The sequence below is a fragment of the Streptomyces sp. NPDC054796 genome, from assembly GCF_053611545.1.
On record NZ_JBSHAO010000013.1, the window covers coordinates 114,612 to 172,040 of the forward strand.

Consider the following 57,429-nt stretch of genomic DNA (forward strand, 5'->3'; position numbering starts at 1 on the left):
CACCAGCGAGGCCAGCAGCAGCGCACCGCCGAACGGCACCCAGGCGTAGAGAATCCCCGCGGGACCCGTCCGCACGACCTCGTCCGTGCCGGGCCGCACCGCCACATCCAGCGTCTCCCCGGTCTTCCCGGAGACGGTCTTGGCCACCGTGACCCGCTCCCGCACATCCCGATGGCTGTCGGCCGGAGTGAACGTGCCCGTGCACACATCCTCACCACACCGCTCGACACGGACAGTGCCCCGCTCGCTCCCCGTCATCGCGGGCCGCGCCGTGCCCCACGACGTCCACACCCCCGCGCACAGCAGCAACAGCGCGATCAGCACCATCAGAGCCGACTTCGCCAGCAGCAGCACGCCGTACGCGTTCTCCCCCGCCCGGCGGGTACGGCTGCGCTTGACTCCACCGCTCTTTGACATGGCCGCGATCCTTGGTGAAGAAACCGTGGACGGTCAACCTCCGGATCCGGCTTGAGCCGTATTAGGAGTTATACGTCCCCTGGGCCCGCTCCAGACCGTCCACGATCAGTGACTCCACGGCATCGGCGGCCCGGTCCGTGAAGTAGTCCAGCTCCTTGCGCTCCGTCGACGAGAAGTCCTTCAGCACATAGTCGGCCACCTGCATCCGGCCCGGCGGACGCCCCACACCGAACCGCACCCGGTAGTAGTCACGGCCCAGCGACTTCGTGATCGACTTCAGGCCGTTGTGCCCGTTGTCGCCGCCGCCCTTCTTCAGCCGCAGCACCCCGTAGTCGATGTCCAGCTCGTCATGGATCACCACCAGCCGTTCCACGGGCAGCTTGTAGAAGTCCCGCAGCGCCGTCGCCGGACCCCCCGACACATTCATGAACGACATCGGCTTCGCCACCACCACCCGGTGACCGGAAACCCCCGGCGTGCCCAGGCGCCCCTCCACCACCTGCGCCCGCGACTTGTGCGACTTGAACTTCCCGCCCATCCGCGCCGCCAGCAGATCGGCGACCATGAACCCGACGTTGTGCCGGTTACCGGCGTAGTCAGGGCCCGGATTGCCCAGGCCCAGCACGAGCCAGGGCCCGGCTCCCGCCTCACTCGCACTCGCTTTGGTCGTCATCGAAGGTCCTCAGGTCCTCAGGCGCTCGACTACGGGGTCCACACACACGCGTACACGGCTCATGCCGCACACACACGGCTCACCTCACGCGTACACGCATCACGTCACACATACACGACTGCCGCCGCGCGTCAGCGGCGCGCGGCGGCAGTCGGTCACAGAACAAACGCGGAGCGAAAGGTCACTCGGCCGAAGCGGCCGACTCGCCCTCGTCCTCATCGGCGTCGGCGGAGGGCTCCTCGGCCTGCGCCGCCAGCACCTGGATCACGATGTCGTCGTCCTCCACGGCCAGCGTGGTGCCCTTCGGCAGCTTCACGTCCTTGGCGTGGATCGCGTCACCCGCGTCCAGACCCTCCACGGAGATCGTCACCGACTCCGGGATGTGCGTCGCCTCGGCCTCGACCGGCAGCGCGTTCAGCACGTGCTCCAGCAGGTTCTGGCCCGGCGCCAGCTCACCCTCGATGTGGATCGGGATGTCCACGTTGACCTTCTCACCCTTCTTCACGGTGAGCAGGTCGATGTGGACCAGGAACTGACGGATGGCCTCACGCTGGACGGCCTTCGGGATGACCAGCTCCTTCTTGCCCTCGACATCCAGGTGGATCAGGACGTTCGGGGTCTTGAGGGCCATCATCATGTCGTAGCTCGGCAGCTCGACGTGGACCGGCTCCGCACCGTGGCCGTAGATGACCGCCGGAACCTTCTCCTCGCGGCGCAGACGGCGGGCAGCGCCCTTGCCGAACTCGTTACGGATCTTGGCAGAGATGTTGACATCAGCCATGGCTGCACTCCTCGTAGTCGTACCGGACAGAACCTCTGTGTCACTCGGTCCGTCCACGACAGACCAACGGCTACGAAGAGCGCGCGTCGATAACGGATGAGCCGCCGCCGTACACAGCGCCAAACACCAGCGCGTACGACACAGCCTCCCTCGCCGAGCGACCCTGGGAGTCTACGCGGCGGGGGAGGCTGCGCGGAAATCGATCTCGCTCACGGACCGACGGGCCCGGACACGGTCCTGCTCACGCCTGCTCGTCGAAGAGGCTGGTCACCGAGCCGTCCTCGAAGACCTCCTGCACCGCACGCGCGATCGTCGGCGCCATCGACAGCACCGTGATCTTGTCCAGCTCCAGCTCGCCCGGCGTCGGCAGCGTATTCGTGAACACGAACTCGCTCACCTTCGAATTCTTCAGCCGGTCGGCCGCCGGACCCGACAGCACACCGTGCGTCGCCGTCACGATGACATCCTCCGCACCGTTCGCGAACAGCGCGTCGGCAGCGGCACAGATCGTGCCACCCGTGTCGATCATGTCGTCGACCAGCACACAGATCCGGTCCTTCACATCACCGACGACCTCGTGCACCGTCACCTGGTTCGCCACATCCGGATCACGCCGCTTGTGCACGATCGCCAGCGGCGCACCCAGCCGGTCCGCCCAACGGTCCGCGACCCGCACCCGGCCCGCGTCCGGAGACACCACCGTCAGCTTGTCCCGGTCCACCTTCGCGCCCACATAGTCCGCGAGAATCGGCAGCGCGAACAGATGATCCACAGGGCCGTCGAAGAAACCCTGGATCTGATCCGTGTGCAGATCCACCGTGAGAATGCGGTCCGCACCCGCCGTCTTGAACATGTCCGCCATCAGCCGCGCCGAAATCGGCTCACGGCCCCGGTGCTTCTTGTCCTGACGCGCGTACCCGTAGAACGGCACGATCACCGTGATGCTCCGCGCCGAAGCCCGCTTCAGCGCGTCGATCATGATGAGCTGCTCCATGATCCACTTGTTGATGGGAGCCGTGTGGCTCTGCATCAGGAAGCAGTCGGCGCCACGAGCGGACTCCTGGAAACGGACGTAGATCTCGCCGTTCGCGAAGTCGAACGCCTTGGTCGGGACCACCCCGATCCCAAGCTGGTTCGCGACCTCCTCCGCCAGCTCTGGGTGGGCGCGGCCGGAGAAGAGCATCAGCTTCTTCTCGCCGGTCGTCTTGATCCCGGTCACTGCACTGTCTCCTTGCGTTCCGCTGCGCGTGCGTGCTTCTTCACCGTACGCCCCACTCCAGAGGGTCGCTTACCCGGTCCGACGCCGGCACAGTCCGCTCAGCTCCCCTCACCCTGACGGTCCGCCCGGCCCCCGGACCCCTCACCGGCCCGCTCCCCGGAACCCTCCTCCGACACGTCACCGGCAGCCTGCGCCGCCGCGCTCCCCGGGCGCTTACGGGCCACCCAGCCCGCGATGTTGCGCTGCTGGCCACGCGCCACGGCCAGCGAACCCGCCGGCACATCCTTCGTGATGACCGACCCGGCGGCCGTGTAAGCACCGTCCCCCACCGTGACAGGCGCCACAAACATGTTGTCCGCACCCGTACGGCAATGAGAACCGATCGTCGAACGGTGCTTGTTCATCCCGTCGTAGTTCACGAAGACCGTCGCCGCGCCGATATTGCTGTGCTCGCCGATCGTGGCATCCCCCACATACGAGAGATGCGGCACCTTCGTGCCCTCACCGATATCCGAATTCTTGATCTCGACGTAGCTCCCGGCCTTCGCCTTCGTCCCCAGCCGCGTACCCGGCCGCAGATACGTGTACGGACCCACCGACGCACCCGCACCGATCTCCGCACCGTTCGCCACCGTGTTGCTCACCGTCGCGCCCGCACCCACCACCGTGTCCCGCAACCGCGAATTCGGGCCCACCTCACTGCCCCCGCCCAACCGCGTACCACCCAGCAACTGCGTACCCGGCAGAATCACCGCGTCCGGCTCATACCCCACCGACACATCCAGCCACGTCGTCGCCGGATCCACCACCGTCACACCCGCCAGCATGGCCTCTTCGAGCAGCCGGTCGTTCAGCACCCGGCGCGCCTCGGCCAACTGCACACGGTTGTTGATCCCCGCGATCTCACTGTGATCGCCCGCCACGGCCGCACCCACCCGGTGCCCCGCCTCCCGCAGGATCCCGAGCACATCCGTCAGATACTCCTCGCCCTGACTGTTGTCCGTACGGACCTTGCCCAGCGCCTCCGTCAGCAGCCGCGCGTCGAACGCGAAGACACCGGAGTTGATCTCACGGATGGCACGCTGCGCCTCCGTCGCGTCCTTGTGCTCGACGATCGCCGTCACGGCACCGCTGTCCGGGTCCCGCACGATGCGCCCGTAACCGGACGAGTCCGGCACCTCGGCCGTCAGCACGGTCACGGCGTTGCCGTCGGCCGCGTGCGTGTCCGCGAGCGACTGGAGCGTCGCGCCGGTGAGCAGCGGGGTGTCCCCGCAGGTCACGATGACGGTCCCGTCGAGCGAGACGCCGTCGCCCGCCAGCTCTTCGAGGCCCATGCGCACGGCGTGCCCCGTGCCGTTCTGCTCGTGCTGCACGGCCGTACGGGCACCCTCGTCGATCGCGGCGAGATGCGCGGCGACCTGCTCACGGGCGTGCCCGACGACCACGACGAGGTGCTGGGGATCCAGGGTGCGGGAGGCGGCGACGACATGGCCGACGAGTGAACGGCCGCAGATGTCGTGCAGGACCTTGGGCGTCGCCGACTTCATACGGGTGCCCTCACCCGCTGCGAGAACGACGACGGCTGCCGGGCGATTGGCGCTCACGGGTGTGCCCTTCGGCTTCTGGGGTTTCGGGGGATGACACCCGCAGGATACCGGGGGGTTTGTGTGGGGATACGAGGACGGGCCCCGACGGAGAGGTCGGGGCGCCACGAAGAGGTGAGTCTGTGCTCCCCCGCAAGGATTCGAACCTTGACCTGCCAAGACCAAAACTTGGTGTGCTGCCTGATTACACCACGGGGGACCGGCGCGTCAGACCTTACCTGAGCCGCGTCGGAGAGCCAGCAGTGATGCCGTTCCACCAGCCCTCGATGCGGCGGTAGAGATCGGCGCCCTGCGCCACGCGCACCACCAGGCAGCCCCGGTAGTCCGCTCCCGTGTTCTGTCGCGTGGTCTTCGGATTGTGCCGCTTCAGAGTCGTCTTGCGGAACGTATTGACATCCGCTTCGACCAGATCCGCCCAGTAGCGTTCCGCCGCCGTCACATCCGCGGATTCGTGGATCATGACGCGGAAATACAGCCGCTCGTGGGGGACGCCGAGCAGGGAGAGCCAGGCGAGGTAGACACGGATCATCCCCGGATCGCTGTTGACGAAGGTGACGTCCTCCGTGAGTCTGTACGGCTTGCTCTTGGAGCCCTCCGCCCAGTAGAGCCCTACGCCGACGAGGAACAGCTCGCGGTCGGTGAGGGTGCCGATCTCCCGGGCCGCCGCCTCCATGGCCGCTTGCCGCGTCCGCTCGCGCCGCACCCTGTAGGACGCCCAGCGGGCCTCGCGGGCCTGGCGCATCCGCTCGGCCGATGCCGACGGCTGCGGCAGATCCCGCACCCATAACGACACCGAACTCTTCGCGACCCCCAGCTCCGCGACGATCTCCGCGTACGTCGCGCCCTCGCGCCGCAGTTCGCGGGCGCGCTGCCGCAGGGCGGGCTTCGCGCGGGGGTGGGGGTGGGTCACGGGGCGGGCCGGTGTCGGGGCGGGTGCGTGTCGGTGCTGTTCAGGGGTGTTTTTCATGGCGCCAGCCTCGTCGAACTTGTGTCCCCGCGCGAGAAAAACAAGAACGATTCAACAGTTCGGGTGGAAACCCAAGGGAATCCTGGCGAACGGCTTCCGCTGCTCTTAGAGGGGCGGAATGGGCCGTTCCTTGACTCTCCGGGGAAAGCGGTGGACGGCGGTCGTACGCTGGGCGGTATGACCGAGACGGGGGACAGCCGGGCCGCTTGCGGGCCATGGTGGTGGAGCCGGAGGAGAGCGGCGGTACTGGATATCGTCCTGGCCGCGATATCCGCTGTCGAATGCGGTGTGCAAGGCGCGCGTTTCGCTGGTGAGGCGGGGATACCGGCCTGGGCCGGGGTGCTGCTGGGAGTGGCGGCCGGGGGGTCGCTGGTGGCGCGCAGGCGCTGGCCCGTGGCGGTCGTGCTCGTGGCGATCGCGGTGACACCGGCCGAGATGGGTTTTCTCCTCGGCTGTGTGGGGCTCTATTCGCTCGCGGCCTCGGATGTGCCGCGGCGGATCATCGCTCTGCTGACGGCGATGCAGGCGGTCGGGGGTTTGATCATCATTCTGGTCCGGGTGCATCAGAGCATCGGGCAGGAGCCGGATTTCAATCCGCCGACGTGGTTCATTCCGGCGATTTCCGTGCTGGTGGCGCTCGGGCTGACGGCTCCGCCTCTGCTGCTGGGGCTTTATGTCGGGGCGCGGCGGCGGCTGGTGGAGTCGTTGCGGGAAAGGGCCGACGGGCTGGAGCGGGAACTCGCGCTGCTGGCGGACCGTGCGGAGGAGCGGGCCGAGTGGGCGCGTAACGAGGAGCGCACGCGGATCGCGCGGGAGATGCACGACGTGGTGGCGCACCGGGTGAGTCTGATGGTGGTGCACGCGGCGGCGCTCCAGGCGATCGCGGTGAAGGATCCGGAGAAGGCGTCGAGGAACGCGGGGCTCGTGGGTGACATGGGGCGTCAGGCGTTGACGGAGCTGCGGACGATGCTGGGGGTGCTGCGTTCGGAGGTGGCGGAGGCGAGGCCGTCGGGGTCGGGGTCGGGGCAGGAGAGGGTGCGGGTGCGGTCTTCCTCGCCGTCTCCGGCTCGGTCGTCGTCCGCCGGGACGCCGCAGGCTCCGGCCTCGTCCCAGGGGCGGGCCGCCGGCCGGGGTGCGGGTTCCGCTGACGGTTCCGGGAGCGGGAGCGCCAACGGGGACGGGGACGGCAGCGGTGACGGGGGTGCTCCGGTGCGGCTGGCCGAGTTCGCCGCCGTCGTGGCCGGGGCGGCGGTGGGCCGGGGCGCGGCGCGTGACGGGGGGTTCGGCGACCCGGACGGCGGCGATGGCGGCGGCGAGGGCGACGGGAAGGGGAAGGCGAACGGGAACGGTGGGCCGTCGCTGGGGGAGCTGGATGTGCTGGTCGGCCAGTCGCGGGAGGCCGGGATGGCGGTGGAGCTGTCGGTCGAGGGCGCGCCCCGCGACTATGCGCCGCAGGTGGAGCAGACGGCATTCCGTGTGGTCCAGGAGGCGCTGACGAACGTGCACAAGCATGCGGCGGGTGCCCGTGCCCGGGTGCGGCTGGCGCACCGGGAGGCCGAGGTGGCGGTGCAGGTGGAGAACGAGCCGCCTGCCGAGGGCGACGGTTCGGCCGACGCCGGGCTGCCGAGCGGGGGCAACGGCCTGGTCGGCATGCGGGAGCGGGTGACGGCGCTGGGGGGCGGTTTCGTGTCGGGGCCGACGGACGCGGGCGGTTTCCGTGTCTCTGCGGTCATCCCCGACGGCGGTCATCTCTGACGTCGGCTGTCCCTGACGGCGGTCACTCTTGCCAGCGGGGCCGTCCCCGCCAGCGGTCATTCCTGGCGGTCGGCGCGGTCGGCGCGGTCGGCGGCCCGTGGGGTGAGGCGCTGGGGGTGTGTGCCGGTCATGAGGGTGGCGAGCGCGGTGTCGAAGTCGTCGCCGAGGTACCAGTCGCCGGTGTGGTCGAGGCCGTAGACGCGTCCGGTGGTGTCGATGGTGAGCAGCGTGTGGCTGTCGCCTTCGGTGCCCAGGGGGCAGATCTCGGTGTCGAGGGCGCGGCCGAGGTCGGAGAGCGTGCGGGCGGCGTAGAGGCCGGGCATGGGGTCGATGCGCACGGGGCTGGGGGCGATGTGGCGTCCGGGGCCCGTGGGGGCGATGTGGAGGTTGCCGAATTCGGCCCAGACCTCGACCGCCGCGGGGAAGACGGCGTGCGTGTGCCCTCCGGCGGAGGTGTGGCCGCGCAGTGTGTCGGCCCACTGCTCGGCCTGACGTATGTCCCAGCGCCCTGGCTGCCAGCCCGCGGCGCGCAGCGCGTCGTCGACGGCGACGGAGAAGCGGGTGGCGGAGGTGCGCTCGTGCGGCACGCTCAACGGGGCTCCTCCTGGGCGGGGTCGACCGCGCGGACGCCGAAGTGGCCGAGGAGCGCGGTGCAGGTGCGACAGGGTGCGGCGTAGCTGCCGTGCAGCGGGTCGCCGTCCTCGCGGATGTGGCGGGCGGTGAGTTTGGCGTGCTTCAGCGCGCGCTTGGCCTCGGTGTGGGTGAGCGGTTTGGGCTTGGCGTTCTTGCGGTGGGCGCGTTTGCCCGCGCGGGCGTTCTCCGTCGCGGTGAGGAAGCGGGAGAGCAGCACGGTTTCGGGGCAGCGGCCCGTGTGGCGTTCGCGGTGTTCGGTGGTGAGGGTGTCGAGGTAGTCCTGGACGAGGGCGTGCAGCGCGGGGGGCTGGTCGCCTTTGCTGCCGGTGCAGGTGAGGGTGTCGCCGCGTACGGAGAGGGCGGCGGCGATGGCGGGGAGGATGCCGTCGCGGCGGTGGTGCGGTACGGGTGCGCCGTGTTCGCCGTTCCCGGTGGCGGCCGTCCAGCCGAGGCGCGGGTCGGGGGAGGCGCGGCGGTCCGCCGCGTCGTGTTCCCATCGCGCGGTGGCCTGCGCGGCGTCCCGCGTGGTGTCTCGTGCGGTGCCCTGCGTGGCGCCCTGCGTGGTGCCCTGTGCGGCGGGGCCGCTCTGCGGTGCCGTTTCGGGCGGGGGTGGTGCGGTGTGCATGGGGTGCTTCCTCCCGGTGCGGCCCCTTCTGCCGTGTCCGTCGTGTCCGTGGTGTCGTCTTCTGTCACGCGACGGACAGCGCCAAGTATGCAGTGTGCCGCGTGACTCGATCATGCCGATGGGCATGTCATGGACTTGTGACGGTTCTTCGGGTGGCGTGAAACAGATGTGGTGGGGTACGTCCGGGACGGCGAGCATCTGGCCGTCGGCCACCTATCCGGTGTCCCTTCGAGGCAGGAGTTCCGTGATGCGCAGCACCTCTTCTCTTCGCCCTGGTGGCCTCCGTCGTGCCGTGGTGGCCCTGGCGGTCGTGCCCGTGCTGGCGCTGTCGTCGGCCGGGTGCGGCGGCGGTGGCGGCGACGAGGCCGGCGGGGGCGACGGCGGGGGGCGGCAGCTCACCGGCGGCGGCGACGGTGACGGCGGCGGAAATGGCGGAAACGGCGAGGGTGCGAAGAGCGGCGGCAAGGGCGGGGAAGACGGGGACGGCGGCGACGGTGTACGGGCCCTGGACGCGGCGGGGCTGAGAGCGGCGCTGCTGAAGTCGGGGGACGTCAAGGGGTATCACGCGGAGCCGAACGCCAAGGACGCGCTGCCGCCCGAGAACACGATGGAACCGGACCGCCCCGCCTGCACCCCGATCACCGACGCGGTGGACTCGAAGCCGACGTACGCGCGTGAGGCGTACGCGAGCGGCACGGTGATGAAGGGCGATCTCGGCTCGGGCGGCGCTGTGCAGCAGATCCTGCTGTCCTCGTACGGTTCTGGCGACGCCGCGAAGTGGCTGCGGGAGCTGCGGAAGGCGGTGAAGGAGTGCCGCGGCTTCAAGGGTGCCGTGGGCACGGGCCAGGAGGCGTCGCTGAGGATCGAGCCCGGCGGGGAGGTGGGGGTGGGCGACGACGCGGTGCAGTTCACGATGAAGGACGCGAAGGGCAAGGACTCGCCCACGGTGTTCACGGTCGTGCGTGCCGGGGCGAACACGGCCACGTTCATGTCGGTGGGTCTCGCGGGCGAGCCGGTGCCGGTGGCCAGGGCCGTGGTGGACAAGCAGCACGAGAAGCTGGTGGCGGCGGCGCGGAGTTGAGGCGGCGGTCCGTGCCTCGTACGGCCGGGGGCGTGGCGGTCGCGTACGGATGCGGTACGGGGGACTCCGCCCCGTGACGGTGCGGCTGTGAAGGGCGCGGGGCCGGTCACCGCGGGCCGTTGCCGGGTCCGGTGACCGGCCGTTGCCCTAGCGCATAGGCTGTCTCGTGTCAGCCAGACGCAGCAGGGGGCTTCCGCCATGACGACAGGTCGGCTCGGGCAGCACGCCGCACCGCCGAACCGGGCCTACGCCGGGCAGGTCGTGAACTTCCCGGACCCGGTCCGGGCCTCCCGCCACCCCCAGGGGGTGCGGGTGGACGAGAACGGCTTCCCGGACTTCTCGCCGTACGCGCGGGCCGCCGCCGACATCGCCGAGCCCCCCGAGGGGTTCGGCGGCGACGAGCTGAGACTGACGGACTTTGTGTCCGCGAACGCCGCGCTGCACGCGTCGGGCCATGAGCTGTGGCGCGAGCTGTCCCCGGTGGCCACCCCGCACGGCTGGACCTGGCACCACGTGCCGTGGAGCCGCCGCATGGTGCTGGTGCCCGTCGAGGTGAAGGCGCTGCTGCGCCATCACGGCGGGCTGGCGACGGCCGCCGTCGACCACGCCAAGGGCGGCACGCGCCCGCTCCAGGAGACCAGGCCCGCGCACTTCGAGGTGCCGCGCGGCGGGGTCGCTGTGACGGAGCCGCAGATCGTGGACGTCGAGGAGAAGCTGGGCTACAGACTGCCCGGCGCCTACCGCGCGTTCCTGAAGGCGGCGGGCGGCTGCGCCCCGCGCGGGGTGGCGCTGGACGCGGAGCTTGGCCTGCTGGTGGACCAGCCGTTCTTCACGGTGCGTGAGGACGCGGCCGTCAACGACCTCGTCTACATCAACAAGTGTCTGCGCGACCACTTCACCAAGGACTTCCTGGGCGTCGGCTTCGTCCAGGGCGGGCTGATCGTGGTGAAGGTGCGGGGCGAGGCGATCGGCTCCGTGTGGTTCTGCGCGTACGACGACGTACGCGACCGTGACGGCATCGGCGTGCAGGAGCGGGTGGCCGAGCTGCTGCGGCCCTGCGGCGCCGACTTCGACGACTTCCTGCTGCGGCTCGCGGGCAATCCGCCCGAGCTGGAGACCGTGGCGAACCTGATGGTGGACGGCGGCTTCGCGCGCGCCGTCCAGGTTTGAGGGGTGGGCGCCAGATGGTGACCTTCGCACAGGCACAGGAGCGCGCGGAGCGCTGGGTGAACGAGGACGTTCCCGGATACCAGCACCGCGAGGTCCGGGTGCGGGAGTTCGACCTCGGGTTCGTCGCGTGGGCGGAGGACCGTGAGGACGGGCCGACGTCGGACGGCGGGCGCACCCGGCTGGTGATCGCGCGGGACAGCGGCGACGTGACGCTGTGGCCCGGTCTCTCGGTGGGCGAGGTGATCCGGCGCTACGAGGAGGAGTACGGCGCTCCGCCCGCGCCGCCCGAGCCCGGAGGCGTGTTCGCGCAGCGGGTGGACCTCGAAGCGACCTCGTTCCTGCTGACGCCTCCGGAGTGGCTCCAGGAGGCGGCGGACCAGCGGGGCATCCCGAACCGCCGCTCGGGCGCCGACCAGGGCGCGGGTGCGGGTGAGAGTGCGGGTTCCGTCCCGGCCCCGTCCGCCGCCTCGGCCTCGTCGTCCCCGGCCGCCGCCGCGAGCCCGTGGGACGCGGCGGACACGAGCAGTTCGGGCAACGGCATCGCGCAGCAGCCTCCCGCGACGGTGTTCGCGCCGCCCATAACCGGCAGCGATGACGACGACACCCCGCCGCCCCCGCCCAGTTCACGGTCCGAGGCGAAGACGGAGCTGATCCCCGAGGGCAGCGTGCTGCCTCCCCGTACGACTGTGGCTCCCGCGCTGGACGAGCCGGACGAACCCGGTACGCAGGCCCCTCCGGGCGGCCAGGGCCAGGGCGACGGCGGCAGCCAGGGCGGTCAGGGGAGCCAGGGCGGCCCCGGTGGTGTGCACCATGCGGCGACGATGCTGGCCGACCCGTCGCAGGGCGGCCCCGGTGGCATCGGTGCGCCGCCCCCGCCGCCCGGCCCGCCCGGCGCGGGTGCCGGTGCCGGGGACATCGCCGACGCCGACACCAGCCGCGCCCCGCGCGGCTCCGTGCCCTCGTCCCCGCGCCCCTCGCGGGGCGGCGGCCCCTCCGTACCTCCGCCGCCCGGCGCGCCCGGCACCCCCGGTGCCCGCCCCGGCGCTGGCGCGGGTCCCGGCGCGCCCGGTTCGCCGGGCGCCGGATACGTGCCGACGCAGATGGTCTCGGCCGACGATCTGGCCGCGCAGATCAGCGAGAGCGGCCAGGTGCCCGCAGTCGACGGCCCGCAGGGCCAGGGTCAGGGCCAGGACGACGGCGGCAGCCAGGGCGGTCCCGGCGGCGTGCACCACGCGGCGACGATGCTGGCCAACCCCTCCCAGGGCGGTCCCGGTGGCATCGGCGCGCCGCCCCCGCCCCCGTCGGCCCCTCCGGGCGGCCAGGGCGACGGCGGCAACCAGGGCGGTCAGGGCGGCAGCCAGGGTGGCCCTGGCGGTGTGCATCACGCGGCGACGATGCTGGCGAACCCGTCGCAGGGCGGTCCCGGTGGCCCCGGTGGCCCCGGTGGCATCGGGGCGCCGCCCCCGCCCCCCGGCCCGCCCGGCGCCCCGCCGACCGCACCCCCGCCCCCGCCCTCCGCGCCGAACACCCCGCCCCCCGCCTACGGCTTCCCGCAGGGCCCGCCGCCCGGCACCCCGGGCCCGGTGCCGCCGGGCCCCGGCGGCCCTCCGCCCGCCTACGGCTATCCGCAGCAGCCGCCGACAGGTCAGCCGACCGTCGGCCCCGGCTACATGGCCGTGCTGCGCTACCGCGCGCCCGACGGCTCCGAGCAGCAGCTCATCCGCCGCTCGGCGCCCGGCACCCCGCACCCCGAGTGGCAGATCCTGCACGAGCTGCGCGCCATGAACGTGCCGCCGCAGCAGGTGCTGGAGCTGCACACGGAGCTGGAGTCCTGCGATCTGCCGGGCGGCTACTGCGCCCGCATGATCCGCGAGACCTGGCCGCAGGTGCGGATCAGCAACACAGCCCCGTACGGGCTCGACCACGCCTCCCGTCAGCAGGGCATGCGGCATCTGCTGGAGCACCAGGGCGAGCTGCACCAGGTCGCCGACGGCCCGGCGCGGCCCGCGCCGAACCGGGTGCCGATGCCGCCGCCGCAGCACATCCAGCCCGCGCCGCCCATCCCGCCGGACGGCATCGGCATGGAGCTCCAGCAGGCGTTCGGCCCGCAGGGCGTCTTCCGCTTCGAGCAGCGCGCGGTCTCCCGTCAGGGCGTGCCCGACATCGTCGGGCAGACCCTGGTGTGGGCGGGCCTGCCCGTCGACTTCGGCCCGTTTTTCTGGGGCCAGGCCCAGCCGGGCCGTCCCGTGCCGACGCTGGCCGAGCTGGCGCAGGAGCGGGGCGTCCAGCCGGGCGCCGACGCGGGCTCGTACCTCGTGATGGGCAACGACTTCGGCCGTCAGCTCTGTGTGCAGTACGGGACGGCGCACATCGTCGCCGTGCCGCTGGAGGGCGCTCCGGGCGGCCAGCCGGCGCCCGCGCAGTTCGTGAACACGGGGCTGCCGGAGTTCGTGCGCTGCATGGCGCTGCTGGGGCGGATGTGGCGGCTGCGGTACGGGCTGACGCAGGAGCAGGCGGGCCGCTGGACCGTCGACTTCCAGATGCAGTTGGCCGCGCTGGACCCGGCGGCGCTGTCGTCGCCGGAGAACTGGTGGTCGGTGCTGCTGGAGCAGATGTGGGACGGCCTCTTCTGATCGGGCTCTGATCCGGCCCTGGCCCGGCCCCGGGTCCCCCCGCCGAACGGCTCAGCCGACGCGCGCCCGTGTGCCGCGCGTGCGAGCTTCGGGGGATGAGCGAGTCGGCCAGGGGCCCGCTGCCGCCGCAGAGCAGCAGCACGCTCTACCGCGCCGCGCCCCGCTGGCACTGGCGCGGACATGCCCCCCGGCCAGGGCGCCAGCGCGGCGGGCCCCGCCGGGCGCTGCGGCGGTCCTGGCTGGTCGTCCTCGTGCTGGCCGTGCTCCTCGCGGCAGTGGTCGGGGCCACCTGGATCTGGGCCGGGACGCAGTTGCGCGAGACCGCCGCCTTCGCGGGCGACGACGTGCGTTCCGAGGCGGGCGAGGGCACGAACTGGCTGGTCATCGGCACCGACACGCGCTCGGACCTCAGCGCGGACGAGCGCGAGGAACTGCACGTGGGCGGCGCTGGCGAGCGGAACACGGACACGATGATGCTGCTCCACTACGGCGAGGCGGGCCCGTATCTGGTGAGCATCCCGCGCGACTCGTACGTCACCGTGCCGGGACACGGCAAGGCCAAGATCAACTCCGCGTACGCGCTCGGCGGCCCGAAGCTGCTCACCCGCACCGTCGAGGCGGCGACGGGGCTGCGCCTCGACCACTACGCCGAGGTGGACTTCCACGGCTTCACCGGCATCGTGGACGCGCTCGACGGGGTGGAGATCTGCCTCGACGCGCCGCTGAGGGACGAGAAGGCCGGTGCCGATCTCCGGGCCGGGTGCCAGACGCTGGACGGCAGGCAGGCCCTCGCCTTCGTCCGCGCCCGCTACAGCGACCCCGAGGGCGACCTCGGCCGGGTGAGGCGGCAGCGCCGGCTCCTGAGCGCGCTCGTCCACGAGGCGACGGGCCCGGCGACCCTGCTGAACCCGTTCCGCCTCCACGGCTTCCTCGACGCGACGCTCGAAGCCCTCACCGTCGACAACGGAACCGGCGTGCCGTCACTCACACGGATGGCCTGGGAGATCAGAGGGCTGACGGGCGGGGGTGGGGGTACAGCGACCGTTCCGGTGACGAATGCCGGGCTCAGCGTGCCGGGGGCCGGTGATGTGGTGGTGTGGGACAGGTCACGGGCGGGAGAACTTTTTGATCAGTTGCGACGGGATGTGCCGATTACGGCAACAGAGGTCGAGTAGCGCATCCTTGAAGGCGGGCTCGGGCGGAGTGTCGCGGTATGGCCGCTTCGCTCGAATCATGTGAGATGTGTGCCGCGCGTTGTTGCTGAGGTTAGGGGCTCGAAATGAGTGCGTCGTCACCGCACGGCTTCGTCGTCGTACGGGGCCGCGGCTACCGTCCCGAACAGGTCGACGGCAAGGTCGCGGACCTGCACGGGGAGCGCGACGCGGCGTGGGAGCGCGCCGCGAAGCTGACGGTCCTCGCCAAGGAGCTGACGGAGGAGTCGGAACGGCTGCGGGGTGCGGTCGCCGCGCTGCCGCCGCAGACCTACGAGTCGCTGGGGGAGCGGGCCCAGGAGCTGCTGGCCCTCGCCGAGGCGGAGGCCGCCGAGGTCAGGGCCGCGGGCGAGGCCGAGGCCCAGGCGGCGGGGGAGCACGCCGATCTCGACGCGCGCGAGCTGCGCGGAGCGGCGCGCGAGCACGCGTCGCGGGTGCGGGCCGACGCGGAGAACGTGGCCGTCCGTACCGTCGACACCGCGCAGCAGCAGGCCGACGAGCTGCGCGCCGCGGCCCGCGCCGAGGCGGACGAGGTGCGGCGCGAGGCGGCGGAGACGCTGCGCGAGATGTCGCGCCGCTGCGCCGGGCTCCTCGCAGACCAGGAGAAGGAGCAGGCCGCCGAGTCCGACGCGGTCGAGCGCGAGCTGGCCGAGCGGGAGAGCGCCGCCGAGGCGCGGATCGCGGACATGGCGGAGCGCGGCGAGCGGTTGTTCGCCGAGGCGAAGCGGGCGCACGCGGAGGCGGAGGAGGCCGCGCGGCACCGGGTCGAGGACGCGCAGGCGCAGGGCGAGGAGCTGATCACGGAGGCGCGGCTGCGGGAGGAGGGCATCGAGCGGGAGACGGAGCGGGTGCTGAGGGAGCACGAGGAGAAGGGGGAGGAGTTGCGTCAGCACATGGCACATGTCCGCAGCAGCCTCGCGACCCTCACGGGCCGCACCCCTGACGAGCCCGCCTCCCTCGCGCCGGGCTCCTCGGCCTGAGCGGGGACGCCGGGCCGGGCTGCCGTCCGGCGTCACGGTGTCACGGCGTCGTGGTGACACGCGAGAGCCCCTCACCGGCGTGCGGTGCGGGGTTCTCGGTCCGGGGCGCGCGGTGTCGCTACGCGTCCGGGGAGTCCTCGTCCCAGGTGACGGGCAGGCTGACCACCCCGTAGATGTTGGCGCGGTCGCGCAGCGGCACCTCGCCCGGCGGCACCGCGAGGCGCAGGGCGGGGAAGCGGGCGAAGAGCGCGGGGAAGGCGACGGCCATCTCGACGCGGGCGAGCTGCTGGCCCAGGCACTGGTGGATCCCGTGGCCGAAGGCCAGGTGCCCGGTGGTTTTGCGGCGGATGTCGAGCCGGTCGGGGTCGGGGAACTTGTGCGGGTCGCGGTTGACGGCCTGCACGGAGATCGTCACCGACTCGCCGGCCCTGATGAGCCTGCCCTCCACCTCGATGTCCTCCAGCGCGGAGCGCGGCAGTGGGTCGGCCACGCTGAGGTAGCGCAGCAGCTCCTCGACGGCCTGGTCGACGAGCGCGGGCTCCGCGCGCAGCGCGTCCAGTTGGGCGGGGTTGCCGAGCAGCGCGAAGGTGCCGAGGGCGAGCATGTTGGCTGTGGTGTCGAGCCCGGCGGCCAGCAGCAGTCCGCCGATCCCGGCCAGTTCCTCGTCGGTGAGGTCGGCGGTGGTCAGATCGCTGAGCAGATCGTCGGTGGGCGCGGCCCGCTTGGCGAGGACCAGTTCGCCCAGGTACTGGAGCAGCGAGGTGTACGCGTGGCCCTTCGCCTCCTCGTCGGCCGTCTGGTCGAAGAGGGTGGCCACCTCGTCCTGGAAGCGCTCGCGGTCGGCGTACGGGACGCCGAGCAGTTCGCAGATCATGAGCGCGGGCACGGGTTGCGCGAACGCCGTCACCAGGTCGGCGGTGGGCCCGGCCGCCTCCATGGCGTCCAGGCACTCGGCCGTTAACCGCTCGACGCGCTCGGTGAGCTGCCGCATCCGGCGGACGGTGAACTTGCCGGTGAGCAGGCGCCGGTAGCGGGTGTGCTCGGGGGCGTCGAGGCCGATGATGTCGCCGACCGGCGCGGGCGGCATGACCTCCGGCATCCCCGCCATCGGGACGGGCGGGTGCAGGAGTTCGTAGCGTGAGCTGATGCGCGGGTCGGCCAGCAGTGCGCGGGCCGTGGCGTGGCCCGTGACCAGCCAGCCGAGGTGTCCGTCGGCGTAGCGCATGCGGCGCAGCGGTTCGCCGGTCAGCGCGGTGAGTCCGGCGGGCGGGTCGAAGGGGCAGCCGGTGCGCCGGTCGGTGGGGAGGGTGGGCGGCTCGTCGGGCGTGGCGTCGAAGGTGCGGGGGGCCGTCGGCTCGTGCGGCATGTCGTGCGGCAAGGGGTCCTCCTGGGGGTGTGGTGCGGGGTGGTGCGGGTGCCTGGTGCGTGTCGGCGGAGCGGCCCGGCACTCGGACCGGTTGCTCCGGGTCACTTCGGGTCGCGGTTGAACAGCGACGTGGACCAGCGGTAGCCGAGCAGGGAGAGGCCGACGCACCAGGCGACCGCGATCCACCAGTCGTTGCCGATCTCGGTGCCGAGGAGCAGTCCGCGCAGGGTCTCGATGGCCGGGGTGAAGGGCTGGTACTCGGCGATGGGCTGGAACCAGCCGGGCATCGTGTCGGCCGGGATGAAGGCGCTGGAGATGAGGGGCAGGAGGATCAGCGGTGTGGCCATGTTGCTGGCCGCCTCGGGATTCGGGCTAGCCATGCCCATGCCAACCGCTACCCAGGTGAGAGCGAGAGTGAACAGCGTGATCAGCCCGAAGGCCGCCAGCCACTCCAGGACGGTGGCGTCGGTGGACCTGAATCCCATGGCCACGGCGACGGCGCCGACGAGCACCAGGCTGCCGAGCACCTGGAGCACGCTGCCGACGACGTGTCCGATGAGCAGGGACCCGCGGTAGACCGCCATCGTGCGGAAGCGGGCGATGAGACCTTCGGTCATGTCCATGGAGACGGAGATCGCGGCTCCGATCACGGTCGAGCTGACGGTCATCAGCAGCAGACCCGGAACGAGGTAGGCGATGTAGGCGGAGCGGTCGGCGCCGCCGTCACCGATGCCCGCGCTCATCACGTCGCCGAAGATGTAGACGAACAACAGCAGCAGCATGATCGGCGTGAGCAGCAGGTTCAGTGTCATGGAGGGGTAGCGGCGCACGTGCAGCAGGTTGCGGCGCAGCATCGTGTGCGAGTCGCGGACGGCGAGGGACAGGGCACTCATCGGACGGTCTCCTTGGACTGGGCGGGGGCGGGGGCGGGGGCGGTGGTCGGGTTGGTGGGGCCGGTGGGGGCGCTGGGGCCGGTCAGCGCGAAGAACACGTCGTCGAGGTCCGGGGTGTGGACGGTCAGTTCGTCCGCCTCCACACCGGCCGAGTCCAGCCAGTCGAGGAGCAGGCGCAGTTCGCGCTGGCTGCCGTCGCTGGCGATCTGGAGCGACAGCGCCTCGTCGTCGCGGGTGACCTCGCGCAGCGCGGTGGCGGCGGACCGGTAGGCGGCCGGGTCGGTGAAGCGCAGCCGCACGTGGCCGCCCGGAATGAGGCGCTTCAGCTCCTCCGCGCTGCCCTCGGCGGCGATCCGGCCGTCGCTCAGCACCGCGATGCGGTCGGCGAGTTCGTCGGCCTCCTCCAGGTACTGGGTGGTGAGGAAGACGGTGACGCCGCCCGCGACCAGTTCGCGGATGATGTTCCACATGTTGTGGCGGGAGCGGGGGTCGAGCCCCGTGGTGGGCTCGTCGAGGAAGATGATCCGCGGGTCGCCGACCAGCGTCATGGCCAGGTCCAGGCGGCGCTTCATGCCGCCCGAGTAGGTGGAGACGGGCTTCTTCGCGGCGTCGGTCAGATCGAAGCGCTCCAGCAGTTCGGCCGTGGTCCTGCGCCCTTCCCGGCGGGAGAGGTGGTGCAGGTCCGCCATCAGGAGCAGGTTCTCCTCGCCGGTGATCAGCCCGTCGACGGCGGAGAACTGCCCGGTGACACCGATCGCGTCCCGCACCGCCTGCGGATCGGTCGCCAGGTCGTGGCCGCCGACGCGCAGGTCGCCGCCGTCGGCGGAGATGAGGGTGGAGAGGATCTTGACGGCGGTGGTCTTGCCCGCGCCGTTCGGGCCGAGCAGGGAGAAGATGGTGCCCTGCGGCACCTCCAGGCCGATGCCGTCGAGCACGCGCTTGTCGCCGTAGGACTTGCGCAGTCCGGTGGCGGTGATCGCGGGCGCGGGCGCGCTCGGGTGTGCGGCGGTTCGCGGGGGTATCCGGGTGGCGGTCATGCCGTTTTCCTTTCGCTGGAGGGGATCTGGGGGTCAGGCGCGGCGGATGATGATGTCGCCGGCCGAGGTCCTGGCGTGCACCTCGACGGTCTCGTCGGAGTCCTCGGGGCCCGCCGCCGTGCCGAGCGAGTTGCGTACCGCGCCGTACTTGGGGTCAAGGTCGAGCCAGGCAGCTGTGCCCTCGTGGATGCCGACTTCGACGTCGCCGACGGAGGTGCGCAGGTCGATACGGCCGCGGGTGGCGTCGCCGACGCGGATGCCGCCGTTGGAGGAGGCGGCGTCGACCCCGGCGTGGGCGACGCCGACCTCGACCCGGCCGTTGGCGCACTTGGCGCCGACGCCGCTGTGCGCGACGCCGACGGAGATGTCGCCGTTGGACGCGTTGGCCTTCAGCTCGCCGGTGACCTCGTCGATCCGCGTCGAGCCGTTGGTGTTCTTGACGGTCGCAGCGCCGTCGACGGTGCCGATCTCGACCCGGCCCGCGCCGGTGACGTCGACGTCCCCCGTCGAGCGGGCCAGGCGGATCTCGCCGGTGGCGGTCCGCAGGCTGGCCCCGGCCGCCTCGTCGACCTGGAGGTCGCCGAGCCCGGTCCTGAGCGCGACGTCCCCGAGGCGGCCCTCGCAGGAGAGGTGGCCCATGCCCGTGGTGGCCCGGACCTCGGACCCGGCGGGCAGTTCGATGCTCACCTCGATGGCGCCCGGCTTGTTCCACGGGGTGCGCTTCTTGGGCGTCTTGACCGAGAGACGGCCGCCGGAGCAGGTGACCTGGGTCTCCTGCACGGAGCGCACGTCCTTGTCGTCGGAGCCGTTGCGCGGCAGCACCTCGACGACGGTCTCGGTGGTCTTGCCCGCGCTGATGCGGGCTGTTCCCGCGTCCAGCTCAAGGGTGGCGATGATCGGCTGAGGGGTCTCGAAAGAAGGCATGGCTGTCCCGTCCTCGTGGCTTGGGTGGTGGATCCCGCTGGTGAGGCGGGTGGTGAGAGTGACGTCGACGGACCGGTCGGTGGTCCGCCGGTGAAAGCGGTGCGGGCCGGTGGCCCCGGGGGGTGTCTTCAACGTCCCGTCTGGGCCGCGGCGCCTGGCGGCCGGACGACGCTACGTTGAAGACACCCCCTAGCGGACCCAGCCGGTGAAGCCCCGGCCGCTGCCCGAGTCCTTGCCGCGGGCCTGCGGGTTCGCGCGTCCCCCGCCGTCGAGCGCGGTGGACGCGGCCCGCACCAGCCAGGCGTTGACCGACAGGCCCTCCGTCGCCGCGGCGCCCTCGATGCGGGCCTTGAGGTGCGCCGGGAGGCGGAAGTTGATGCGCGCCATGGTGCCGTCGTCGCCGTCGGCGGGCGCCGGCGGCGCGGGGGCGGCGGGTGCGGCGGGTTCCGTGAACGGCTCCCACGCCTCTCGGGGCGGCTCGGGCGCGGGCGGCGCCGTCACCACGAACTCCGGGTCGAGCCCGCGCAGCCGTACGTCGACCGAACCCGGCGCCAGCTCCTGCGTGACCTCGCCCATGGCGGCGGACAGCGCGTTGAGGAGGGTCAGGCGGGTGGCGGATTCCAGGGGTGCGGTGAGCCGGTCGGCGAGGGCGCGGGCTTCGTCGCCGCCGGTGTCAGCGGCGACGGCCAGCTCCTGCCGGAGGTTTTCGACGTAGGGCGTGAGGTCCATGGCGCCACTATGGCACATCAATGGCGCCATTGCGAGCCACCGTGACTCCTCCTTGGCGCGCAGGGCTCTGAACTGCGGTTTCCTGCGCGGATTGGTGTGAAGTGGTGCCGCGCAGGGGGTGGAATGGCTCTCGAGAGTGCCGTGATGACGCCACGGTGGCGCCACGTGGCGGGGCAGCTTGGCGCCATCCCGCCTCCACCCCCGTCAGTCCCGTTCCCCCTCTGCCAGCAGGGGGAAGTCGCGGGGCAGCAGAAGAAGCGCCAGCACCGCCAGCGCGGCAGCGCAGGCCGCCGCGATGTGGACATGGCCGACGGCCGCGGCGACCGCCTCACGGACATACCGTGCCGCGCCCTCGCCGAGCGCGCCGTCGAGGCCCCCGCCCAGCGCGTGGGACATCTCGTCGAGCCGCCGCGGCACCTCGCCCGGCGCGTCCGCGAGCCGCGAGGAGAGCGTCGCGTTGGCGACGGCGCCGAACAGCGCGGCGCCCACGCTCTGGCCGAGCTGCCGGTGGAAGAGGACGGAGGCCGTCGCCGTGCCCCGCTCCCGCCACGGCACGGACGACTGGACGCCGACGATCAGCGGCAACTGGAAGAGCCCCAGCGCCGCGCCCAGCGCGAGCATCAGCGCCGCCGGATGCCACGGCTCGCCGGGGAACGGCAGCAGCGGGAACGCCGCCAGCACCGCGCACGCCAGCGTCATGCCCGTCATGGCGCACCGCCGGAACCCCACGCGCCGGTACACGTGCTGGCTCAGCGCCGCCGAGACCGGCCAGCTCAGCGTCATCACGGAGAGCACGAACCCGGCCGCGACGGGGCCGAGCCCCAGCACGGACTGCGCGTAGGTCGGTACGAAGACGGTCGGCGCGACCATCAGCAGGCCGAGCGCGGCCAGGCCCAGGTTCACCGGCGCGATCGTGCGGCGGCGCCACACCCAGCCGGGGATGACGGGGTCTGCGGCACGCCGCTCGATCCACACGGTGAGCGCCACGAGCGCGGCGACCCCCGCGAACAGCAGCAGGCTCGGCGCCGAGAGCCACGGCCAGGCGACCCCGCCCTGCACCAGGGCCGTCAGGAGGAGGCCCCCGCACAGGAAGACGGACAGCGCGCCCGGCCAGTCGACGCGCACGGGCCCCCTCCGTAGGGCGCGGCCCGCCTCCGAGAAGTGCCGGGCCAGCAGCCACAGCGCGACGGCGCCGACGGGCAGGTTGAGCAGGAAGATCCAGCGCCAGTCCGCGTACCCGGCGAGGGTGCCGCCCAGCGCCGGGCCCGCCACGGCCGAGACGGCCCACACGGTGGACAGCGCGGCCTGGATGCGGGGGCGCTCCTCGAGGGGGTAGAGGTCGCCCGCGACGGTCTGGACCGTGCCCTGTATCGCGCCGCCGCCGAGCCCCTGGACGATGCGGAAGGCGACCAGGCTGGCCATGTCCCAGGCGCCCGCGCACAGTGCCGAGCCGAGGAGGAAGAGGGCGATGCCGCTCAGCAGCACGGGCTTGCGGCCGAAGGTGTCGGAGAGCTTGCCGTAGACGGGGATGGTGACCGTCAGGGCGAGGAAGTAGCCGGAGAAGAGCCAGGAGAAGTAGGAGAAGCCGCCGAGGTCGCCGACGATCTGGGGGACGGCGGTGGAGACGATGGTGCCGTCGAGCGCGGCCAGCGCCATGGCCATCATCAGCGCGGCGACGACGCGTTTGCGGCGTCGCGCCGGGGGAGCGGGGGCCGCTTCTTCGGGTTCCTCCGGAGGGGGCGAGGGCGTCTCCGGTGCGGGCGGGTGAGCCTCCGTCATGCGCCGCCTCCCCCAAGTCGTTGCCCGGGACACCTTCTCACGGGCCCGGCGCGGTGAGGAGGGCGCGATCCGGCGCGGTGCGGCATGGCGAGGGGCGGTGAAGGGCCCGTCCCGCGCGGCGGCGTGCTCCCTCCAAGCGGCTCGACGTGCTCCTGCGGCGCGGAGCCCGTGCCTCAGCGCGGCGGCGTCTCCCTCAGCGCGGTGACGTGCCCGCGAGGACGCGCGCCTCCGTCTCCTCGTACTCCCGCCGCTGCCGCTCCCGCGCACCGCGCCCGCTCAGGAACGTGCCCGCCCAGCCGAGCAGGAAGCCCACCGGGATGGTGATCAGCCCCGTGGTGGTGAGGGGGAAGACGGCGAAGTCCCGTTCGGGCAGCAGCGCCTGCGGGCTGCCGGAGAAGATCCGGGAGAAGACCAGGACCGCGGCCACGCTCAGCGTGCCGCCGATCAGCGTGCACAGCAGCCCGGCACGCGTGAAGCGGCGCCAGAAGAGGCTGAGGACCAGCGCGGGCGCGATCGCGGAGGCGCCCGTGCAGAAGGAGAGGGTGATCAGGGACTGGAGCCCCCGGTCCTGGACGAGGACGGCGAGCGCGATGGCGGGCAGCCCGACGGCGAACCCGGCCAGCCGCGCCGTCAGCATCTCCCCGCGCACGGTGGCCTTTCCGCCGCGCAGTGCCTCGGCGTACAGGTCGTGCGCCAGGGAGTTGCCGCAGGCCAGGATCATGCCCGCTACCGACGAGAGCAGGGTCAGGAAGACCGCGGTGGCCACGAGGGCGAAGACGAATGTGGAGAAGGTGGAGGTGCCCGCGACGATCGCCTGGCCGAGCTGGATGAAGGCAGTGCTGCCCTGCGGCCCGCCCGCCTCGATGATCCGGTGCCCGAGCAGCGCGGAGGCACCGGCGCCGATGACGAGGATGAGCAGCACGAAGACGGACGTGGTCGTCACCGCCCAGGACATGGCGCGGCGGATGGCGGGCGCGTCGTGGGCCGTGTTCATGCGCATGGTCACGTGCGGCAGGCAGGCGGCGCCGAGCACGACCGTCAACTGGCTGCTGACCATGTCCAGGTCGCGCAGGCTGCCCGCCTCGACCTGGAGGAGCCCCGCGCGCAGATACGCGTCGCCCGCGCCGCTCCCGTCGCGGGCCAGGGACAGCAGCTGGGACGGGTTCCAGCCGACGCGCTCCAGCACGAGGAGCGCGAGCAGCACGGCCGCGCCCATCAGCACCATGATCTTGATGATGTGGATGAGGGCCGTACCCTTCATGCCGCCGATGGACGCGTAGCCGATCATCAGGATGCCGAGGGTGACGATGGTGCCCGTGCGGACGGAGGAGCCCTCGAACCCGAGGACGAGGGTGACGAGGTGGCCGGCGCCGACGAGCTGGAAGACCATCATCGGCAGCAGCGCGACGAGGGTGACGGCGGCGGCGGTGACCCGTACCGTCCTGCTCCGGGCGCGGCGGGTGAGCGCGTCGGCCATGGTGAAGCGGCCCGCGTTGCGCAGGGGTTCGGCGAGCAGGAACATCAGCAGCAGGAGCGACAGCGCGGTGCTGAGCGCCAGCGCCATGCCGTCGAAGCCCGCGAGGGCGATGATGCCGACGGTGGACAGGACGGTGGCCGCCGAGATGTAGTCGCCCGCGATGGCCAGCCCGTTGCGCACGGGCGCGAGGGTGCGGTAGCCGGTGTAGAACTCGTCCAGGTCGTCGCGTTCCGCGCTGGTCATGATGCACAGCAGCAGGGTGACGCTGACGACCGCCGCGAAGATCGCGAACGAGAGCGACTGGGACGGCGCGTCGATGGTGTTCACGGGGCCCGCCGCTCCGCGTCGGCGACGCGCACCCGGCGCGCTGTCGGGTCGACGGTGGCGCGTGCCAGACGCTCGTAGCCGACGATCGCCAGCAGCGTGACCGGGATCTGGAGGAGGCCGAGGACGATGCCGAGGTTGAAGGACGTGCCCACGATCCTGGCCTCCAGCACGCCGGGTGCGAAGGCGGCCAGGCAGAGGAAGGCCACGTAGTAGCCGAGCGCCGTCAGGGTCATGCTGCGGCGCAGCCAGCGGTAGGCGCCGCGCAGCCTGCGCAGCTCGTCCCCGGCCCCTGGCGGCACCTCGGGCGGGGACGACGGGCAGGGCGGCGCGGGCGGATAGGCCGGGGGAGCGGGGACGTATCCAGGCGGCGTGGGGTGTCCGGGGTACGCGGGGTCCGGGTGCCCGGGATACGCGGGGTCCGGGTGCGCGGGCCGTGCGGGGTCGTACGGTTCGTACGGGTCGTGCTGCTCGTACGGAGGGAACGACATGCCGGGTCCTCCCTTGCACGGCGCCGGGCGCCCGAGGGTGAGCGCACGTTACTGGCGAGTGAGCTTCGCGTGGAAGGGGCGGGCGCGAAACTGTCACGCGGCGCACAAAAGCTACGGACAGTAGTGGTTGCCGTGTAAACGAAGCACTCGCTTTCCCTCCACGACCCGTAGGGGACGCACCCTTGGGTTTCTCGTAGACGGGTTCGTCCTGCCGCACGACGAGTCGACCATGTCCCCCTCGCTAGCCTCGTCGCCATGGCCCGCCGCACACGAAGGGTCCGCCGCACACGAAGGGTGGGGACAACCCCCGTCGGAGAGGCGGAGAAACCCCATCGCGCCGGGCCCGCCCTTCCAGGAGGCTCGGGGAGGCTCAGGGGATTCAAGGGCGCGCATCCGCCCGCGAAGGGCGCGGGGGAACCGATCGAGGGGGACTCGCAGTGACAACGGCTGTAGCGATCAGAACCGAGGGCGACGGGTTACGGACCGCCGCCGGCCCCCGCTGGAGGATGCGATGAGCGTCCTCAAGACCTCGCTGCGCAGCTTCGTCGCGCACAAGGGCCGGATGGCGCTCAGCGCCGTCGCCGTGCTGCTGTCGGTCGCCTTCGTCTGCGGGACGCTGGTGTTCACCGACACCATGAACACCACCTTCGACAAGCTCTTCGCCTCCTCCACCTCCGATGTGACCGTCCTCCCCAAGGACGCGGCCCCCGGCGACCAGGCCCCCGCCAGCGGCAGGCCCGAGACGCTGCCCGCCTCCGCCGTCGAGAAGGCGCGCGGGGCGCGGGGCGTGCGGTCGGCGCAGGGGACCGTCGCCAGCACGGGCGTCACCGTCGTCGACGCCGACAACGAGAACCTCGGCTCGACGACCGGCGCCCCCACCATCGCGAGCAGTTGGGACACCGATGACCGCCGCACCATGGACATCACCTCGGGCCACGCGCCGCGCGGCCCCACCGAGGTGATGCTCGACGCGGACACGGCGGAGAAGCACAAGCTGGGCGTCGGCGACGAGATCCGCACCCTCGCCGCCACCGGCGAGCTGACCTCCCGTATCTCCGGCATCGCCGCCTTCGAGGTCACCAACCCGGGCGCCACCATCGTCTTCTTCGACACCGCCACGGCACAGCGCGAACTGCTCGGCAAGGAGGACGCGTTCACCAGCGTCGCCGTCATGGCGGACAGCGGCGTCACGGACGAACTGCTCAAGAAGAACGTCGCGGACGCGCTGGACGAGCGGAGCTACAGCTACCAGACCAAGAAGGAGGCCGCCGACGAGGGGCGCGAGGACATCGCCGGGTTCCTCGACGTCATGAAGTACGCGCTGCTCGGCTTCGCCGGGATCGCCCTCCTGGTCGGCGTCTTCCTCATCGTCAACACCTTCTCCATGCTCGTCGCGCAGCGCACCCGCGAGATCGGCCTGATGCGCGCGATCGGCGCCAGCCGCCGCCAGGTCAACCGCTCGGTGCTCATCGAGGCGCTGCTGCTCGGCACCCTCGGCTCCGTGCTGGGCGTGGGCGCCGGCGTCGGGATCGCCGTCGGGCTCATGGAGCTGATGAGCCTGCTCGGCATCAACCTCAGCACCTCAGAGCTGACGGTCTCCTGGACGACGCCGGTCGTCGGGCTCGTGCTCGGCGTCGTCGTCACGGTGCTGGCCGCCTACCTCCCCGCGCGCCGCGCGGGCCGCATCTCCCCGATGGCCGCGCTGCGCGACGCGGGCACGCCCGCCGACGGCAGGGCCGGGCGGGTACGGGCCGTGCTCGGGCTGCTGCTCAGCGCCGGGGGCGGCGCCTGCCTGTACGCGGCGGCCCAGGCGGACGCGGCAGGACAGGGCTCCCTCTACTTGGGCGGCGGCGTGGTGCTCACGCTCGTCGGGTTCATCGTGGTCGGCCCGGTGCTGGCGGGGCTGTTCGTGCGGGTGCTGGGCGTCGTGGTGCTGCGGCCCTTCGGCCGGGTCGGGCGCCTCGCGGAGCGCAACGCGCTGCGCAACCCGCGCCGCACGGGTGCGACAGCCGCCGCCCTCATGATCGGGCTCGCGCTCGTCGCCTCGCTCTCCGTCGTCGGCTCCTCGATGGTGGCCTCGGCCTCGGACGAGCTGGACAAGTCCGTCGGCACCGACTTCATCGTCCAGGCCGAGAACGGGATACAGCCCATCCTGCCCGCCGTGACGAAGCGGGTGGAGGACGCGGGCGCGCTGGCCAACGTCACCTCGTACAAGGCCGTCGAAGCGGAGATCACCCCGCCCGGCGGCAAGAAGGAGAGGGATGTGCTCTCGGCGGCCGAGCCCTCGTACATGAAGGACCTGCACCGGGAGACGACGGCGGGCGAACTCTCCGCCGCCTACGGCAAGGACGCCATGTCCGTCGGGGAGGAGTACGCGAAGGAGCACGGCGTCGAGGTCGGCGACACCCTGACCGTCGACTTCGCCGCCGGCCGCACCGCGAAGCTGAAGGTCGCCGCGATCACCTCCGACGACAGTGCGCTCGACCAGGGCGCGATGTACGCGAACATCACCACCGTCGCCCGCTATGTCGCCCCGGACAGGATGCCGCTGGACCAGATGATGTTCGGCACGGCCAGGGAGGGCCAGGACCGGGCCGCGTACAAGGAGCTGAAGGCCGCGCTGGAGCCGTACCCGCAGTACGTGGTGCGCGACCAGGCCGACTACAAGAAGACCCTGGAGGACCAGATCGGCCAGTTGCTCAACATGGTCTACGGGCTGCTGGCGCTCGCCATCATCGTCGCTGTCCTCGGCGTCGTGAACACGCTCGCCCTCTCCGTCGTCGAACGTACCCGCGAGATCGGCCTGATGCGCGCCATCGGCCTCTCCCGGCGGCAGTTGCGGCGCATGGTGCGCCTCGAATCGGTCGTCATCGCGCTCTTCGGCGCGCTGCTCGGCCTCGGCCTCGGCATGTGCTGGGGCGCCACGGCCCAGCAGCTCCTGGCACTTGAGGGCCTGGGCGTGCTGGAGGTCCCGTGGACGACGATCGGCACGGTCTTCGTGGGCTCGGCGCTCGTGGGGCTCGTGGCCGCGCTGGTACCGGCGTTCAGGGCGGGACGGATGAACGTGCTGAACGCGATCGCCACGGAGTGACCCCCTCCGGCCGGTGCGGGGGTACGGGCCGGTACGGGGGTACGGGCCGGTACGGGGGTACGGGAGGGCAGCCGCGTCCACGGGGGTGGTGCGGCTGCCCTCCCCTGGCGCGGACCGCCCGCCACCGCGCGTGACGTCCCTGGCCAGGGCTGGCCATGGCTGGCCACGGCCCTCTGGACACGCATCCGGAACGCCGTGTTCACTCGATCGGGCAGCAGGCCACCCGCGCACCGGGGGAGTCGGCCGTCACGGAAGCAGAAGCGGAAGCGAAGCGGAAGACCGGCCGAAAGGAAGCGGAAGCGCGTGTTCACGTCCAGGCCCACCCTGCAAGGCACCCACGGCATGGCCTCCTCCACCCACTGGCTGGCCTCGGCCTGCGCCATGGCCGTACTGGAGGACGACGGCAACGCCTTCGACGCCGCCGTCGCGGCGGGCTTCGTGCTCCAGGTCGTGGAACCCCACCTCAACGGCCCGGCAGGGGAAGTCCCCCTCGTGTTCGCCGCGGCGGGCGAGGAGCCAAGGGTGCTGTGCGGCCAGGGCCCGGCGCCCGAGGGCGCGGACATCGGCCACTTCACGGGGCTCGGCCTGGACCTCGTCCCCGGCACGGGACCGTTGGCCGCCGCCGTGCCCGGCGCCTTCGACGCCTGGCTGCTGCTTCTGCGCGACTACGGCACCAAACCCCTCGCCGACGTCCTCTCCCACGCCCTCGGCTACGCCGAGCACGGCCACCCGGCCGTCGAGCGGATCGGCGCGACGGTCGCGACCGTAAGGGAACTGTTCGAGACCGAGTGGACGACCTCAGCCGACGTCTACCTCCCGCACGGACGCCCCCCTGCCCCCGGCGAACGCCTGCGCAACCCGGCCCTCGCGCAGACCTGGCGTCGCCTGCTGCGCGAGGCCGAGGCGGCGGGCCCGGACCGCGAGACGCAGATCGAAGCGGCCCGCCGCTGCTGGCGCGAGGGCTTCATAGCCGAGGCCGTCGCCGACTTCGCCGCACGCCCCGCCATGGACACCTCGGGCGAACGCCACGCGGGCGTCCTCACCGGGGACGACCTCGCCCGCTACGAGGCGACGTACGAGGAGCCCGTCCGCCACGACTGGAACGGCTGGACTGTGTGCAAGGCGGGCCCCTGGAGCCAGGGCCCCGCCTTCCTCCAGCAACTCGCCCTCCTCCCCGACGGGCTCGGCCCGGAGACGTACGGGACGCCCGAGTACGTGCACACCCTCGTCGAGGGCGCGAAGCTGGCCATGGCCGACAGGGAAGCCTGGTACGGGGACGCGCCAGGCGCCGACGTACCGCTCAAGACGCTGCTGTCCGCGCCGTACAACGCGGAACGGCGCGCGCTCGTCGGCCCGGACGCGTCCTGGGAACTGCGGCCCGGCAGCCCCGACGGGCGCGCGCCGCGGCTGGCCGCCTATGTGCGCGCGCAGCAGGACGGGTGGTCGCCCGAGGCGCTGGCCGGGGCCGAGCCGCTGCCGGGCGCGGGCGAGCCGACCGTCGCGAAGGACGGCGCCACCCGGGGCGACACCTGCCACCTCGACGTGGTGGACAGGTGGGGCAACCTCGTCGCCGCGACCCCCAGCGGCGGCTGGCTCCAGGCCAACCCCGTGATCCCCGCGCTCGGCTTCCCCCTGGGCACCCGCCTCCAGATGACGTGGCTGGAGCCGGGCCTCCCCAACTCCCTCGCCCCGGGCCGCCGCCCCCGCACCACCCTCACGCCCTCCCTCGCGCTGCGCGACGGCGAGCCGGTGATGGCGTTCGGCACCCCCGGCGGGGACCAGCAGGACCAGTGGAGCCTGCACTTCTTCCTCGCGGTGGCGCTGCGCGGGCGGGTACGGGGCGGGCTGGACCTCCAGGGCGCGATCGACGCGCCCAACTGGCACACCGAGGCGTTCCCCGGCTCCTTCTACCCCCGGCTGCACGTACCGGGCAGCGTGACCGTCGAGTCCCGGATCGGCGCGGAGACCATCGCGTCCCTGCGCCGGAGGGGGCACGACGTGACGGTCGGCGACCCCTGGTCGGAGGGCCGCCTCTGCGCCGTCGCCCGCGACCCCGAGACGGGCTTCCTCTCCGCCGCGGCCAACCCCCGGGGCGCCCAGGGCTACGCGGCGGGCCGCTGACCTCTCCTCGGAGGGCCGGTGCGGGCGGAGCCACTACGTCGCCGTGAAGAAACCGGCGAGCGCGCGGGCGATACGGGCGGGCGCGTTCTCCGTCGGAATGTGGTCCGCGCCCGGGACGCGGACGAGTGTGGTGTGCGGGATCTCCGAGGCGAACCGCTCGGCGTACTCGACCTTCTCGAAGCCGTCGTCCTCGCCCCAGACCAGCAGCTTGGGTGTGGTGGACCGCCGCAGCGCCGGTACGAGATCGAGGGTGTAGTGGCTGTCGGCCGCCGCGGCCATGGCCGTCCAGGAGCGCCGGACCCGCGACGACGTCCACGGGTCCAGATAGTCCGCGATCCGCCGCTCGGTGGCGGCATCGCCCTGTGCCTGCATCCGGCGCGCACCGACCACGGCGCGGCGTACGCGGCGCAGATCGCCCGGAACATGGTTCTGCCGCCGCACCGGGAGGGCGGCTGGCGCCAGTACGCGGAACAGCCCGCACCTGCCAGGGCCGACGAGTCCCTGGCGCCGCTGCTGGAGTGGGCCGCCTCCCGGCTGCACACCCGGCTGACCCTCGACGACCTCGCCGAACGCGCCGGACTGTCCAGCCGCACCCTCGCCCGGCGGTTCACCGAACAGCTCGGCATCAGTCCCGGACAGTGGCTGCTCGGGCAGCGCCTCGATGCGGCCCGCATCCTGCTGGAGCGGACCGACCTGCCGGTCGAGACCATCGCCACCCGCGTCGGCCTCGCCTCAGCGGTCGACCTCCGCCGCCGCTTCCACTCCCACCTGGGCACCACCCCGGGCGCCTACCGCCGCACCTTCACCACCCCCTGACGCCCCCCCCGAGCACTCTCCGCGGGGCGCGGGGCCACCCCATGAAGCGGCGCCGAGCCACCCCGCCTGGCGCCGTCCAGCGGCGCAACCGGGCCCCCGAACCCTCTTGTCCGCCGCGACGGCGAGCCGCCCGCCGGCGCATTCCGGCGGTGCCGAGTCACCTTGAGCGGTGGGGGTGAGCGGCACCTTTGCTCGGGGCCGCATCCTCTTGTCCGCCGCGACGGCGAGCCGTCCGACGGCGCATTCCGGCGGTGCCGAGTCACCTTGAGCGGCGGGGGTGAGCGGCACCTTTGCTCGGGGCCGCATCCTCTTGTCCGCCGCGACGGCGAGCCGCCCGACTGCGCATCCCAGCAGTGCCGAGTCACCCTGAGCGGCGGGGGAGAGGCCGGGCCATGTCGGGGCACGGAGCCAGTGACCTCGCGCCCCCGGACCACACACGGCGCCCCGCGAGGCCCCGCACCACGCAGGGGTACGGGGCCGGTGACGTCGCGCCCGCCCACACCACACACCGCACCGCGGCCCTTCGCAGCGTCGTACGCTGGAGGCCCCGGCCGCGCCCCGCGTGTCCGGGCCTCCGCGCTGTCCAGCCCCGGGTAGCCCACCGCCACCCCCAGCCCACCCACGGGACGGAACGCCCTTCATGAGTCTCAACGGACTGCTCGACGCCGTCGTGCGGGACCCCGCGCTCGACGAGGCCGTCAAGGCCGCCGCCGACGGCAACCGGCACCACGTCGATCTCGTCGGCCCCCCGGCCGCGCGCCCCTTCGCCGTCGCCGCGCTCGCCCGCTCCGCGCAGCGCCCCGTACTGGCCGTGACCGCGACGGGCCGCGAGGCGGAGGACCTGGCGGCGGCCCTGCGCTCGCTGCTGCCGCCGGACGGCGTCGTCGAGTTCCCGTCCTGGGAGACCCTGCCCCACGAGCGGCTCTCGCCCCGCTCCGACACCGTCGGCCGCCGCCTCGCCGTGCTGCGCCGCCTGGCGCACCCGGACCCTGCCGACCCGGCGACGGGTCCCGTCAGCGTCGTCGTCGCACCCGTGCGTTCCGTGCTCCAGCCGCAGGTCAAGGGCCTGGGTGACCTGGAGCCCGTCGCGCTGCGCCAGGGCCAGAACATCGACCTGGAGGAGGTCGTCGACGGGCTGGCGGCGGCCGCCTACGCGCGCGTCGAGCTGGTGGAGAAGCGTGGCGAGTTCGCCGTGCGCGGCGGCATCCTGGACGTGTTCCCGCCCACCGAGGAGCACCCGCTGCGGGTGGAGTTCTGGGGCGACGACGTCGAGGAGATCCGTTACTTCAAGGTCGCCGACCAGCGCTCGCTGGAGGTCGCCGAGCACGGCCTGTGGGCGCCGCCGTGCCGTGAGCTGCTGCTGACAGAGGACGTGCGCGAGCGGGCAGCGGCCCTCGCGCAGGAGCACCCCGAGCTGGACGAACTCCTCTCCAAGATCGCCGAGGGGATCGCCGTCGAGGGCATGGAGTCGCTGGCTCCGGTCCTCGTCGACGAGATGGAGCTGCTGCTCGACGTGCTGCCCCAGGGCAGCATGGCCATGGTGTGCGACCCGGAGCGGGTCCGTACCCGCGCCGCCGACCTGGTGGCCACCTCGCAGGAGTTCCTCCAGGCGTCCTGGGCCGCCACGGCGGGCGGCGGCGCGGCCCCCATCGACGTGGACGCGGCCTCCCTGTGGGGCATCGCGGACGTGCGCGAGCGGGCCCGTGAGCTGGGCATGATGTGGTGGTCGGTGAGCCCGTTCGCGGCCACGGACGACGCGGACCCGGAGCTGGACACCCTCACCCTGGGCATGCACGCGCCCGAGACGTACCGGGGCGACACGGCTCGCGCGCTCGCCGACACCAAGGGCTGGCTCTCCGAGGGCTGGCGGTGCGTGTACGTCACGGAGGCGCACGGTCCGGCGGCCCGTACCGTCGAGGTGCTGGGCGGCGAGAACATCGCGGCCCGGCTCGACTCCGAGCTGGAGACGATCACCCCGTCGGTCGTGCATGTGGCCTGCGGCTCCCTCGACAACGGCTTCGTCGATCCGGGGCTCAAGCTGGCCGTGCTGACGGAGACCGATCTGTCGGGCCAGAAGGCGGCGGGCAAGGACGCGGCCCGCATGCCCGCGAGGCGCCGCAAGCAGATCGACCCGCTCACGCTTCAGCCGGGCGACTACATCGTCCACGAGCAGCACGGCGTCGGCCGCTACATCGAGATGGTGCAGCGCACGGTGCAGGGCGCGACCCGCGAGTATCTGCTTGTCGAGTACGCCCCGGCCAAGCGCGGCCAGCCCGGCGACCGCCTCTACATCCCCACCGACCAGCTGGAGCAGATCACCAAGTACGTGGGCGGCGAGGCCCCGTCGCTGCACCGGCTCGGCGGCGCCGACTGGACGAAGACCAAGGCGCGCGCGAAGAAGGCGGTCAAGGAGATCGCCGCCGACCTGATCAAGCTGTACTCCGCGCGGATGGCGGCCCCCGGCCACGCCTTCGGCCCCGACACGCCCTGGCAGCGGGAGCTGGAGGACGCCTTCCCGTACGCCGAGACCCCGGACCAGCTCACCACCATCGGCGAGGTCAAGGAGGACATGGAGAAGTCGGTCCCGATGGACCGGCTGATCTGCGGCGACGTCGGCTACGGCAAGACGGAGATCGCCGTGCGGGCCGCGTTCAAGGCGGTGCAGGACGGCAAGCAGGTCGCGGTCCTGGTCCCGACGACGCTGCTCGTGCAGCAGCACTTCAGCACCTTCACCGAGCGCTACGGCCAGTTCCCCGTCAACGTCCGCGCCCTGTCCCGCTTCCAGACCGACACCGAGGCGCGGGCGACGCTCGACGGGCTGCGCGACGGCACCGTCGATCTCGTCATCGGCACGCACCGGCTCTTCTCCTCGGAGACCAAGTTCAAGGACCTGGGCCTGGTCATCGTCGACGAGGAGCAGCGCTTCGGCGTCGAGCACAAGGAGCAGCTCAAGAAGCTCCGCGCCAACGTGGACGTCCTCACCATGTCCGCGACGCCCATCCCGCGCACCCTGGAGATGGCGGTGACGGGCATCCGCGAGATGTCGACGATCACCACCCCGCCGGAGGAGCGGCACCCGGTGCTGACCTTCGTCGGCCCGTACGAGGAGCGGCAGATCGGCGCGGCGGTGCGGCGCGAGCTGCTGCGCGAGGGCCAGGTCTTCTACATCCACAACCGCGTCGAGTCCATCGACCGCGCGGCGGCGCGGCTGCGGGCCGCAGTGCCGGAGGCCAGGATCGCCACGGCGCACGGGCAGATGTCGGAGCAGGCGCTGGAACAGGTGGTGGTCGACTTCTGGGAGAAGAAGTTCGACGTGCTGGTCTCCACGACGATCGTCGAGAACGGCATCGACATCTCCAACGCCAACACCCTGATCGTGGAGCGCGGCGACAACTTCGGCCTCTCGCAGTTGCACCAGTTGCGCGGGCGCGTCGGCCGTGGCCGGGACCGGGGCTACGCGTACTTCCTGTACCCGCCCGAGAAGCCGCTGACGGAGACCGCGCACGAGCGGCTGGCGACCATCGCGCAGCACACGGAGATGGGCGCGGGCATGTACGTCGCGATGAAGGACCTGGAGATCCGCGGCGCTGGCAACCTGCTGGGCGGCGAGCAGTCGGGTCACATCGCGGGCGTGGGCTTCGACCTCTACGTACGGATGGTCGGCGAGGCCGTCGCCGACTACCGCGCGGCGCTCGACCCGGACAGCGCGGAGGAGGAGGCCCCGCTGGAGGTCAAGATCGAACTGCCCGTCGACGCGCACGTCCCGCACGACTACGCGCCCGGCGAGCAGTTGCGGCTCCAGGCGTACCGGGCCATCGCCTCCGCGAACTCGGAGGCGGACATCGCAGCGGTCCGCGAGGAACTCACCGACCGCTACGGTCCGCTGCCGGAACCGGTCGAGAACCTTCTCCTGGTCGCGGGCCTGCGCATGCTGGCCCGCGCCTGCGGCGTCACGGACATCACCCTCCAGGGCAACAACGTCCGCTTCAGCCCCGTGGAACTCCGCGAGTCCCAGGAACTCCGCCTGAAGCGGCTCTATCCCCGCTCGGTCATCAAGTCCGCCGCCCACCAGGTGCTGGTTCCCCGGCCCAAGTCGGGGGGCGGGATTGGCGGCAAGCCGGTGGTGGGGCGCGAACTGCTGGCGTGGGTGGGCGAGTTCCTGACGACGGTCGTCGGCTCGTAGCCGATCCGCGCCGGGTTCGGGGTTCGCCGGGGCCGGTGCGTGGGGCGGGCCGGGTTTGCGGGCCGGGCTCAGTCCCGGCTCGCCCCTTCGGGCCACAGGACGTGGACGGGTACGCCGGTCCGACGCGCGTACGCCACCACGTCGGCGGTGCCGCCGTACCCCCGCGCGGGCTGCCCGTCCCACACGGCGACGAGCCGCTCGACGAGCCCGACCAGGAGTTCGCTGCCCGCCATATGGGCCCGCGCGTCCGACGCGTCGAGCCCGGTGCGGTGCGTCTCGACTGCGCGGCTCAGCAGGTCGTCGTACGTGGCGTGATGCCAGGCGGGCAGCCCGTCCCGGTACGCCCGTGCGGGGACGACGGCCTCGATCCGCCCACCACGATCGAGCACGGCCCGCGCGAACCACGCGTCGGGCCCGTCGGCGAGACACGACACCCCGACGAGCGCGTCGGCCCCGTACCGCCCCACCTCGTCAGCGAGGGCCGCGCGGACCGCCCGTTCGACCGTGGCGGGGAGACCCCGGTGCCCGGTGATGCCGAGGCGCATGTCAGCTCCTTTTCCAGCAGCCGCACGCCGTCTACAGATAGACGGCGTGCAGCCGCTCATCGAAGTCCCGCACGACCTTGGGCGGGTTGGTAACAGGGAAATTGCGGCGCATGGCGCGGGCCTTCTCCAGGATGCGTCCCGAGCGGAAGCGCAGCCCTGTCTCGACGGCACGGCTGGCCAGCGCGAAGGCGCCGTCCAGGCGCCCGGCCGCCATGTGGGCCATGGCCACGTCGAGCGTCCGCAGGGCACGCTGCTTCTCGTGGCCTGATGACAGGGCCTTTGTCGCGGCCTGCCCGTCGAGAACCCAGCCGGGTATGCCCAGCAGTGCACCGCAGGAGAGACGACAGGCATCGACCTTCCCGCTGTCGAAGGGGAACACCCATGGCCATGGCGGAGGCTGCTCCGCCGAGAGCCGATCCGCATGGCGCGAGGCTTCAACGAGGGCCGCATCGGCGCTCTGACGATCCCTTGCCGCCGCGTGGGCCAACGCCTCGACCGTCGCCAGCCAGGCGGCGACGACCGTCGGCTGTCGCTCCCCCAGCCGTCGACGCGCGAAGCCCACGAGACCGAGACCCTGTGCGGGGTTCCCCGTGCTCGCCTCGAACTGACCCAGGCTCCCCAACTGGTATGCCTCCAGCAGCGTGTTGCCCGACCGCCGAGCTGCGTTGACGGCTGAGCCGTACCACGTGCGGGCAGACCCGTTGTCGCCCATGTCCCAGGCCAGCCAGCCGGCGAAGCTGGCTGCCTCACTGCCTGCGGCGGCGAGGAGGGTGCGGTGCTCCTGATCCTCGGCCTCTCCGGCGAGCGTCTGGGTGAGGCGCAGGTGCGCGAGCACGGGTTCCGTCAGTTGTCGTGATGGAGTTGAACCGTCCAAGCGGCGGAAGGCCGTCGTAGCCAGCTTCAGAGCGGAAGCGTGGTCGCTTTCCATGGCGGATGCCCGGGCAGCGGGAAACGCCCCGATCGCCGGGGAGGCGGCCACCGCGGCTGCGCCGGTGAGGAAGTTACGCCGTTCCACGTCGGTCCCATCCAGTTGTGCGGCAAGCGCCGCTGCGTGATCGGCGAGGCCGACCAGCGCTGGAGGGATCTGCAAATACGCTGCGGCCTTGGCCAGTTGTGTCATGTCGTACGAGGCGTCGCCGTGGCCTTCGAGCCGGGACACCGCCGATTGGCTGATCCCGCATGCCTCGCCGAGCTGTCCCTGCGAGACGCCTGCGGCGTTGCGGGCGAGCCGGACGACCCTGCCGTAGTCCCCGGCCCCCGAAGCGTTCCGGATCGCCTGTGCTGACCAGTTCATCGACGCCCCCTGGCAACCCTTGGTACATGGACCAGGACCGGCCCGCTCAACGGCTATGCGCTCACCGCATACCCAAATGCGGAGCACGGGTCGCCGCTGGTACCCACAGCATGCCTCGCGGTCTGGTTGTTCCACCACTCACCGCTGAGAAGGGGTAACGCCATGTCACCCTCCCCTGGTCCGGCCGCAGCAAGGGACACGTCAGTGTCTGTGTCCGTGTCCACGTCCGCGACACGCATGACGCTGCGCGTCTACCGCGTCAGACCGGACGGCACGCGGGTGGGCGCTGGGCCACGACGGGTCGTGCGGTCAGGCGGGGGCGAACCCCCGCAGATCTCGATGGTGTTCCCGCCGTGTGCGTGTGCCCGTTGCCGTGCGGGTGAGGGCGGTGGCGACCGGTGATGGAGAGGCTGTGCTGTGAGTGCGGGGAGTGGAGTGCGGATGCGGTGCTGGTCCAGGTCATCGAGTCGGGGTCGGGCCCGGGCGGGATGCTCTACGCGTGCCGTGTGCCGTGCGCGGTGATCTGCGCAGGGCGCCACTGCGCCCCGCACTGGCTGCGGGCGGAGCACCTCGAGGACTCCGGCGGCCCGGCGGGGGAGGCGACACCATGAGGGGGCGGGCCGACGTCGTGCTCTACTGGCTCGCCGTAGCCGCCCCGCTGGGCGCTCTCTGGTACGCCACCACGCCGGGCCGATGAGGCGCGGGGGTGCTGCGAGCCCGCCTTCACACTCGGCCCGCAGCACCACCCCTCCCGCCTGCGCGGGGACCACATGGGGTCGGGGAAGACCGCGCTGATCGCGAACGGACCACCCCCGCCTGCGCGGGGACCACGGACCCGGACCGTGGGAAGCGTTGTGGGAGACGGGACCACCCCCGCCTGCGCGGGGACCACTCCAGCTCAGCGATAGGACCCTTGCTCTGCTCCGGACCACCCCCGCCTGCGCGGGGACCACGGGCGCCGCTCCAGGAGTTCGGTGCACTCGGCGGGACCACCCCCGCCTGCGCGGGGACCACACCGATGTTCACGCGCTCGCCGCCCCGATCCCCGGACCACCCCCGCCTGCGCGGGGACCACTCGCGCAGATGAAGCCGAAGTACACCTACACACGGACCACCCCCGCCTGCGCGGGGACCACAAGGGGCGTCCGAAGGTCCGCCCCACAAGCTGGGGACCACCCCCGCCTGCGCGGGGACCACCCTTCCTGACCTGCGCTCCCTCAAGCGCTCTGCCGAGTCGTGACCTCCAGAGCCTTCTTGCGGACCATGTCTGACCTCAGGTCCTCCCCGTCAGTGCGAATGACAGTTCCCGAGGGGCCAGAGTACGGAAATCCGTCTGCTGCCGTCGGTCGATGACGCCCCGCACCGACACACACCGCAGAAGCCGAGGCCGACGTGGGGGAACTGGTCGCGCGGATCGGCGTGCTGGCCGGTGAAGGGGTGAGCCGTCCGGGAGGGGGAGCCGGTGAGGAAAGGTGCCGCACGGTGCTGAAAGGCAGCCCAACAGGCTCCGAGCACGCGCCGGTTCCGCACCGCCGTGACCCGCCCGCGCACCCTCCCGTTACCTCCACCAGATCCCTACCGTGAAACCGGACAACACCGGCAACGGTGAGCAGAAGGAGGCGGCCGGGGGCAAACACAGCGGCAAACAGGACCCCGCTGAAAAGGACGGCACAAGCCGGAACGGCCCATCCCGCCACCCCACCCCAAACGGCCGGAGAAGAAGTGACCCCCCTGGCCGGCACTCTCCAGGCGTCAGGGGAAATCGACCCCGCCTGGCACGACAGCTTCGCCGCCATCGACCGAGCCGCATTCCTGCCCGACCGCATCTGGCTCCCCGACGCCGACGGCCACTACCGGCCCATCGACCGGGCCCAGCACCCCGACACCTGGCACACCGCCGCCCAAGCAGACGGACCCGTCGTCACCCACCTCGACACCAGCGCCGGAACACAGATCCCCACCAGCTCCGCCAGCAAGCCCACTGTCGTCGCCCGCATGCTCGCCGCCCTCGACCCCCAGCCCGGCGGCCACCGGATCCTCGAAGCGGGCACCGGTACCGGCTACAACACCGCACTCCTCGCCCACCGCTGCGGTGACCGCCAAGTGGTCAGCGTCGAATACGACCCCCGTCTCGCCGACACCGCCCGCCACGCCCTCCAGACCGCCGGACACAGCCCGCTGATCATCACCGGCGACGCCGCCGACGGCCACCCCGACCGCGCCCCCTACGACCGGATCATCGTCACCTACGCACTCCCCGCCATCCCGCCCCCACTGCTCCAGCAGCTCGCACCCGACGGCATCCTCGTCACCCCCTACGGCACCGGCCTCCACAACGGAGTCCTGCTCCGCCTCACCGCCACCGGCCACGGCACCGTGTCAGGCCCCGTCATCGACGACACCGCCTTCATGTGGGACCGCATCACCCCCATCCAGCGGGACGTCATGGCCATCGTCGACACCCACCCCGGCGGCACCACCACCTCCCGCACGCACCTTGACCCCCGCGCCGTCCTCGGCGACCCCGACGCCGCCTTCAATGCAGGCATCCACCACCCCGGCATCCGCTACAACGTCGGCCGCCCCGACGACGACTCCGGCGAATTCACCCTGTGGCTCGCCCACCCCGCCACCAACTCCTGGGCAGCCGTCGACTACGAGCCCGGCACCACCGAATTCGACGTCGAGCAACACGGCCCCCGCCACCCCACACAGCCGGCACTTCTGGCTCGCCATGTCACCTGCTGCGGCACTGGGTGCGGCACTGGGTGCGGGGCCGTGCCCCTCGCGCAGGGCTTCGATCCCGTGGAGGCACCTTTTCCTCCATGTGGGTGGGAGAACTCCGACTGCCAGGGTTGACGAAAATCTACTGTGGCTGAGGTAGACATTGGCGCATGTCGGGGCTAGTGTTTTCCCCGTAGCCAAGAAGTCCAAGAGGACACGGCAGAGACGAACTGCCGTGTGAGCAGTACCAGCAGGATGCGGAACGGCAGTGGAGTGGCGGGGCCGGAAATGGTGGGTCCCCTCGCTGGCTGCCGGGCCGGGCGGCCCCAGGGGCCGCAGCGTGCAGTACCAGCAGTACCCGCAGAATCCAGCAGTACGACCGAGTAACGCGAATGAAGTAAAGGAGCAGACGCCATCAGGATCGCCCGGGCGAGGCAGAGCACCGCTCGGGTACCGCAGGCCCCGGATTGGAAGGTGGTCCCCGGTCACGCAGCCGCGATCCCCGCGCCTCCGCCCTCCCAGGCGGACCAGCGGAATACGAAGGCCGGTGCAGTAAGCCGGTAGATGGTGTTGAAAGCTCGGGGCCCGGGTGCCAGTACGGCACCCGGGCCCCTCGACGTGCCCGCGAAAGAAGAGGTCTATGCCCCCTCGCAGTTCCCGTAGTACCCGCAGTACCCGACGTACCCGCCCCGTCGATCTCCTCAACGACGAGGACTACCCCGCCTACACCATGGGCCGGGCCGCCGAAATGCTCGGCGCCACCCCCGCCTTCCTCCGCGCCCTCGGCGAACACCGCCTGATCACACCCCTGCGCTCCGAAGGCGGCCACCGTCGCTACTCCCGCTACCAGCTGCGCATCGCAGCGCGCGCCCGTGAACTCGTCGACGCCGGGACGCCTGTCGAAGCCGCCTGCCGCATCGTCATCCTCGAGGACCAGCTAGAGGAGGCGCAGCGCCTCAACGAGCAACTTCGCACCGGCGACGCTGCTTCCTGACCGGCCCCGTGCCGGCGGGCGGCGGTCAGATCTGGTTGAGGCCGCCGTCGACGAAGAGTTCGGTACCGGTCACGAAGCTGCTTTGGTCGCCGGCGAGGAAGAGCGCCGCGGCGGCTGCCTCGTCCGGGTGGCCCATGCGGCCCAGGGGAACCTGGCTCGCGAAGTGCTCCCACAGCTTGGCCGCCTCATCGGCGTTGGGGGCGAGGCCGGCGTTGCCGGGTGTGGCGATGGGTCCGGGGACGAGGGTGTTGACGCGGATCTTGCGGTGCTTCAGCTCATTGGCCCAGGTCCGGGAAAAGGAGCGGATGGCCGCCTTGGACGCGGCATAGACGCCGAACGCCTCGCCACCGGAACCCGCCGAGGTGGAGCCGGTGAGGATCACCGAGGCTCCGTCGTTCAGCAGGGGAAGCGCCTTTTGGACGGTGAAGAGGGTGCCCCTCACGTTGGTGCCGAAGGTGGCGTCGAAGTGCTCTTCGGTGACCTGCTCCAGGGTGGAGAATTCGCCACCGCCGGCGTTGGCGAAGAGCACGTCCACGCGTCGCCCCTGGTCGGCGACGGCGGCGTAGAGCCGGTCGATATCGGCGAGGTCGGACACGTCGCCCCGGACGCCGGTGGCGTTCGGACCGATCTCGGAAAGCGCGGTGTCAAGGGCCTCCTGCCGCCGCCCGGTGATGAACACATGCGCGCCCTCGGTGGCGAATCGCTTGGCGCTGGCCAATCCGATTCCGCTGTTGCCGCCGGTGACGACGGCGGTCTTTCCGTCAAGTTGCCCCATGGCAGATCAATGCTCCAGTTCTGAGGGGTCGGGGCCGGCCAGGACATCCGTGAGTACGTCGGCCAGCGTGATGTGCTGCAACTCGGTGCGAACGGCTTCCTCGACGCGTGCGTACGCGTGACGCATCACGGGCCGGATGCCGGAGCCGATCGGGCAGTCGAGATTGGGTTCGGAGCGGTGCACGGCGAACAGCGGCGCTGGCTCGATCGCCTCGTACACGTCCCGCAGGGTCATGTCCTCCAGTGGCCTGGCGAGTACCCATCCCGCCTCGGCGCCTCGCCGGGAGTGGACGAGCCCGGCATCGCGCATCCGGCCGAGCAGCCGCCGGATCACGACGGGGTTGGTGTTGACGCTCCCCGCGATCCTCTCGGACGTCGCGACTCCCTCTTCGTGTCGACGGTGCAGCTCGATCCACGTCAGGGCGTGCGCTGCCACGGTGAGCTGGCTGTTGCCCGCCACGTGACCACCTCCTTCGACGTAACCGTAATTGTTACATCGGATGCCGTCAAAGGCCCGACGGACCGAATCGAGCTGGTGGGCCGGTGAGCGGTCGCCGGGCCCTTTACGAAGCGCGACGCCTTACGGCGCGTACACGTACGGCGTCGTCGTGGTCAGAGGGGTGAAGCCGAGGCGTTGGAGGATGGGGCGGCTCGTGGGGAGGGCGTCCGTTTGGAGGTAGGAGTAGCCGTGGGCGGCCGCGCGGCGGGCGCGGTGGGCGACCAGGGCGCGGTAGATGCCGTGCCCCCGCCACTCGGGCACCGTGCCGCCACCCCACAGGCTCGCGAAGTCCGTACCCTCGTGCAGCTCCAGGCGTGCCGCGCTCACGGGACGCCCGTCGGCGGTGGACACGGCGACGGTCATGCCGACGGCCTCCGGTTCGTCGGCCAACTGTGCGCGCAACTGCTGCCGCAGCCGGTCCGCGCTCGTGCCGAACGCCGCCTCGTGGACGTCGGCCACAAGGCCGATGCCGGACTCGTCCGTCACCTCTCGCAGTTCGATCCCGTCCGGCGGCTCCGCGACGGCGGCCGGGCCCTCGGCGGGCGCCACCATCAGCGTCTCCTCGGGCTCGGCCGCGAATCCGGCGGCTCGCAGCCGTACGGGGAGGTCGACGGGGGTGTCGTGCCCGTACAGCTTCCACTCGAACTCGCGGCCCCGCGCCGTGAACCAGCGCACCTGTTCCGCGATGGCCGCGTCCGCCGTCGTCTCGTCGAGCGCCGACCACACGACGCCGCACCAGCCGCCGTTCTCCCCGTCCTCGCGCCGCACCCGGCCTCCGGGGCCGTGGGCGCGGCGCATCTGGTCGTCGAACAGGGCGAGTACGGCGGCAGGGTCCATCCGCGCATTCCAGCACCGGTCGTCGGGGGCACCAACCGGTTTTCCCTCCCCAGGCCGTTCCACGGGCACACGGGCAGCACCGGGCCGGTCGCCGTACCGGCGGCACGGTTTCGTCGGCCCGGGTTAGCGTGGTCGCCCAGCCCTCCGCGCACCGCCCAGCCCTCCGCCCACCACCTCCGACGGGATACCGCTCGTGCCACGTCACCCCATAGCCGCCCCCCTCGTCGCCGCGGCCCTGCTCCTCGCGGGCACGGCATGCGACGCCGTCGACGTGGACACGGACAAGGGCGAGAGCCAAGGCCAGGACCAGAGCCAGGACCAGGGCCAGGGCGGCGACGGGCGTGCCGTCAGCCCGCTCGACAACCCCGACGGCACCGAGCCGGGCCTCGCCCCCCTCACCTCCGACGCCGACAAGGCCGAGGCCCGCGACCTCATCGGCAAGGTGGAGACGAAGGGCCGCGGCCCCAAGACCGGTTACGAGCGGGACGAGTTCGGCTACGCGTGGAAGGACACCGTCGACGGCATACCGCTCGGCCGCAACGGCTGCGACACCCGCAACGACCTGCTCAAGCGCGACGGCGACGACATCCGCTTCCGCTCCGGCTCCGACTGCGTCGTCATCTCGCTGACCCTCGCCGACCCGTACACCGGCAAGTCCCTGGAGTGGCGGAAGCAGAACGCCACATCGGTGCAGATCGACCACGTCGTGCCGCTCTCGTACGGCTGGCAGCTCGGCGCCGCGCGCTGGAACGAGAGCAAGCGCGAGCAGCTCGCCAACGACCCGCTCAACCTCCTCCCCGTCGACGGCCCGGCCAACTCCGCCAAGCGCGACGCGGGCCCGGCCTCCTGGCTGCCCCCGTACAAGGGCATCCGCTGCGCGTACGTGACGCGCTTCGCGCAGGTCGCCGTCAAGTACGAGATGCCGGTGACCAGCGCGGACAAGCGGATGATGCTGACGCAGTGCGGCGGCTGAGGCGGGACTGAGCCGGGTCCGAGCGGGCGGCCGAACGCGTCGCTCCGGGCGGGGCCGTCCCTTCCGGAGGGGCGGCGGCGCCACGCGTCGCGGCGCGGGTCGTTGGTCGAATCAGGGCCAATCAGTGTCGAATCAGTGGTCACGGCCACATCGACTGCCTAACATCGATCACCGCCAGGTCATGCACCGTCGCACGACGCTCGCCGCCGCCAGGAGGCCACATGCACAGCCACCGCAGAAGGTCCGCGCTCACCGTCTCCGCCGCCGCAGCGATCGTCGTCGCGGTCCCCTTGCTCAGCGCGTGCGGCAACGACGCGCACCCGGGCGCGGCGGCGGTCGTGAAGGGCGACCGGATCAGTGTGGCGGAGCTTCAGTCGCGGGTCGGTGCCGTACGGGACGCGCAGCGTGCCGCGCCCCAGAGCGAGCAGATGATCAAGAGCAGCGGTCAGCTCACCCGCGCCACCCTGGACGGGATGATCCGCGATCTGATCGTCAGCAAGGCGGCCGAGGAGTCCTCGGTCTCCGTCAGCCGACGCGAGGTCCAGGAGATGCGGGGCGCGCTGGCCCAGCAGGCGGGCGGCGAGAAGCAGATGAAGGCGATGCTGCTCCAGCAGCAGGCCATCGCGCCCGGCGAGATCAACGACCGCATCCGCATGCAGCTCGCCGTCGAGAAGATCGCCAAGGCGGAGGGGATCGATCCGCAGTCCCCGCAGGGCAGCGCGCAGCTGAACGAACGCTTCGCCAAGACCTCCAAGACGATGGACGTCGACGTCAACCCGCGCTTCGGCAAGTGGGACACGAAGAAGGCCACGCTCGCCAACGCCGAGGACCCCTGGCTGCGCGACCTCTCGGGCAAGCAGGCGGAGCAGGCGCAGCAGCAGATGTGACGCGGCGGCGCCGGGCCGGGCCGGACCCGGCCCGGCCGCCCGGCCGCCCGGTCTCCGGCCCCGCGCGGAAATCGGGGAGAGCGCGCGTCGGGCCGTGGGTTACGTTCGAGGAGTGAACGAATCCAGCTCCGGGACCGGCCCCGGCACCGGCCGCGTCATCCTGCTCACCACCACTCACCGCGTCGCGCCCGGCCTGCTCTCCTGGCCCGCCTGGCAGGCGCTGCGCACCGCCGACCGTGTCCTGTGCGCCGACCCCGCGCATCCGCAGCTCCCCTACGTGCGCGAGGCGGGCGTCCAGGTCGAGACGGGCGAGCTGCCCTCGGCGCGTGAGCTGGTGGACGAGTGCGCGGCGGCCGGGGGCGCGGGGGACGACGGGGGCGACGGGGGCGCGTACACCGTCGTCGTCATCGCGACGGCCGAGGGCGAGCCACGGCTGACGGACGGGCTGGCGCGGCTCGCCGGTTCCGGGCGCGAGACGATGCCCGACCTGGAGCTGCTGCCCGGCTCCTACGACCTGCCGGGCGCCCGGCTCCTCGACCTCGTCCAGGTCATGGACCGCATCCGCGCGGAGTGCCCGTGGAGCGGGGCCCGTACGCACCAGGAGCTGGCGAAGTACGGCATCGAGGAGATCTTCGAACTCGTCGAGGCCATCGAGGAGGGGGACAGGGGCGCGCTCTGCGAGGAGCTGGGGGACGTGCTGCTCCAGGTCGTCTTCCACGCGCGCATCGCGCAGGAGGACCCGGACGAGCCGTTCGCCATCGACGACGTGGCCGGGGGCATCGTCGAGAAGCTGATCCGCCGTCACCCGCACGTCTTCGGCGAGGAGGCTGCCGAGACCGCCGAGGACGTACGGGAGCACTGGCTGCGCACGAAGGCCGCCGAGAAGCAGCGGGACTCGGTGACGGAGGGGGTGCCCGTCGGGCAGCCCGCGCTGGCGCTCGCCGCGAAGCTGGCGGGACGGGCCCGTACGGCCGGTCTCGATGTGCCGCTCCCGAGGGACGGGGACGAGGGCGAGGACGTGGGCGCGGGTGCGGGGGAGGGCGCCGGGATCGGGTACGAGCTGCTGGCCCTGGCCGTCCGCGCCCAGGCCCAGGGCACGGACCCGGAGGCGGCGCTGCGTGCCGCTGCCCGCGCCTACCGCGACGCGATCCGCGCGGCGGAGGGCCTGGAAGCGCTGAACGCCTGAACTCCTCAACTCCTCAACTCCTCAACTCCTGAGTGCCTGAGTGCTCTGGAGGACGGCGCGGCGCGGCGCGGGCCTGGCGGAACGGCGCGCGACGCTCTTCCGGTTCCGCAACTGTTCACCTCCCCGGCGCGCGGCCGTCATGTGTGACGGGCCGCGCGTGCGGCACAGTTCGGCATCCTGCCGCCGGATTCCGGATTGTGGAGAAGCATGGGGATGCGTCTGAGGTCGTGGCCAGCACAGGCACGAGCACGGGCACGGACACGGGCACCGTGGCCCTCGCGGTCGCGGCGTGCGCCGTGGGTCCTGCCCACCGGGTGCGTGCGGAGCTGCGCCGACTACGTCGCGGCCCTCGGCGAGGACGCGGACGAGGGCGGCGGTCCCGGTGCGGCAGGACAGGGGCGCGTACGGCTCGCCGCCTCGCTCGGCACGCTGCTCGGCGTCAACGCGGAGGCGGGAGCGGGGGCGCCGAAAGCTGGCCCGCACACCGGCCCGCCCGTTGAGGACCGTCTGCTCGAAGCACTGCTCCAGAGTGGGAGCAGTGCTCTCGAAGTGGGCGGGGAGCGCGAGTTGACGCTGGCCGTCGCCCTCGCCGACGCCGCACTCGGCCTGCGCGCCCGCTCACGCGGCGCCTGGCGCCTGCGCGCCCGTGCGCTGGAGGCCCTGGGCAGGGGAGAGCAGGCGGTCGGCGCCTACGAGCGGTACCTCGAACTGGCCGACGGCGACAGCGCCCGCGCCGCCACCCTCCGACTGGGCACCCTCCGCGAACGCCGCGACTGCCTCGCGGAGGCGGTACGCCTGGTCGGCGCGGACGATGCCGCTGAGGGCGCAGGTTCGACGGACGCGGGCGCGGACGCGGACACGGGTGCCGCCGTGTCCGGGGAGCGGGACCGCGCCTTCACCGGGGCCGTCGCGGACGAGGCGCCGCCCGACCGCGTACGTGCCGCCTTCACCGCCTGCGTCAGCGCCCGGCTCCATGAACACGGCGCCTCCGAGCCCGCCGTGCGACGGCTCTCCGCGCTCTACGGCACGTACTGCCGCCTCACCGAGCAGGACCGGATGGCCGACCCGCTGCTCGGCGGCGGCGAACCTCTCGGCGTCGGCGACCTGCGCAATCTCATAGCGGGCCGGACCGTGTGCGTGGTCTCCAACGCGGCGCGGGTCGCGGCCAGCGGCATGGGGGACGAGATAGACGCGTACGGGGTGGTGGTCCGCATCGACGCCTTCGGCGCACCGGGTGCGACGGGTACGCCGTCGAGCACGTCGAGTACGTCGGACACGTCGAGTACGTCGCGCACCTCGGGCACGGGGCGGCGCACGGACGTGCACGCGGTCTTCCACCGGCACGACTTCGGGCACAGCCCCCAGGTGGAGACCCGGCTCGTCTTCGGCGACCCGGGCGACGCCTGGCAGCGCGCCGTGCGGCGGATGGTGCCCGGCGCGCAGCGCTACGTGGGCGACGCGTCGCTGCGCCGCCCCGTCGCCGACCCGGCCCTGGTGGGGGAGAGCGGCTGGGGGGCCAACCCCACGACGGGGTTCACGGTGCTGCGGCTGCTCGACTTCCTCGACGTCAGCCCGCGCATCGACCTGATCGGGTTCGCACTGCCGGGGCAGTTGCGCACGGAGGAACGGAGATGGGTGATGGAGCGCGCGCGGAGCGGCAGCACGGGACTGAGGACGGCGCTGCGGTGACGGCGCACTCCCACGGGGTCCCCGGCTCCTCTTCCTCTCCTTCCGGGCACGTCGGCAAGCGCCGGATCGCCTTCGCGGCGGACGGTGAAACGGACCGGCCGTCCGCGCTCCCCGCACTGCTGCGCGGCCTCGCGCTGGCCCACCCCGGGGTGTGCGAGGACTTCCTCGTCCCGTACGACGACGGCACCGACCCCGGCTCCGCGCTCGACGCTGCGACGCACAGCCTGCACCCGCGCCTCATTCCCGTACCCCCGCCGGGCACGGGCTCCTGGGAAGCAGTCCGCACGGAGCGCGGCTACGACACCCTCATCGTGCTGGACCCCGTCGCGCCCGTGCCCGGCGACCTGGGCCCGCTCCTCCGAGCGCGCGGCACGGTCCACCACCCAGGGCCGGACGGGCCAGGATCTGACGGGCCAGGGCCTGAGCCCACCGACGGCGCGCCCACCGACGTCGACGCGTTCCGCGCCGCCTACTGCGCGCTGCCCGAAGGCTCCCGCCACCCGGAACTCTTCGAGCACTTCGCCCGCCCCCTCCTCGCCGTGCCCCGGCCCCCGGTCAACCTCACCCGCGAACTCGCCCTCGTCCTGTACGGGCAGGGCCGCTACGAGGAGGCGGTGCGGCTGCTGGAGCGGGTCGCCGACCGGGTGCAGGCCGACCAGCCGCGTTTCCACGAGACGTTCGGCGCCGCGCTCATGGCCGTATCCCGCTACGACGAGGCCGAGACCCATCTGCTGCTGGCCACGGCGGCACCGCACGTCGCCGCCTCGGCCTTCGCGCGGCTCGCCCAGGCGGCGTGGCTGCGCGGGCGGGACGCGAGCGCGCGTACGTACGCGCGCGACGGCCTGGACGCCGAGCCGGGCAACCGCGCGTGCCGCGCCCTCCTGCTGCGTGCCGAGGCCACCCCGCCGGCCCCGGCCCCCTCCTCGCGTGCGACGGAACAGTTGGCGCACGTGGCCCTCTACTCCACGGGCCAGGAGAACGCCGGGGACAAGGTGCTGCCCGAGTCGGTGCGCATGTGCTTCGGCGCCGACACGGGTCCTGAGCGCTGGCTGTCCGTACCCGTGCACCGGCTCTTCGGCGAGGAGGAGCTGGAGCGGGTCAACGCCCGCCGTGGCCTGGTCATCGGGGGCGGCGGCCTCTTCCTCCCCGACACCTGGCCCAACGGCAACAGCGCCTGGCAGTGGAACGTCACCGACGAGACGATCGCGCGCATCACCGTGCCGGTCGCGGTGTTCGCCGTCGGCTACAACGTCTTCGACGGGCAGTCGTTCGGCGGTCCGGGTTCTGGCCCGGAATCGGCCTCGTGGCGCGAGCGGCGGTTCCGGGAGAGCCTGCGGGCCCTGGTGGAACGCTCCGCCTTCTTCGGGCTGCGCAACCATGGCTCCGTGGAGCGGGTACGCGAACTGCTGCCCGCGCGCCTGCGGGACCGCGTCCGCTTCCAGCCGTGCCCGACGACCGTCGCCCGCCATCTGATCCCCGGCTGGCGCGAGCCCGAGCCCGGACCCCGTACGGGCGACGGCCTCGGCCCCGTCCTCCTCAACTGCGCCTACGACCGCGCCGGCCTGCGCTTCGGGCACGACTACGGGCAGTTCCTGGAGCAGATGGCCCACGCGGTGCGGAGGCTGGGGCGGCACGCGCGGGTGCGGTACGCGGCGCACATGCCCGCCGACGAACGGTTCGTACGGGACCTGCGGCGCGAGCACGGGATCACGCTGCCCGTCGACCCGCTCTACGACGCGTCGAACGAGGAGATCTACGACGTGTACGCGCGCGCCGCGCTCGTGATCGGCATGCGCGGGCACGCCACGATGATCCCCTTCGGCTGCGGCACGCCCGTGCTCAGCCTCGTCTCGCACCCGAAGATGGCGTACTTCCTCGCCGACATCGGACGCCCGGAGTGGGGCTTTTCGGTGCACCGCTCCGATCTCGGAGCAGTGCTCTCGGAGCGGGGCACCGCTCTGCTTTCGGGGCATGCCGCCGCCGTCGCCGACGTCCGCGAGCGCCAGGACGCGCTCTGGAAGGTCACCCAGGAGAACCTCGCCGAACTGCGGACGGTCTTCGGGGGCGGCGGTACGTCCTGACGGCGCGTCCGGGTTCGTGTGCGTCGCGGCCCCTCGGAGGGGGCCATTGGAGGGGCGGGGAAGGGTGGCGCGCATAAGTGTCCGACAGTGGGCACTCGGGACCCATGAATACGTCGTATGTCCAGCTCGCCGTCGCCCGGGACCTGCTCGTCGGTATCGCGCCCTTCGCCGTCGGTCTCGTGGTCGTCGTCGCGCTGATTCTGGCGGTGGCGTACGGGATCAGGCTGCGCAGCCGGGGCGACTCCCGCCCCTCGGGCCCCGTTCCGCCCCACCCCGACGAGCCGGTGGTCTACGAGAGCGGGCGCCGCGAGCCCGACGAGATCCCCCGCGACGGCGGTCGGCTGCTCCCGCACGAGCTGAAGGAGTACGGCAACACGGGCAGCAGGCCCGCCGAGGACGACGAGGCGCCCAAGTGGAGCGAGGGCAGCAGCGGCGGCTTCGGCAGCGGAGGGCCGGGCCGCACGTGACGCCTGACGCCTGACGCCTCCGGCCACGGTCGGCCCCTTGGCGCGCGCCGGCCTTGGTGCGGTGCGCCCTTGACCGCTGACCGGGGCCGGGCGCTTCTGCCGGTGGCCGGGGCCCCTGAGCGGGCCTGTTCGGCCCCGCCCGGCCCGTCCGGGCGCGAACGCGACGGGGTTCGTCGTCGCGTGGCAGCGCACCCGCGCGCCCAGGTCGCCTTGCCCCTTCCCGGTGCGGAGGTCCGGGCTGCGCACCGTTGACCCCGTCAGCGGTGCTGGTGAGACTGCCCGGATGGCGATCATCGCGAAGCCGTTCCGCGCACGGCGTACACGTACCGCGCTCTCGGCAGCCCTTACGGGGCTCGGGCTCGGCCCCAGCAGCGGCGCAGGCGCAGGCGCACGCACAGACATAGGCACCGGCACCCGTCCCGCCCCCGGCGTACAGGGGCTCGTGCGCGCCGCCGCGCGCCTCGCCCGCCCCGACGGCCACGGACGCGGCGCGCTCGTCGCGTACGGCGCCCTCTCGGCGCTCGACCTGCTGGCCACGTCCCGCGCGGCGCGCGGACCCCGTCGCGCGGCCAAACCGCTGCTGATGCCCGCGCTCGCGGCCCACACGCTGAGCAGACGCGAGGACGCGACGAAGCCCGTGCCGAAGGCCCTCGTCACGGGGCTCGCCTTCGCGGCCGCCGGGGACACCGCGCTGCTCTTCGACGAGCACGAGGCCGCCTTCCTGACGGGCATGGCCGCCTTCCTCGGTACCCAGGTCAGCTACACGGTGGGCATGGCGCGCGACCTGGGCGCGGTGCGCGGCATACGGGCACGGCCACGCCCCGCGCTGGGCGCCCTCGCCGCCTGGGCCGTGGCCAACGCGGCGCTCGCGCCCACCCTCGATCCGGCCCTGCGGCTCCCCGTCGCGGGCTACAGCCTCGCCCTCGCGGCCATGGGAGCCGCCGCCTTCGGCGTCGGGGGCAGGGTGGGCGCGGGAGCCGCCGCGTTCCTCGGCTCGGACCTGCTGATCGGGCTCCAGGCCGCGGGTCTGGAGTTCCCGTCCCAGGAGGTGCTGATCATGGCGGGGTACGTGCTGGGCCAGTACCTCATCGCCACCGGCTGGCTGACGAGGCTGGACGAGCGCCTGGACGGGCCGCCGTCAGCCGTGACCCCGTAGCGCCCCGTAGCCCTCGCGGGACGGGCACGGGCACCCACCGCGCCCCGATACCGTCGAGGGGTGCACGACCAGACCACCTCCCCCGAGCCCGCCGGTCCGACAGGCCGCCCCGGCCAGGCCGGCGCCCCCGCCTGCCCGGCCGCCGCCCACCCCGCTCCCGATCCCGCCCCCGCCCCCGCGCGCGAGCACGCGCCCATGCCCGCGCTGTTCGACTGGGAGTTCGCGGCCGACCCGTACCCCGCGTACGCCTGGCTCCGCGAGCACGCGCCCGTACGCAGGACGGAGCTGCCGAGCGGGGTGGAGGCGTGGCTGGTCACCCGTTACGCCGACGCGCGGCAGGCCCTCGCCGACCAGCGGCTCAGCAAGAACCCCGGCCACCACAGCCAGCGCGGCGCGCACGGCAAGGGCAAGGTCGGCATCCCGGGGGAGCGCGGCGCGGGGCTCATGACGCACCTGCTCAACATCGACCCGCCCGACCACACGCGGCTGCGCCGCCTCGTCTCGAAGGCGTTCACGCCGCGCAGGGTGGCGCGGTTCGCGCCGCGCGTGCAGGAGCTGACGGACCAGCTCATCGACGGCTTCGCCCGGCGTGGCGAGGCGGACCTGATCCACGAGTTCGCGTTCCCGCTGCCCATCTACGCGATCTGTGACCTGCTCGGCGTACCGGCCGAGGACCAGGACGACTTCCGGTCCTGGGCGGGCATGATGATCCATCAGCCGGGCAGCCCGCGCGGCGGGGTGGGCCGCGCGGTGAAGAAGATGCGCGGCTATCTCGCGGAGCTGATCCACCGCAAGCGCGAGGAACTGCGTCAGCGCGAAGGCGAGGGCGGCGAGGCCGGGCCCGGGACCGGTTCCGGTTCCGGTTCCGGTTCCGGTTCGGACGACCTCATCTCGGGCCTCATCCGCGCCAGTGACCACGGCGAGCACCTCACCGAGAACGAGGTGGCGGCCATGGCGTTCATCCTCCTCTTCGCGGGCTTCGAGACCACCGTCAACCTCATCGGCAACGGCACCTACGCGCTGCTGCGCCACCCTGAGCAGCGCGCACGCCTCCAGCGGGCCGTCGCGGAGGGTGACGAGGCGGGCGAGGCGCTGCTGGCCGGAGCGGTCGAGGAACTGCTGCGCTACGACGGCCCCGTCGAGCTGGCGACGTGGCGCTTCGCGACCGAGCCGCTGACGCTCGGCGGGCAGCGCGTGGCCGAGGGCGACCCCGTCCTGGTGGTGCTGGCGGCGGCCGACCGCGACCCCGAGAAGTTCGCCGGGCCCGACGTGCTGGACCTGGAGCGCCGCGACAACCAGCACCTGGGCTACGGGCACGGCATCCACTACTGCCTGGGCGCCCCCCTCGCGCGGCTGGAGGGGCAGACCGCCCTCGCCACGCTGCTGCGCCGCCTGCCCGACCTGCGGCTGGCCGCGGATCCGGCCGAGCTGCGCTGGCGCGGCGGACTCATCATGCGCGGACTGCGCACGCTGCCCGTCGAGTTCACGCCGGAGACGAACCGGGGGCGCCCGGCGGAAAGTGACGGGCAGTCACCGGCGTGACCCCGGCGTGATCTGCGCGACATTGGCTTGTGATGCCCGTGATTCGAGGCTACGTTCGGGCGCCAACTTCCGAGTCTCGATCCGGAGCTTCAGTCCCGAGGCCCCCGAAGCACCCGAGGCTCACTCCTGTGTCCCAACGAGAGGTCACTGAGATCACTATGCGTTCCGGGAACGGCCGACACCGTCGCCCTCGCCAGGCACCAGCCCTGTTCGTCGCCGCGGGCGTGACCGGGGCGGGCATCGCCCTGCCGCTGCTCGGCGCGACGGGGGCGCACGCGGCGGACACCGCCACCTGGGACCGCGTCGCCGAGTGCGAGAGCGGCGGCCTGTGGAGCGCCGACAAGGGCAACGGGTACTACGGCGGCCTCCAGTTGACCATGGACACATGGGAGGACTACGGCGGCACCGACTACGCCGAGCGCCCCGACCTCGCCAGCCGGAGCCAGCAGATATCGGTGGCGGAGAAGATCCTCGACGACCAGGGGCCCGACGCGTGGCCGAGCTGCTCGGTGAACGGCGGCCTGACGGAGGACTCCACCGAGAAGCCCGACGTGAACCCGGGCGACGACGACGGCTCGGGCGACTCCGGCGACGCGACGGAGCCCGTGCCCGAGCGCCCGTACCCCGGTCCGTCGGACGGGTCGGACGAGACGGACTCGTCCGGCTCCGAGAAGAAGCCCGACGACTCCTCGGACTCCTCGGACTCCTCGGACTCGGAGAAGTCCGACGGCTCCGGCGACGCGTCCTCCTCCCCGTCACCGTCCCCGTCGCCCAGCGAGGACGAGGACGACGACTCCGCCTCGCCGGAGGCCCCCTCCGGGACCACCCCGGGCACCGGAACCGGCGCCGGAGGCGCCACCGAAGGCACCGGCAAGCACAGGGGCACCCCTGACCGGCGCGACGGCGAGGACGACGAGCGGGCCTCACGGGGCAAGCACGGCCGGGACGGCGCCGAGGAGGCAGACGGGGACGAGGGGCACCGGGTCCGCTCCGGCGAGTCCCTGTCCGCCATCGCCTCCGAGCACAAGGTGCGGGGCGGCTGGGACGCGCTCTACGACCGCAACCGTGACGTCGTCGGCTCCGACCCCGACCTGATCCTCCCCGGCCAGGAACTGAAGCTCTGACCTGGACCCCTGCCCCGTAGCCCTCCGTACGCCCCTCCGTACGCCCCTCCGTCCGCCCCTCCGTCCGCCCCGGCGCACCCCTCCGCGCCGGGGCGGAGCCGTTTCTTCATCACCGGAACAAAAAGCGCGCCCCGCTTCTCTCCGGCCCGCGACCCCTCTGAGCTGCGTCTTCACTCATCGTTCGGTCCTACGACACGAGTGGTCGGCCGGGTTACGGGTCCGGGCCGGTTAGGCTCTGGGTGCAGAAAGCCAGACACAGACGAAGGAGATCCTCGTGCCGTCCATCGACGTCGTCGTAGCCCGCGAGATCCTCGACTCGCGAGGCAACCCCACGGTCGAGGTCGAGGTCGGCCTCGACGACGGCAGCACGGGTCGTGCTGCCGTTCCGTCCGGCGCCTCGACCGGCGCCTTCGAGGCCCTTGAGCTCCGCGACGGTGACACGGCCCGTTACGGCGGCAAGGGCGTCGAGAAGGCCGTCCTCGCCGTCATCGAGCAGATCGGCCCGGAGCTGGTGGGCTATGACGCCACCGAGCAGCGCCTGATCGACCAGGCGATGTTCGACCTGGACGCCACCGCCGACAAGTCCTCGCTCGGCGCCAACGCCATCCTCGGCGTCTCGCTCGCCGTCGCGCACGCCGCCTCCGAGGCCAGCGACCTGCCGCTCTTCCGCTACCTCGGCGGCCCGAACGCGCACATGCTGCCCGTCCCGATGATGAACATCCTGAACGGCGGGTCCCACGCGGACTCGAACGTCGACATCCAGGAGTTCATGATCGCCCCGATCGGCGCGGAGTCCTTCTCCGAGGCCCTGCGCTGGGGCGCCGAGACCTACCACGCGCTCAAGGGCGTCCTCAAGGAGCGCGGCCTCGCCACAGGCCTGGGCGACGAGGGCGGCTTCGCGCCCAACCTGGGCTCCAACCGCGAGGCCCTGGACCTGATCATCGAGGCCATCCAGAAGGCGGGCTACACCCCGGGCCAGGACATCGCCCTCGCCCTGGACGTCGCCGCCTCCGAGTTCTACAAGGACGGCTCCTACGCCTTCGAGGGCCAGTCCCGCACGGCCGCCGAGATGAGCGCGTACTACGGCGAGCTGGTCGACGCCTACCCGCTGGTCTCCATCGAGGACCCGCTGTACGAGGACGACTGGGACGGCTGGCAGACCATCACCGAGCAGCTCGGTGACAAGGTCCAGCTCGTCGGCGACGACCTGTTCGTCACCAACCCCGAGCGCCTCGCCCGCGGCATCGACGACAAGGCCGCCAACGCGCTGCTGGTCAAGGTCAACCAGATCGGCTCGCTGACCGAGACCCTGGACGCCGTCGAGCTTGCCCAGCGCAACGGCTTCAAGTGCATGATGTCCCACCGCTCCGGCGAGACCGAGGACGTCACCATCGCCGACCTCGCCGTCGCCACCAACTGCGGCCAGATCAAGACCGGCGCCCCGGCCCGCTCCGAGCGCGTCGCCAAGTACAACCAGCTCCTGCGCATCGAGGAGATCCTGGACGACGCCGCCGTGTACGCGGGCCGCTCCGCCTTCCCGCGCTTCAAGGGCTGACACACCCGCGTGCGGGAGCCCGCACCGGCGGCTCCCGCACGACGGGCCCCGCGTGACGGGCCACAGTTGCCCACGTCCCCGCCACCGTTCCCGTACGGTGGCGGGGACGGCTTTGCCCCGGCGCCGCGGAACACTTCGGCGCCGGGGCATCTCGCGCCGCACCGCAAGCCGCACCTCGGCACCGGGACAGGACAGGGACACTGGGGAGGATCGTGCCCGCGGACCGCTTCTCCACCGCGACCAGACTCAGGGCGCTCGGCTCGCAGCTCGGCTCGCAGGCCGCCGAACGGGTCTACCGCGCCCAGAGCCGCCGCGTCCGTGCCCCGCGCAGGCACCGCCTCACGGGGCGCGCCGCGCTGCTGGCGCTGGTCGTCTGCTCCCTGGTCGTCGCGCTGGCGTATCCGATGCGCCAGTACGTGTCGCAGCGCTCCGAGATCGCCGAGCAGCGCCGTCAGGCCGAGCAGGCGCGCGAGCAGGTGCGGAAGCTGCGCGAGGAGCGGGCGCGCTGGAGCGACCCGGCCTACGTCGAGCAGCAGGCACGGCTGCACCTCCACTTCGTCCGCCCCGGCGAGACCGGCTACACCGTCGTCGACGGCACGGCCGACGCCGAGCGCCCCACCGATCAGCGCCCCGCCGACCGCCCCTGGTACCAGAACCTCTGGGACGGCGTGGACACGGCCGACGAGAGCCGCTGAGCCCCCCGCCTGACCCGCTGCCGAGCCCGGCTCGTACGTACGCAGAAAGACACCGAAAGACGCCGATGGACACGCCCCCGCCGCAGACAGACCCCACCCCGCCCACGGAGGCGGACGTCGAAGCCTTCAAGGAGCAGCTCGGCCGCCCGCCGCGCGGCCTGCGCGCCATCGCGCACCGCTGCCCGTGCGGCCTGCCCGACGTCGTCGAGACGGCCCCGCGCCTGGAGGACGGCACCCCCTTCCCCACGACGTACTACCTGACGTGTCCGAGGGCGAACTCCGCCATCGGCACGCTGGAGGCGAACGGCGTGATGAAGGAGATGACGGACCGGCTCGGCGAGGACCCGGAGCTGGCCGCCGCCTACCGCGCGGCGCACGAGGACTACCTCGCGCGGCGCGACGCCATCGAGGTGCTGGAGGGCTTCCCCAGCGCGGGCGGCATGCCCGACCGGGTGAAGTGCCTGCACGTGCTCGTCGCCCACGCGCTGGTGGCGGGTCCCGGCGTGAACCCGCTGGGCGACGAGGCGCTGGCGATGCTGCCGGAGTGGTGGCGCAAGGGCCCCTGCGCGGGCACGTGCGCCGCCCCCTCCGCTTCCTCCTCCGCCGCCAGCCCCGCTTCCGAAGGAGCCGCCGAATGAGCGGTACGACCCGTGTCGCCGCGATCGACTGCGGTACGAACTCGATCCGCCTGCTCATCGCGGACCTGGACCCGGAGACCGGCGAACTGACGGACCTGGACCGGCGGATGGAGATCGTCCGCCTCGGCCAGGGAGTGGACCGCACGGGCAGGCTGGCGCCCGAGGCGCTGGAGCGCACCTTCGCGGCGTGCCGGGCCTACGCGAAGGCCATCCGCGAGCGGGGCGTGCCCACCGAGCGGCTGCGCTTCGTGGCCACCTCCGCCTCGCGGGACGCGGAGAACCGCGACGAGTTCGTGCGCGGCGTCGTGGACATCCTCGGCGTCGAGCCCGAGGTCATCACGGGCGACCAGGAGGCGCAGTTCTCCTTCACGGGCGCGACGAAGGAACTGACGGGCCGCGCCGACCTGGAACGGCCCTTCCTGGTGGTGGACATCGGCGGCGGCTCCACGGAGTTCGTCGTGGGCGACACGTCCGTACGGGCCGCGCGCAGCGTCGATGTGGGCTGCGTCCGCATGACGGAGCGTCATCTGACCCACGACGGCGAGATCACCGAGACCCCGACGCCGGATCAGATCCGGGCCATACGGGACGACATCGCCGCGGCACTGGACGAGGCGGCGCAGACGGTCCCCCTGACGGAGGCCCGCACCCTCGTCGGCCTCGCGGGCACGGTCACCACACTGGCGGCCATCGCCCTCGGCCTGGACTCCTACGACTCAGCGGCGATCCACCACTCCCGCCTGAGCTACGCCCGCGCCCGCGAGATCACCGGCCGCCTCCTCTCCGCCA

Annotated in this window: 46 protein-coding genes, 1 tRNA gene, 1 pseudogene and 1 CRISPR repeat array (2 of these 49 running past the window's edge); of the genes and pseudogenes, 25 read left to right on the plus strand and 23 right to left on the minus strand. The window is 72.4% G+C overall.

The genetic code is table 11. The features are described from left to right. From ACWGJ2_RS13860 to ACWGJ2_RS13890, 7 genes are all read right to left on the minus strand, one after another. Positions 1-417 carry the 5' portion of a hypothetical protein gene (locus ACWGJ2_RS13860; RefSeq protein WP_453346274.1) on the minus strand. Its footprint begins 96 nt before the window's first position, so 417 of the gene's 513 nt are visible here — the first part of the coding sequence; its start codon is at positions 415-417; its stop codon lies off the left edge, out of view. 61 nt (positions 418-478) lie between these two features. Continuing rightward, positions 479-1,090 carry an aminoacyl-tRNA hydrolase gene (gene pth / locus ACWGJ2_RS13865; protein WP_453346275.1) on the minus strand — a complete coding sequence of 204 codons (612 nt, stop codon included), beginning with the start codon at positions 1,088-1,090 and terminating at the stop codon, positions 479-481. 181 nt (positions 1,091-1,271) lie between these two features. Next, positions 1,272-1,871, minus strand: coding sequence for a 50S ribosomal protein L25/general stress protein Ctc (locus ACWGJ2_RS13870; protein ID WP_453346276.1), 600 nt, complete (start codon positions 1,869-1,871; stop codon positions 1,272-1,274). A gap of 241 nt (positions 1,872-2,112) precedes the next feature. Then, positions 2,113-3,090: a ribose-phosphate diphosphokinase gene (locus tag ACWGJ2_RS13875; RefSeq protein WP_453346277.1), complete on the minus strand. Its 978-nt coding sequence runs from the start codon at positions 3,088-3,090 to the stop codon at positions 2,113-2,115. A gap of 98 nt (positions 3,091-3,188) precedes the next feature. Next, positions 3,189-4,694: a bifunctional UDP-N-acetylglucosamine diphosphorylase/glucosamine-1-phosphate N-acetyltransferase GlmU gene (gene glmU / locus ACWGJ2_RS13880; protein ID WP_453346278.1), complete on the minus strand. Its 1,506-nt coding sequence runs from the start codon at positions 4,692-4,694 to the stop codon at positions 3,189-3,191. A 125-nt stretch (positions 4,695-4,819) separates the two neighbouring features. Further along, positions 4,820-4,893, minus strand: a tRNA-Gln gene (locus ACWGJ2_RS13885). A 15-nt stretch (positions 4,894-4,908) separates the two neighbouring features. Next, the gene (locus tag ACWGJ2_RS13890; RefSeq protein WP_453346279.1) at positions 4,909-5,604 is read right to left on the minus strand and encodes a hypothetical protein; all 696 of its coding nucleotides are present in this window, start codon (positions 5,602-5,604) and stop codon (positions 4,909-4,911) included. A 234-nt stretch (positions 5,605-5,838) separates the two neighbouring features. On the opposite strand from ACWGJ2_RS13890, the gene ACWGJ2_RS13895 reads away from it, so the two are divergent. Further along, entirely contained in the window at positions 5,839-7,416 is a 1,578-nt protein-coding gene (locus ACWGJ2_RS13895; RefSeq protein WP_453346339.1) for a sensor histidine kinase, read from the plus strand. A 56-nt stretch (positions 7,417-7,472) separates the two neighbouring features. Here the strand turns inward: ACWGJ2_RS13895 and ACWGJ2_RS13900 are convergent, their stop codons facing one another. Then, the gene (locus tag ACWGJ2_RS13900; protein WP_453346280.1) at positions 7,473-8,009 is read right to left on the minus strand and encodes an SUKH-3 domain-containing protein; all 537 of its coding nucleotides are present in this window, start codon (positions 8,007-8,009) and stop codon (positions 7,473-7,475) included. Next, entirely contained in the window at positions 8,006-8,674 is a 669-nt protein-coding gene (locus ACWGJ2_RS13905) for a YwqJ-related putative deaminase (RefSeq protein ID WP_453346281.1), read from the minus strand. Before ACWGJ2_RS13905 ends, ACWGJ2_RS13900 begins: the two co-directional genes overlap by 4 nt. Positions 8,675-8,921: 247 nt before the next feature. Here ACWGJ2_RS13905 and ACWGJ2_RS13910 point away from each other — a divergent pair, with 247 nt between their 5' ends. The 5 genes from ACWGJ2_RS13910 to ACWGJ2_RS13930 all read left to right on the plus strand — a co-directional run bounded on the left by ACWGJ2_RS13910 (position 8,922) and on the right by ACWGJ2_RS13930 (position 15,749). Continuing rightward, complete coding sequence (locus tag ACWGJ2_RS13910) at positions 8,922-9,755, plus strand: hypothetical protein (protein WP_453346282.1); 834 nt, start codon at positions 8,922-8,924, stop codon at positions 9,753-9,755. 198 nt (positions 9,756-9,953) lie between these two features. Beyond that, positions 9,954-10,925, plus strand: coding sequence for an SMI1/KNR4 family protein (locus ACWGJ2_RS13915; protein WP_453346283.1), 972 nt, complete (start codon positions 9,954-9,956; stop codon positions 10,923-10,925). 14 nt (positions 10,926-10,939) lie between these two features. Next, complete coding sequence (locus ACWGJ2_RS13920) at positions 10,940-13,558, plus strand: SUKH-4 family immunity protein (RefSeq protein WP_453346284.1); 2,619 nt, start codon at positions 10,940-10,942, stop codon at positions 13,556-13,558. 95 nt (positions 13,559-13,653) lie between these two features. After that, positions 13,654-14,733, plus strand: a complete 1,080-nt coding sequence (locus tag ACWGJ2_RS13925) for an LCP family protein (RefSeq protein WP_453346285.1) — start codon at positions 13,654-13,656, stop codon at positions 14,731-14,733. Between the two features lie 104 nt (positions 14,734-14,837). Next, complete coding sequence (locus ACWGJ2_RS13930) at positions 14,838-15,749, plus strand: cellulose-binding protein (protein ID WP_453346286.1); 912 nt, start codon at positions 14,838-14,840, stop codon at positions 15,747-15,749. A 118-nt stretch (positions 15,750-15,867) separates the two neighbouring features. On the opposite strand, the gene ACWGJ2_RS13935 is transcribed toward ACWGJ2_RS13930, so the two are convergent. From ACWGJ2_RS13935 to ACWGJ2_RS13970, 8 genes are all read right to left on the minus strand, one after another. Next, a complete protein-coding gene (locus ACWGJ2_RS13935; protein WP_453346340.1) occupies positions 15,868-17,115 on the minus strand; it encodes a cytochrome P450 in 1,248 nt (415 codons plus the stop codon). Between the two features lie 101 nt (positions 17,116-17,216). Then, a complete protein-coding gene (locus ACWGJ2_RS13940) occupies positions 17,217-18,008 on the minus strand; it encodes an ABC transporter permease (RefSeq protein WP_453346287.1) in 792 nt (263 codons plus the stop codon). Then, positions 18,005-19,045, minus strand: a complete 1,041-nt coding sequence (locus tag ACWGJ2_RS13945; RefSeq protein WP_453346288.1) for an ATP-binding cassette domain-containing protein — start codon at positions 19,043-19,045, stop codon at positions 18,005-18,007. The genes ACWGJ2_RS13940 and ACWGJ2_RS13945 overlap by 4 nt, the downstream gene beginning before the upstream one ends. Positions 19,046-19,078: 33 nt before the next feature. Continuing rightward, a complete protein-coding gene (locus tag ACWGJ2_RS13950; RefSeq protein WP_453346289.1) occupies positions 19,079-19,969 on the minus strand; it encodes a DUF4097 family beta strand repeat-containing protein in 891 nt (296 codons plus the stop codon). Positions 19,970-20,158: 189 nt separating this feature from the next. Beyond that, positions 20,159-20,698: a hypothetical protein gene (locus tag ACWGJ2_RS13955; RefSeq protein WP_453346290.1), complete on the minus strand. Its 540-nt coding sequence runs from the start codon at positions 20,696-20,698 to the stop codon at positions 20,159-20,161. 204 nt (positions 20,699-20,902) lie between these two features. Beyond that, the gene (locus ACWGJ2_RS13960; protein WP_453346291.1) at positions 20,903-22,477 is read right to left on the minus strand and encodes an MFS transporter; all 1,575 of its coding nucleotides are present in this window, start codon (positions 22,475-22,477) and stop codon (positions 20,903-20,905) included. A gap of 193 nt (positions 22,478-22,670) precedes the next feature. Further along, entirely contained in the window at positions 22,671-24,281 is a 1,611-nt protein-coding gene (locus tag ACWGJ2_RS13965; protein ID WP_453346292.1) for a sodium/solute symporter, read from the minus strand. Continuing rightward, positions 24,278-24,769, minus strand: a complete 492-nt coding sequence (locus ACWGJ2_RS13970; RefSeq protein WP_453346293.1) for a DUF485 domain-containing protein — start codon at positions 24,767-24,769, stop codon at positions 24,278-24,280. Before ACWGJ2_RS13970 ends, ACWGJ2_RS13965 begins: the two co-directional genes overlap by 4 nt. 511 nt (positions 24,770-25,280) lie before the next feature. Between ACWGJ2_RS13970 and ACWGJ2_RS13975 the strand changes: the two genes are divergently transcribed. Together ACWGJ2_RS13975 and ACWGJ2_RS13980 are read left to right on the plus strand one after the other, a co-directional pair. Next, complete coding sequence (locus tag ACWGJ2_RS13975; protein ID WP_453346294.1) at positions 25,281-27,860, plus strand: ABC transporter permease; 2,580 nt, start codon at positions 25,281-25,283, stop codon at positions 27,858-27,860. 303 nt (positions 27,861-28,163) lie between these two features. Beyond that, the gene (locus ACWGJ2_RS13980; protein WP_453346295.1) at positions 28,164-29,981 is read left to right on the plus strand and encodes a gamma-glutamyltransferase family protein; all 1,818 of its coding nucleotides are present in this window, start codon (positions 28,164-28,166) and stop codon (positions 29,979-29,981) included. A gap of 33 nt (positions 29,982-30,014) precedes the next feature. On the opposite strand, the gene ACWGJ2_RS13985 is transcribed toward ACWGJ2_RS13980, so the two are convergent. Beyond that, a complete protein-coding gene (locus ACWGJ2_RS13985; protein ID WP_453346296.1) occupies positions 30,015-30,353 on the minus strand; it encodes an alpha/beta fold hydrolase in 339 nt (112 codons plus the stop codon). On the opposite strand from ACWGJ2_RS13985, the pseudogene ACWGJ2_RS13990 reads away from it, so the two are divergent. Both ACWGJ2_RS13990 and mfd read left to right on the plus strand, forming a co-directional pair. Continuing rightward, a pseudogene (locus ACWGJ2_RS13990) lies at positions 30,324-30,797 on the plus strand (GlxA family transcriptional regulator); the annotation flags it as partial. The gene ACWGJ2_RS13985 and the pseudogene ACWGJ2_RS13990 sit on opposite strands and share 30 nt — an antisense overlap. A gap of 640 nt (positions 30,798-31,437) precedes the next feature. Then, on the plus strand, positions 31,438-34,980 hold the full coding sequence (gene mfd / locus ACWGJ2_RS13995; RefSeq protein WP_453346297.1) for a transcription-repair coupling factor: 3,543 nt from the start codon (positions 31,438-31,440) through the stop codon (positions 34,978-34,980). A 68-nt stretch (positions 34,981-35,048) separates the two neighbouring features. On the opposite strand, the gene ACWGJ2_RS14000 is transcribed toward mfd, so the two are convergent. Both ACWGJ2_RS14000 and ACWGJ2_RS14005 read right to left on the minus strand, forming a co-directional pair. Next, positions 35,049-35,525 (minus strand): hypothetical protein, encoded by a 477-nt coding sequence (locus ACWGJ2_RS14000; RefSeq protein WP_453346298.1) that lies wholly within the window; start codon positions 35,523-35,525, stop codon positions 35,049-35,051. A 31-nt stretch (positions 35,526-35,556) separates the two neighbouring features. Continuing rightward, positions 35,557-36,819, minus strand: a complete 1,263-nt coding sequence (locus tag ACWGJ2_RS14005; RefSeq protein ID WP_453346299.1) for a helix-turn-helix domain-containing protein — start codon at positions 36,817-36,819, stop codon at positions 35,557-35,559. Positions 36,820-37,561: 742 nt separating this feature from the next. After that, a CRISPR array of direct repeats spans positions 37,562-38,016; the repeat unit is 28 nt; unit sequence GGACCACCCCCGCCTGCGCGGGGACCAC. A gap of 525 nt (positions 38,017-38,541) precedes the next feature. On the opposite strand from ACWGJ2_RS14005, the gene ACWGJ2_RS14010 reads away from it, so the two are divergent. Beyond that, positions 38,542-39,678: a methyltransferase domain-containing protein gene (locus ACWGJ2_RS14010; RefSeq protein WP_453346300.1), complete on the plus strand. Its 1,137-nt coding sequence runs from the start codon at positions 38,542-38,544 to the stop codon at positions 39,676-39,678. Between the two features lie 505 nt (positions 39,679-40,183). Next, positions 40,184-40,537, plus strand: a complete 354-nt coding sequence (locus ACWGJ2_RS14015) for a MerR family transcriptional regulator (protein WP_453346301.1) — start codon at positions 40,184-40,186, stop codon at positions 40,535-40,537. A 25-nt stretch (positions 40,538-40,562) separates the two neighbouring features. Here the strand turns inward: ACWGJ2_RS14015 and ACWGJ2_RS14020 are convergent, their stop codons facing one another. The 3 genes from ACWGJ2_RS14020 to ACWGJ2_RS14030 all read right to left on the minus strand — a co-directional run bounded on the left by ACWGJ2_RS14020 (position 40,563) and on the right by ACWGJ2_RS14030 (position 42,647). After that, the gene (locus ACWGJ2_RS14020) at positions 40,563-41,312 is read right to left on the minus strand and encodes an SDR family oxidoreductase (RefSeq protein WP_453346302.1); all 750 of its coding nucleotides are present in this window, start codon (positions 41,310-41,312) and stop codon (positions 40,563-40,565) included. Between the two features lie 6 nt (positions 41,313-41,318). Next, on the minus strand, positions 41,319-41,771 hold the full coding sequence (locus ACWGJ2_RS14025; protein ID WP_453346303.1) for an Rrf2 family transcriptional regulator: 453 nt from the start codon (positions 41,769-41,771) through the stop codon (positions 41,319-41,321). 120 nt (positions 41,772-41,891) lie between these two features. Then, entirely contained in the window at positions 41,892-42,647 is a 756-nt protein-coding gene (locus tag ACWGJ2_RS14030; protein WP_453346304.1) for a GNAT family N-acetyltransferase, read from the minus strand. A 193-nt stretch (positions 42,648-42,840) separates the two neighbouring features. Here ACWGJ2_RS14030 and ACWGJ2_RS14035 point away from each other — a divergent pair, with 193 nt between their 5' ends. The 13 genes from ACWGJ2_RS14035 to ACWGJ2_RS14095 form a co-directional block, all read left to right on the plus strand. Next, positions 42,841-43,620, plus strand: a complete 780-nt coding sequence (locus ACWGJ2_RS14035; RefSeq protein ID WP_453346305.1) for an HNH endonuclease family protein — start codon at positions 42,841-42,843, stop codon at positions 43,618-43,620. 221 nt (positions 43,621-43,841) lie between these two features. Further along, positions 43,842-44,507: a SurA N-terminal domain-containing protein gene (locus ACWGJ2_RS14040; RefSeq protein WP_453346306.1), complete on the plus strand. Its 666-nt coding sequence runs from the start codon at positions 43,842-43,844 to the stop codon at positions 44,505-44,507. 112 nt (positions 44,508-44,619) lie between these two features. Continuing rightward, positions 44,620-45,693, plus strand: coding sequence for a nucleoside triphosphate pyrophosphohydrolase (locus ACWGJ2_RS14045; protein ID WP_453346307.1), 1,074 nt, complete (start codon positions 44,620-44,622; stop codon positions 45,691-45,693). A gap of 318 nt (positions 45,694-46,011) precedes the next feature. After that, complete coding sequence (locus ACWGJ2_RS14050) at positions 46,012-47,382, plus strand: hypothetical protein (RefSeq protein WP_453346308.1); 1,371 nt, start codon at positions 46,012-46,014, stop codon at positions 47,380-47,382. Next, complete coding sequence (locus ACWGJ2_RS14055) at positions 47,325-49,463, plus strand: polysaccharide pyruvyl transferase family protein (RefSeq protein WP_453346309.1); 2,139 nt, start codon at positions 47,325-47,327, stop codon at positions 49,461-49,463. The genes ACWGJ2_RS14050 and ACWGJ2_RS14055 overlap by 58 nt, the downstream gene beginning before the upstream one ends. A gap of 104 nt (positions 49,464-49,567) precedes the next feature. Beyond that, complete coding sequence (locus ACWGJ2_RS14060) at positions 49,568-49,930, plus strand: DUF6479 family protein (protein WP_453346310.1); 363 nt, start codon at positions 49,568-49,570, stop codon at positions 49,928-49,930. A gap of 283 nt (positions 49,931-50,213) precedes the next feature. After that, a complete protein-coding gene (locus ACWGJ2_RS14065; protein WP_453346311.1) occupies positions 50,214-51,086 on the plus strand; it encodes a lysoplasmalogenase family protein in 873 nt (290 codons plus the stop codon). Between the two features lie 195 nt (positions 51,087-51,281). Beyond that, positions 51,282-52,628, plus strand: a complete 1,347-nt coding sequence (locus ACWGJ2_RS14070; RefSeq protein WP_453346341.1) for a cytochrome P450 family protein — start codon at positions 51,282-51,284, stop codon at positions 52,626-52,628. A 158-nt stretch (positions 52,629-52,786) separates the two neighbouring features. Next, positions 52,787-53,752, plus strand: a complete 966-nt coding sequence (locus ACWGJ2_RS14075; protein ID WP_453346312.1) for a LysM peptidoglycan-binding domain-containing protein — start codon at positions 52,787-52,789, stop codon at positions 53,750-53,752. A 274-nt stretch (positions 53,753-54,026) separates the two neighbouring features. Continuing rightward, positions 54,027-55,307 carry a phosphopyruvate hydratase gene (eno, locus tag ACWGJ2_RS14080; RefSeq protein WP_453346313.1) on the plus strand — a complete coding sequence of 427 codons (1,281 nt, stop codon included), beginning with the start codon at positions 54,027-54,029 and terminating at the stop codon, positions 55,305-55,307. Positions 55,308-55,519: 212 nt separating this feature from the next. Continuing rightward, on the plus strand, positions 55,520-56,002 hold the full coding sequence (locus tag ACWGJ2_RS14085) for an FtsB family cell division protein (RefSeq protein ID WP_453346314.1): 483 nt from the start codon (positions 55,520-55,522) through the stop codon (positions 56,000-56,002). Between the two features lie 65 nt (positions 56,003-56,067). After that, on the plus strand, positions 56,068-56,640 hold the full coding sequence (locus ACWGJ2_RS14090) for a DUF501 domain-containing protein (RefSeq protein ID WP_453346315.1): 573 nt from the start codon (positions 56,068-56,070) through the stop codon (positions 56,638-56,640). Next, positions 56,637-57,429, plus strand: partial view of a Ppx/GppA phosphatase family protein gene (locus ACWGJ2_RS14095; RefSeq protein WP_453346316.1) — the 5' portion only. It continues 164 nt past the right edge of the window; 793 of the gene's 957 nt are visible here — the first part of the coding sequence; the start codon lies at positions 56,637-56,639; the stop codon falls past the right edge of the window. The genes ACWGJ2_RS14090 and ACWGJ2_RS14095 overlap by 4 nt, the downstream gene beginning before the upstream one ends.

Bases quoted from the DNA above. Each gene is read 5' to 3' on its own strand.
- pth (WP_453346275.1), bottom strand. From the start codon at position 1,090: ATGACGACCAAAGCGAGTGCGAGTGAGGCGGGAGCCGGGCCCTGGCTC.
- ACWGJ2_RS13870 (WP_453346276.1), bottom strand. From the start codon at position 1,871: ATGGCTGATGTCAACATCTCTGCCAAGATCCGTAACGAGTTCGGCAAG.
- ACWGJ2_RS13895 (WP_453346339.1), top strand. From the start codon at position 5,839: ATGACCGAGACGGGGGACAGCCGGGCCGCTTGCGGGCCATGGTGGTGG.
- ACWGJ2_RS13905 (WP_453346281.1), bottom strand. From the start codon at position 8,674: ATGCACACCGCACCACCCCCGCCCGAAACGGCACCGCAGAGCGGCCCC.
- ACWGJ2_RS13910 (WP_453346282.1), top strand. From the start codon at position 8,922: ATGCGCAGCACCTCTTCTCTTCGCCCTGGTGGCCTCCGTCGTGCCGTG.
- ACWGJ2_RS13915 (WP_453346283.1), top strand. From the start codon at position 9,954: ATGACGACAGGTCGGCTCGGGCAGCACGCCGCACCGCCGAACCGGGCC.
- ACWGJ2_RS13920 (WP_453346284.1), top strand. From the start codon at position 10,940: ATGGTGACCTTCGCACAGGCACAGGAGCGCGCGGAGCGCTGGGTGAAC.
- ACWGJ2_RS13925 (WP_453346285.1), top strand. From the start codon at position 13,654: ATGAGCGAGTCGGCCAGGGGCCCGCTGCCGCCGCAGAGCAGCAGCACG.
- ACWGJ2_RS13930 (WP_453346286.1), top strand. From the start codon at position 14,838: ATGAGTGCGTCGTCACCGCACGGCTTCGTCGTCGTACGGGGCCGCGGC.
- ACWGJ2_RS13935 (WP_453346340.1), bottom strand. From the start codon at position 17,115: ATGCCGCACGAGCCGACGGCCCCCCGCACCTTCGACGCCACGCCCGAC.
- ACWGJ2_RS13940 (WP_453346287.1), bottom strand. From the start codon at position 18,008: ATGAGTGCCCTGTCCCTCGCCGTCCGCGACTCGCACACGATGCTGCGC.
- ACWGJ2_RS13945 (WP_453346288.1), bottom strand. From the start codon at position 19,045: ATGACCGCCACCCGGATACCCCCGCGAACCGCCGCACACCCGAGCGCG.
- ACWGJ2_RS13950 (WP_453346289.1), bottom strand. From the start codon at position 19,969: ATGCCTTCTTTCGAGACCCCTCAGCCGATCATCGCCACCCTTGAGCTG.
- ACWGJ2_RS13955 (WP_453346290.1), bottom strand. From the start codon at position 20,698: ATGGACCTCACGCCCTACGTCGAAAACCTCCGGCAGGAGCTGGCCGTC.
- ACWGJ2_RS13960 (WP_453346291.1), bottom strand. From the start codon at position 22,477: ATGACGGAGGCTCACCCGCCCGCACCGGAGACGCCCTCGCCCCCTCCG.
- ACWGJ2_RS13970 (WP_453346293.1), bottom strand. From the start codon at position 24,769: ATGTCGTTCCCTCCGTACGAGCAGCACGACCCGTACGAACCGTACGAC.
- ACWGJ2_RS13975 (WP_453346294.1), top strand. From the start codon at position 25,281: ATGAGCGTCCTCAAGACCTCGCTGCGCAGCTTCGTCGCGCACAAGGGC.
- ACWGJ2_RS13985 (WP_453346296.1), bottom strand. From the start codon at position 30,353: ATGCAGGCACAGGGCGATGCCGCCACCGAGCGGCGGATCGCGGACTAT.
- mfd (WP_453346297.1), top strand. From the start codon at position 31,438: ATGAGTCTCAACGGACTGCTCGACGCCGTCGTGCGGGACCCCGCGCTC.
- ACWGJ2_RS14000 (WP_453346298.1), bottom strand. From the start codon at position 35,525: ATGCGCCTCGGCATCACCGGGCACCGGGGTCTCCCCGCCACGGTCGAA.
- ACWGJ2_RS14005 (WP_453346299.1), bottom strand. From the start codon at position 36,819: ATGAACTGGTCAGCACAGGCGATCCGGAACGCTTCGGGGGCCGGGGAC.
- ACWGJ2_RS14015 (WP_453346301.1), top strand. From the start codon at position 40,184: ATGCCCCCTCGCAGTTCCCGTAGTACCCGCAGTACCCGACGTACCCGC.
- ACWGJ2_RS14020 (WP_453346302.1), bottom strand. From the start codon at position 41,312: ATGGGGCAACTTGACGGAAAGACCGCCGTCGTCACCGGCGGCAACAGC.
- ACWGJ2_RS14030 (WP_453346304.1), bottom strand. From the start codon at position 42,647: ATGGACCCTGCCGCCGTACTCGCCCTGTTCGACGACCAGATGCGCCGC.
- ACWGJ2_RS14040 (WP_453346306.1), top strand. From the start codon at position 43,842: ATGCACAGCCACCGCAGAAGGTCCGCGCTCACCGTCTCCGCCGCCGCA.
- ACWGJ2_RS14055 (WP_453346309.1), top strand. From the start codon at position 47,325: ATGGGTGATGGAGCGCGCGCGGAGCGGCAGCACGGGACTGAGGACGGC.
- ACWGJ2_RS14060 (WP_453346310.1), top strand. From the start codon at position 49,568: ATGAATACGTCGTATGTCCAGCTCGCCGTCGCCCGGGACCTGCTCGTC.
- ACWGJ2_RS14065 (WP_453346311.1), top strand. From the start codon at position 50,214: ATGGCGATCATCGCGAAGCCGTTCCGCGCACGGCGTACACGTACCGCG.
- ACWGJ2_RS14070 (WP_453346341.1), top strand. From the start codon at position 51,282: ATGCCCGCGCTGTTCGACTGGGAGTTCGCGGCCGACCCGTACCCCGCG.
- ACWGJ2_RS14075 (WP_453346312.1), top strand. From the start codon at position 52,787: ATGCGTTCCGGGAACGGCCGACACCGTCGCCCTCGCCAGGCACCAGCC.
- ACWGJ2_RS14090 (WP_453346315.1), top strand. From the start codon at position 56,068: ATGGACACGCCCCCGCCGCAGACAGACCCCACCCCGCCCACGGAGGCG.